Here is a 57,671-nt window from a genome sequence, read left to right on the forward strand (position 1 = left end):
ATCGATTTACCATTGATCGGACAAGTCCGTCTGTAGAAATCTTTGGAGTGGAGAACAAGTCTGCAAATAATGATATAGTTGCACCTCAGATTCGTTATCAGGACAGAAACTACGAAGAGAAGGATGTCAAAATCGAATTAACGGGATACCATCGCGGGAAACTTCCGATAGAGGGACAGAAGACGGAAATCGTAAACGGGCAGTATATAAAACTACCGGATTTTGAACGGACGAAGGAGAAGGACGACTTGTATACACTGACAGTTCAAGTGACGGATCGGGCAGGCAATGTGACAAAAAAGTCAATTACATTTTCGGTAAATCGATTTGGCTCTGTCTATACATTAAGTGACAACACAAGAAAACTTCTGCAAAAGCATTATACAAAACAGCCGCAGGAAATTGAAGTGACGGAAATCAATATAGATACATTGCAGATGAAGGAGATCAGTTATGGAAGAGATGGAGAAGTTGTCAGACTGCAAAAGGGGAAAGACTATGCGGTGGAAAAAAACGAACCCGAGCAGGGATGGAAAACATACACTTATAAGATTGGCAGACACAATTTTCAGAAAGAAGGAAATTATACGGTAACACTTTCCTCAAAAGACCGGGCAGAAAATAGAGAGAACAATAAGATCAAGGGAGAAGAAATCAATTTTGTTGTAGATCAGACAGCGCCGACAGTGGTTGTTACCGGAATAGAGAATTATGGGAAGTATAAAGAGTCCTCGAAAAAAATGACGATTTATATGGAAGATAATTTTGCGGCAGAGGCAGTGGAAGTGTCTGTTCATGGTGAGAGAAAAATAAAAAAAAGATACGATGCCGAGAGATTGAAACGGCAGGGAGGAAGGGCAGAAGTTGTCCTTAGACAGGAGAATAGGTGGAAAACGGTTCACGTATCCGGTGTGGATGCGGCAGGAAACCGATCGGAGGAAAAAGTGTTTCAAATTCTGGTCACACCGGATAGAAAGATTCAGTTTTTCTATAATCTTCCATCCATTGTGGGAGTTGCTTTGATGATGCATCCATTGCTCTGCGGAGTAATCTTTTTCATCAGAAAGCAGAGAAGAAAGTAGACAAGAAGAAAAGATTTTAAAGCAGACCAGAAAAATTCGGAAAGAGGAAGTTCCCAAACTTGACATTCCAAAATCCGTATGTTACGATTTCTACATATTTTTAATTTGAAAAAGAAAACGCGTTGACGAAAAGAGTAAGTTGGGGGAAACTTTACAGAGAAGTTCTGATTCATATGGAAATGTGTGGAATGTGACTTGGACACAGACAGATACAAAGAGATATGAGATGCTGAGAGGAACAAGTGGAATCTGACTGAAGATGGCTTCCGAGCGGTGTATGATACTTTCTGTTGTCTATTCGGTCTAATCTAGAAGAGAATACGAAAGAAAAGTGTGATACAAAGGGATTCGCCCTTTACAGCGAGGAGTGCAGGGCACTCGGTAAGGTTCGCGCTGTGAAGAGCGGATAAATAGAAGTGGTACCACGGGAATCTCTCGTCTTCTCTTTTGAGGAGGCGAGTTTTTTGTTTCAAGAAAAACGATGAAATAAAAAACTCTCCGGGTGAGATCCTTTTTGAAGATGCTGCTTTTGAGTGGAAAATCTAAATGCGTATATTCAAAAAAAGAGGAGGATACAAAATGGATAAGAAAAAATTTTATATGACAACAGCGATTGCTTATACATCAGGCAAACCACACATTGGAAATACTTATGAGTTTGTACTTGCTGATGCAATCGCAAGATACAAAAGAAGTCAGGGGTATGATGTATTTTTCCAGACAGGAACTGACGAACATGGACAGAAGATTGAACTGAAGGCTCAGGAAGCTGGAGTGACACCGAAAGAATTTGTAGACGGTGTGGCTGCACAGGTAAAAGAGATTGCAGATCTGATGAATACATCTTATGATAAATTTATTCGTACGACAGATGAATATCATGAGAAACAAGTTCAGAAAATCTTTAAAAAGCTGTATGAGCAGGGAGATATTTACAAAGGATATTATGAAGGAATGTACTGTACACCGTGTGAGGCATTCTTTACAGAATCACAACTGGTTGATGGAAAATGTCCGGACTGTGGGCGTGAAGTACAGCCAGCAAAGGAAGAGGCATATTTCTTCAAGATGAGTAAATATGCGGACAGGCTGATTGAACATATCAATGCACATCCGGAATTTATTCAGCCGGTGTCCCGTAAAAATGAGATGATGAATAACTTCTTGCTTCCGGGACTTCAAGATCTCTGTGTTTCAAGAACTTCTTTTACATGGGGAATACCGGTAGATTTTGATCCAAAGCATGTTGTCTATGTATGGTTAGATGCGCTTACAAACTACATCACAGGAATTGGGTATGACTGTGATGGAGAGAACAGTGAGCAGTTTAAGAAAGACTGGCCGGCAGATCTTCACTTGATCGGAAAGGATATTATCCGCTTCCATACAATTTACTGGCCAATCTTTTTGATGGCGCTGGATCTTCCACTTCCGAAGCAAGTGTTTGGACATCCGTGGCTGCTTCAGGGCGATGGAAAGATGAGTAAATCAAAAGGAAATGTCATCTATGCAGATGAGCTTGTAAATATGTTCGGAGTTGATGCAGTCCGCTATTTTGTTCTGCACGAGATGCCATTTGACAATGACGGTGTCATCACATGGGAACTGATGGTAGAGCGTATGAATTCTGACCTTGCAAATACACTTGGAAATCTTGTGAATCGTACGATCTCCATGACAAATAAATATTTCGGGGGAATCGTTACAGATAAGGGAATTACAGAAGAGGTAGATGCAGAGTTAAAAGCAGTTGTAGAGCGCACACCGGGAGCAGTAGATGAGAAGATGGACAAACTCCGGGTAGCAGATGCGATCACAGAGATATTCAACCTGTTCAAACGCTGCAATAAGTATATTGATGAGACAATGCCTTGGGCGCTTGCAAAAGAAGAGGACAAAAAGGACCGTCTGGAAACAGTGCTTTACAATCTGATTACAAGTATCTCAAAGGGGGCAGAATTATTAAGCTCATTTATGCCGGAGACATCTGAAAAGATTCTTGCTCAACTAAATGGAGGTCATGTAACAGACAAGCCGGAGATTCTATTCCAGAGACTTGATATGGAAGAGGTCATGAAGAAGGTAGAAGAATTACATCCACCAGTAGAAGAAAAGGCAGAGGAAGAGTCTGTAATTGACATTGAACCGAAAGAAGAAATCACATTTGAAGAATTTGGAAAGATGCAGTTCCAAGTCGGTGAGATTATTGCCTGCGAAGCGGTAAAAAAATCAAAGAAACTGCTTTGTTCACAAGTAAAGGTGGGAAGTCAAGTAAAACAGATCGTATCAGGAATTAAGGCACATTACACACCAGAAGAGATGGTAGGGAAAAAAGTAATGGTGCTTGTGAATTTAAAACCGGCGAAACTGGCAGGTGTTTTATCAGAGGGAATGCTTCTCTGTGCAGAAGATGCAGAAGGAAATCTTGCATTAATGACACCGGAAAAAGAGATGCCGGCGGGGGCAGAAATCTGTTAAGACTCTGCCCTACAGCCTGCAATAAAGTAACAAACAGATTATTACGAGAAAGAAGGAGAACACAATGAGTAAAATCAGAATTGGTATTGTTGGATATGGAAACATTGGACGCGGTGTAGAACTTGCAGTCGAGAGAAATGAAGATATGGAACTTGTTGCGGTAGTGACACGCCGTGATCCAAAAAGCGTTCAGATTCTGACGGAAGGTGTAAAGAAAGTACATTTTGATGATATTCTTACACTGAAAGGTGAAGTCGATGTGATGATCCTCTGCGGAGGTTCTGCGACAGATCTTCCAGTGATGGGACCAGAAATTGCAAAACACTTCAATATGATCGACAGTTTTGATACACATGCAAAGATTCCAGAGTATTTTGCAGATGTAGATACAGCGGCAAACGAAGGGAAAAAAGTAGGAATCATCTCTGTGGGCTGGGATCCGGGAATGTTCTCCCTGAACCGTATTTATGCAGAATCAATCCTCGTACAAGGAAGCACTTATACCTTCTGGGGAAAGGGAGTCAGCCAGGGACACTCTGATGCAATCCGCCGTATTGAAGGGGTGAAGAATGCAATCCAGTATACTGTTCCAATTGAGGAGGCAGTGGAGAGAGTCAGAAGTGGAAGTGAGCCAGAACTTTCCACAAGAGAAAAACATCTTCGTGAGTGCTATGTCGTGGCAGAGGAAGGTGCAGATAAGGCACTGATTGAGAAGACCATCAAAGAAATGCCGAATTATTTTGCAGATTATGATACAACCGTTACTTTTGTATCGGAAGAGGAATTAAAAGCAGAACACAGCAAAATGCCGCACGGCGGTTTTGTGATCCGCACTGGAGAGACTGGAAGAGAAGGAAACAAGCATGTAATTGAATACTCTTTAAAACTGGACTCTAATCCGGAATTTACTTCTAGTGTCTTAGTTGCATATGCCCGTGCTGCATACAGACTTGCAAACAACGGTGACTGCGGTGCAAAGACAGTATTTGATATTGCACCAGGCTTATTGTCTATGAAATCAGCAGAACAGCTGAGAAAAGAAATTCTGTAAAAAGAAAAAAAGATAAGAGTTCAAGCGTAGTGAGAACGAGAAAAGCAGGTATTGCAAGAGGGTCCGTGTCATATTACCTCTTGGCAGTACCTGCTTTTTATAAAAGTCTTCTCGATTTTGTTTTCAACAGGAAGAAACGAACAGTTTCGATTAACTTAACTGTACTTCTTTTGCTTCTTCAGGTTTGAAGTCGTTTGCAAGATCGTAGATATTGTGACCAGTAGATTCACTCAATACGCGTCCTTCTAAAGAATAGCAGCGGATGAATCTCTTATTATCGATGCTTGACCAGTGTTCTACGTCCCATGTCAGATATCCGTCTGCATCTGTCTTCTTTTCATTTAAAATCAGATCTACCTGACGTCCATTTACCATAATGTCAACAAGTTCTTTTTCAGTAGCTTCCAGTTCTACTTTATTTACTGTGTCGTAAACTTTCATTTTGAAGTTCCTCCTCTTTTTTGATATATAGACAAGTATAATCTTTTTTATAGATAAATTCAAACCTTTTATAGAAGAAAGGATCGGAAAAGTTGAATTTACAAGGATTTTCACTTATAATACAAGGACAGAAGCAAAATCCGAAAGGGGTTAGTATAGATGATTTTTGAGACACATGCACATTATGATGATGAGCAGTTTGATGAGGACAGAGAACAGCTTCTTGCCGGACTGCAGGAGGCAGGAATAGAGACAGTTGTAAATGTCGGTGCAACATTGGAGGGATGCCTTTCCACGATCAGACTTGCAGAGCAATATCCATTTATCTATGCGGCAGTCGGTGTACATCCTGACGAAGTCGGCACATTGGATGAGGAAAAATTTTCATGGCTGAAAGAAAAGCTGTCCCATGAGAAGGTTGTGGCTGTCGGTGAGATTGGTCTTGATTATTACTGGGATCAGGAATCACATGAAGTTCAGAAAAAATGGTTTCTCCGTCAGCTGGAGGCTGCAAGGGAGGCGGGACTTCCGGTGATCATCCACAGCAGGGAAGCCGCAGCCGATACCTTGGAGATGATGAAAGAATATGGGCAGGATCTTAAGGGGATTATCCACTGTTATTCGTATTCTGTTGAGCATGCAAGAGAGTATGTAAAGATGGGGTATCTGCTAGGAATCGGTGGGGTTGTCACATTTAAAAATGCCAGAAAACTCAAGGAGGTTGTGGAAGAGATTCCACTGGAAGCGCTTGTTTTGGAAACGGATTGCCCGTATCTTGCACCGGTTCCGAACAGAGGAAAGAGAAATTCTTCCCTGAATCTTCCTTTGATCGCGGAAGAAATTGCGGCGATCAAACAGATCAGCTGTGAAGAGGTGATTACACAGACGAGAGAAAATGCAAGGAAACTATTTGGAGTATAGGAGAAAATATATGAATCAGCCAACATTAGGCAATCCACAGAATACCATTGCGGTATTGCAAAAATACAATTTTTCATTTCAGAAGAAATTTGGTCAGAACTTTCTGATTGACACGCATGTGTTGGACAAAATTATCCGTTCGGCAGAGATTACGAAAGATGATTTTGTTCTGGAGATTGGGCCGGGAATCGGTACGATGACACAATATCTCGCATGCGCGGCGAGAGAAGTCGTGGCGGTTGAGATTGATAAAGCATTGATTCCAATTCTGGAGGATACTTTGAGCAGTTATGACAATGTGACTGTCATCAATGAAGATGTGTTAAAGCTGGATATTGTAAAACTGGCTCAGGAGAGAAATGGAGGGAAACCAATCAAAGTGGTGGCAAACCTTCCGTACTATATTACGACACCGATCATTATGGGACTTTTTGAGAGTCATGTCCCGGTGCAGAGCATTACAGTTATGGTGCAAAAAGAGGTCGCAGACCGCATGCAGGTTGGACCTGGAACGAAAGACTATGGGGCACTGTCGCTCGCAGTGCAATATTATGCAAAGCCATATATTGCAGCAAATGTTCCACCGAATTGTTTTATGCCGCGACCGAAAGTAGGGTCTGCAGTGATACGGTTAGAATGCCATGAAGAGCCTCCGGTGCAGGTGAAAGATGAAAAATTGATGTTCCGTATTATCAGAGCATCTTTCAATCAGAGACGGAAGACACTGGCAAACGGACTGAAAAATTCACCTGAAATTTCCTTATCCAGAGAGGGAATTGAGCAGGCAATTGCGGAATTAGGAAAAGGGGCGAGCGTACGAGGAGAAGCCCTTAATCTGGAAGAGTTTGCAATTTTAAGCAATATTGTCGGACGGTTGCAGCAAGAGGAGAATGGAACGAAGGCGTAGAGTTTATCATTTGAGTTAGAGAAGGGGGAAACAACTATGAGATATCAGATTTTAGGAGACACACTTCCGGTAGTTATCTGCAGACTGGACGTAGGGGAAAGCATGATCACAGAGAAGGGATCTATGGCATGGATGTCACCAAATATGCGGATGGATACTTCTACAAATGGAGGACTTGGAAAGGCATTCGGAAGAATGTTTTCCGGGGAAGCAATTTTCCAAAACATTTATACAGCGCAGGGAGGATCGGGAGAGATTGCATTCGCATCCAGCTTTCCTGGTTCTATCCGGGCATTTCATATTCGTCCGGGAGAAGAAATAGTCGTACAGAAAGGTGGCTTTCTTGCAGCTGAGGCAGGAATACAGCTGTCCGTTCATTTTCATAAAAAACTTGCATCCGGCTTTTTTGGCGGAGAGGGATTTATACTACAGAGGATTTCCGGCGAAGGAGTCATGTTTGCCGAGTTTGACGGACATGTGATTGAGTATGAACTTCAGCCAGGGCAGCAGATTGTAATTGATACCGGACATCTTGCGGCGATGACAGCGTCATGCCAGATGGATATCCAGACTGTTCCGGGGTTAAAAAACAAATTTTTCGGGGGAGAAGGCTTTTTTAACACAGTAATTACAGGACCAGGACATGTCTGGCTGCAGACCATGCCAATCAGCAATGTGGCTGGAGCACTTCGTCCATATTTTCCGACCGGAAACTAATATAGAATAAACTAAAACAGACTTTTTGCGAAGAAGAAACAAAAAGTCTGTTTTTTGATTAATAATTATTTAATATTTTTGAATATTGCAAAAATGAATGTGTTTTAGTATAATAAGTGCTAAATTACAAACAGATTTCAGCATTCGGAAAGGAGAAGCCTATGGGAAAATCAGTTTCAGAAGCATTGTTTGATGTGACACCTCAGATCGAAGCATTAGCAAAGAAGTGTGAAGAGAATAATGAGATTGAGAAAGAATTATATATAAAGTATGAAGTAAAGAGAGGACTGCGCGATCTGAACGGAAAAGGTGTTCTGGCAGGGCTGACGAATGTATCAGATGTTCGCGCGAAGAAGATTGTCAATGGAGAGGAAGTTCCATGTGAAGGAAATTTGTATTATCGTGGATATAACGTAAAGGATCTTGTCAATGGATTTCTAAAAAAGGAACATTATGGATTTGAAGAAATTGCGTATCTCCTCTTATTCGGAGAACTGCCAAATGAGAGCGAGTTAAGAGAGTTTCACGATGTTCTTGTAGAGCGCAGAACGCTTCCGCCGACATTTGTGCGAGATGTGATCATGAAAGCACCTAGCAAGGATATGATGAACAGTCTCTCACGCTCGATTTTAAATCTATATTCTTATGATGAAAAGGCAGACGATACGTCTATCCCGAATGTACTCCGGCAGTGTCTGAATCTGATCAGCCAGTTCCCGATGCTGATGGTATATGGATATCATGCATATCATTATCGGATGGGAGAGGATTTATTTATCTATGCTCCGGATTCGGCACTCTCCACAGCAGAAAATATTTTAATGATGCTAAGGAAGGATAAGAAGTATACGAAGCTGGAGGCAAAGATACTGGATATGGCACTTGTGCTCCATATGGATCATGGCGGAGGAAATAATTCAACATTTACGACGCATGTAGTTACTTCTTCTGGAACAGATACCTATTCAACGATGGCAGCTGCTATGGCATCGCTGAAAGGGCCAAAGCATGGAGGCGCTAATATCAAAGTGACACAGATGTTTGGAGATATGAAGCAGCATCTTACAGACTGGGAAGATAGAGATGAAGTGAAGGCATATCTGGAAGCACTCCTGGATAAGAAAGCATTCGATCAGAAAGGTTTGATTTATGGAATGGGACATGCGGTCTATTCTATTTCCGATCCAAGGGCAGATATCTTCCGCGCATTTGTTGCACAGCTGGCAAGAGAAAAGCATTGTGAGAAGGAGTATGCTCTTTATGCACTGGTGGAAGAACTGGCACCAAAAGTAATCGGTGAGAAGAGAAAAATTTACAAAGGAGTCAATGCCAACGTAGATTTTTACAGCGGTCTCGTATATAGCATGCTCGGGCTGCCAAAGGAACTGTATACACCGATCTTTGCAACGGCACGTATTGTCGGATGGAGTGCACATCGATTAGAAGAGTTGAAAAATGTTGATAAGATTATCCGTCCGGCATATAAATCGCTGGCTCCGCACAGAGCATATGTTGAGATGGAAGACAGGTAAATAAAAAAGTAGGAAGGAAGAGAAACGATGGAAAAGACAGAATTTTACTATCCTTCCGGTGATGGACATACAGAGATCCACGCAATTGAGTGGAGAGGAGAGGGACAGATTAAAGCTGTCCTTCAAGTCTGTCATGGAATGGTAGAATATATTGAACGGTACGAAGCATTTGCCTCTTATCTTACTGACAGAGGATTCGTAGTAGTTGGTCACGATCATCTGGGACATGGAAAATCAGTGGCAGATGAGGAAGATTATGGATATTTCCCAAAAGAGAGCGGCAACGAATATGTAGTGGGAGATATCCATACCCTTCGCAGAAAAACGGAGAAGAAATATCCGGGGATTCCATATTTTATGCTGGGACATAGTATGGGTTCTTTTTTGCTGAGACAATATCTGCTATTCTATGCGGAAGGGCTGTCAGGCGCAGTCATTATGGGAACAGGATATCAGCCATTACCGATACTGATGCTCGGCAGAGGAGTTTGCAAGTTCATTGCCGGAGTCAAGGGGTGGCGTTACCGAAGTAAGTTTGTAAATTCGATGGCATTCGGAGGATATAACAAGAAGTTTCACCCTACAAGGACTGAGATGGACTGGTTGACAAAGGATGAAAAAATGGTAGATGCTTATTTAAAAAATCCGATGTGTACCTTTATTTTTACTGTGAGCGCTTACTATCAGATGTTCGGAGGAATGAAACAGTTACAGAAAAAAGGAGCCATTGAAAAAATACCAAAAGATCTTCCGATATTTTTTGTAGCTGGAAAGGAGGATCCTGTGGGAAACTTTGGGGATGGTGTGGAAAAAGTCTTTCAAAAATACAAAGACTGTGGATGTAAAGATGTGCAGATCAAGTTATATGAAAATGACAGACATGAAATTCTGAATGAAACGGACCGGGAAACGGTATATACAGATTTGTATTCTTGGATGGAAAGCCGTTTCTGCCATTGTGAAGATAAATAAAAGCTTCACCGAAACAGAAGCTTTGCGATAGAAAAAGAGCCCATATACTTCTGTATGACAGTAAAAAGTATGACTGTCATTTGATGAGAGGATATAGGGCTCTTTTCTTGATAAAAAATATGTCGATAAGTGTTTAGATATTGAGTGTTGTCTTACACAAAGCTTGTTTCCAGTCTTTGTAAAAGCTGTCGATGGAAGAATATCTCTTCAATCTTTCAGGCGAGACAGCTTTGCATGCGACATCGTAGCATGCTCTGTTAAGTTCCCATTGTTCAAAGGAGCAAGGAGAAAAGGCATTTTGTTCATAGCGAGTACGAATTTCTTCTTCCGTGTAATGACCAAAAAAGCTGTCAAAAAGAAGAGCACCAAGTGTATAAACATTTGTAATTTCATCAATGGCAGCGCCGTAACAATATTCTTCCGGTCCTTTTAAACGCTTTGTTCCCCAGTAGTCTTCGCCCATGTCGTTTATGGACGGCTTTTTTCGGAATAAGTCGATATCACAGATTGTTATTCTGTCTGTCTGAAAATCATACATTATGCTTCCTGCATAAAAATCAACCGCAACATATCCGCTTTCAGAAACAGTATTCAAAAAGGAAAACAGAACTTCCGCGGCAGCGATTCTTTTCTTTAAAGGTAATTGCCGAAAACGCTTTGCAGGAGGGAGCAGCTGAGGATTTTTGTCATATTTCTCAAAATTCCAATGATCGAAGAGACAGTCACCGGATGTCCACTTAAATACAGAAATATATAAATCGTCCAGAGAACCGTGATCTATAAGTTCGATCAAATGTGGGTGTGTAATCGTTTCGTAAACAGACATCGCAGATTTGAGAGCCGCAATGGCCTCTTTCTTTGTACGGATAGATTCAGCAGTGGCAATTCCGGCAACTTTTATGAAAAATTTTTCTGAACCTCGCGCGACACCGAAACTGATATTTCCGGAATCATTCTGGTCAAAGACAGCAAAAACATTTCCGATTGCTTGCAGCCATGAGAAATCATGGATTTCTTTTAGGTGAAATTTAATTGTATCTAATGTAACAGTAATCATATAGCCTCCTGATTCCGGGAGGTAACTATCGATCAGACCTCCCTGATTGTTTATGGTTTCTATTTTTGTTTTTACATGTTATTGTCATAAAAATCATCTCCTTTATCACGCAAATATCTATATGAACACAAGACAGGCTTGTGGAACATGAGCTGTTTTTGTCAGGAGAAAGTATAGCAAACAGAAGATGGATTTTCCAGCAGATTTTTTAAAAAGACTGCTCTTTGTGTTTTGAAAAATGCCGGAAATCAGAAGGAGTACAGTGCTTATAGTATTTAAATTGTCTGATGAAGTAACTCATATTTTCATAGCCAGTATTGAGGGCGATTTCTGTGATTGGAGCATTGCTTTTCAGAAGAAGGGAAGCAGCTTGATTGATACGGTATTCATTCAGGTATGTAAAAGGAGATTTGCCAATCTTCTTTTTAAAAAATTTACAGAAATAATTTTTGTTCATATGTGCGCAGCTGGACAGCTCTTCTAGATGAATTTTCCTCATATAGTTTGTTTCTATATAAGTAAATACTTCTTTTAGAGGATCGAAATTAGAAGTTCTTTTGAACAAGGTTTCTTCAGAAACTGTGAGAAATGCATTGTGTAAAAACAGAGTTTCCAATATTTGCAGCAGAAGAATTTTGATGGAAAGTGGAGTCGTGGGAGCTGGAGAATCGTACAGTAAGGCAGCAGATTCTATGAGAGAGCAGAGCTTTTCGGTACATTCTTTGGGCAGAGTTTCCCCATAGGGAAATTGTAATTTTTGAGACAGAAGGGGTAGGATCAGCTCATCCTGACAGATGTCGTACTGGGTAAAGCTTAGTAGAGACATGGGAAACAAGAGTGCATAGTGATGGGATACTTTGCTGTGTCCGAAAATTCCATGTACGATTCCGGGATTGATAAAATAAACATGCCCTTCTGTCAATGCGTAAGAAGAATTTTCTGTACGAAGTGTCAGAGAACCTTTGGTAATATAGAGGAATTCTAATTCGTCGTGCCAGTGATAAGGGGCAAAGTAGGAACCGGTAAGATCTGTTTGAGAGAATGATTCAAACGGAAAATAAGGGGTTCCGTGTGGTTTTTCCTGAAGAGTTTGTTTGTTCATGAAAGAGGACCTCCTAGTTTGTTAAGTGATAAAAAGTGAATATAGCATAAATATAGAATAACATATTGCAAGAAAATACGAAACAAAGTGTTTATACTATCATTAACAATTAAAATCGGAGGAAGAAAAAATGTGGTGGAAAAATAGTGTAGTATATCAGATTTATCCAAGAAGTTTTGCAGACAGTAATGGAGACGGAATTGGGGATCTAAATGGGATTACGGCACATCTTGATTATTTGCAGAAACTTGGAGTAGATGTCGTATGGCTTTCACCGGTCTATCAGTCACCGAATGATGACAATGGGTATGATATTTCGGATTATCAGAACATTATGCAGGAATTTGGTACTATGGAAGAGTTTGACCGGATGCTTGCAGAAATGCACAAAAGAGGAATACGGCTTGTGATGGACTTAGTTGTGAATCATACTTCGGATGAACATGCATGGTTTATCGAAAGTAAAAAGTCAAAAGAAAATCCATATAGAGACTTTTATATATGGCGAAAGGGAAAGGACGGAAAAGAACCGAACAACTGGGGGGCGTGTTTCGGAGGCTCTACATGGGAGTACGACAGAGAAACAGATATGTACTATCTTCATTGTTTTTCAAAGAAACAGCCGGATCTCAACTGGGAAAATAAAGCCGTACGGAACAATATATACGAGATGATGTGCTGGTGGTGTGAGAAAGGAATCGATGGATTCCGTATGGATGTGATCAGTATGATTTCCAAGGAGCAAAGTTATCCGGATGGGGAAATTCACGGTGGTAGTAGCTACGCAGATTTCGGACCATTTGTCTGCAATGGACCGAGAGTACATGAGTATCTTCAGGAGATGAATAGGGAAGTTCTCTCAAAATACAATCTGCTGACCGTTGGGGAAACAGCGGGAGTGACAATCGAAGAGGCAAAGAAATATGCAAATCTGGATGGAACAGAGCTTGGAATGGTATTTCAGTTTGAACATGTAGATTTAACTGTTGGAGAATTTGGAAAGTGGACGGATGAGAGATTCTGTTTGAAAGATTTGAGGGAAGTTCTGAACAAATGGCAGACAGAATTAGAAGGAAAAGCATGGAACAGTCTTTACTGGAGTAATCATGATCAGCCAAGAGCAGTTTCCCGCTTTGGAAATGACGGACCGATGTATCGAAAACTTTCGGCAAAAATGCTTGCGACTTGTCTTCATATGATGAAAGGAACTCCATATATTTATCAAGGGGAAGAAATTGGAATGACCAATGCATATTTTGAGAAAATAGAAGAATACCGGGATATCGAGAGTATTCATGCCTTTGAAGATGCAATGGAGAGAAATATCATGGCAGAAGAGGATATGATCAGTGCATTGAAAACAATTAGTCGTGACAATGCAAGAACACCAATGCAATGGAATCGAAGCAGACATGCGGGGTTTACGACAGGGACTCCTTGGATTGGCATCAATCAGAATTATCTTCAGATTAATGCAGAAGATGCACTTCAGGATGCAGACAGTATTTTCTACTACTATCAGAAACTAATTGCACTCAGAAAACAGTATAATATTGTCGTTGATGGTATCTTTTATGGATTGTTAGAAGATGATGACAAGATTTACGCATACGAGCGGATTTTGGGGAATCAGAAACTTGTGGTAGGATGTAATTTTACAGACAAAAAAGTGGATTGTACACTTTTTGACAATGCGGAAGAAGGAGAGGAACTGATCTCCAATTACAAACATCATAAAAAAGGTATTTTGAAGCCGTATGAGGCGAGGGTAATCTTATTTTCATAAAGGCAGGAACATGAAGATGTGGAAATGATGACAAAAATGATAATGATTCTAAAGATGGGAAAGTACAGCTTCGTTTTGCAACATGGGATGTTGCAGAAGATATGGATCATCAGCAGAAATTGGTAGATGAGTTTAACAAAGCACATGAAAATATCGAAGTGACATTAGAGGCATATGGAAGTAATTACTATACAAAAATCAGCGCAGGGATGGGTTCCGGCGATGCCCCGGATATTATGTATATGTGGAATTATCCTGCATATGCGGATGGTCTGGAACCGCTTGAGTCTTACATAGAAAAAGAAGGTGGGGCTGAGTTTAAGGAAAAATTCAGCGATACGTTGTGGAACTATAATTCTCTTGAAGAAGAAATTTATGGAGTGCCGGTTGGATTTACTTCTCATGTATTGTATTACAATAAAGATTTATTTACAGAGGCGGGGCTGGAAGAGCCGACGAATGAATGGACATGGCCTGATTTGCAGGATGCTGCAAAAACAATCACAGAAAAAACAGATGCAAAGGGATTTGCATTTCAGATGAAACCTGACCCGTATGACTTTGAGATCGGAAGTGCTGGGAGAAGTGGCGCAACAATAGAATGACAGTGAGTACAGCAAAAACCCGTCAGCTGTGGAAGCTGACGGGTTCTGCCGTTTTATAGTTATTAAAGGAATGAGAGTTAAAGTACTACACCCCGGAATCCCCGAGGTGCAGTTACTTTATGAGGGGGGAGATAGTGAGTGTTAATCAACTATCTAAACGTAGTATAACGAATAAATGTGTCTAAAATATGTGTAATTTCTAAAAGAAAACAAAAAAATATTAAGTAAGTCTTAAGGCGGATGATATTTTAAATAATGGCTTAAAATAGCGATTGAACAACATAGAAAAACTATCCTTATATCAATGTGATATGCCCCTTGTGGGCGGTTGTTCCTTTTAATTGTATTATAGAGCAGTTGGAAATAGATTTTTTGGAGGGCGGGGAATAGTCCTCTTTTTGTTTTGAAAAGGGCAGGAAGGAAAGAGGCTACAAATATGAGCACATATTCAGAATATCGGTTGGACTCGCACGTTAGTAACAAAAATGCTTGAAAACCCACTAAAATCGTGATATGAAATTAAACATTTCTTAATAATTTCCGTAATCCCCTCTTAAAAAATCACTGTTATCCTTGTATAATACAGAGGAGGTGATAAATATGTTTAATGTATTAGTATGTGATGATGATAAAGAAATTGTAGAAGCGATTGAAATTTATTTACGGCAGGAAGGTTACAATGTATTAAAAGCCTACGATGGACAGGAGGCGATCAAGGTTCTTGATTCGACGGAGGTAGACCTTCTTATTATTGATGTGATGATGCCGAAACTGGACGGCATAAGGGCAACGTTAAAGATCAGAGAGAAAAACAGTCTGCCAATTATTATTCTCTCTGCAAAATCAGAAGATGCAGACAAAATATTAGGATTGAATGTAGGAGCAGATGATTATCTGACAAAGCCATTTAATCCGCTGGAGTTAGTGGCAAGAGTAAAATCCCAGCTTAGAAGATATACACAGCTTGGAAGCACAGTAGTTGAGAAGAAAAGTTCGGTATTTACTGTGGGAGGGCTGAAAATTGATGATGAATTAAAAGAGGTGACAGTTGACGGAGATGTTATCAGGCTGACACCTATCGAATATAACATTTTATTACTATTAGTGAAAAATCAAGGAAAAGTCTTTTCTATCAATCAAATCTATGAAAGTATATGGAACGAAGACGCAATCGGCGCGGATAATACGGTCGCAGTACATATCCGCCATATACGGGAAAAGATTGAAATCAATCCGAAGGAACCGAGATACTTGAAAGTCGTATGGGGGGTCGGATATAAGATAGAGAAACTTTAAAGAGCAGGGAATGTCATTTTGATTTAGCAAGATGGCGGACCGTAAGGCTCTGGAAAGGAGTAAGTATGAATAAATGGTATCAATCAAGATTGTGTAAAGGGTTGCTGCTCGTTCTGGTGCACGTGCTTACAGTGATTATGGTTCTCAGCCTTGCGTGGATTCTTGTTTATCCGGGGCAGGAATATCTGAGTGCATTTCAGAAAGATAAACCACTTGCATATGAGGACAGTGAGGGGTTTGAAGATACAGTACAGACAACGGTATCGAACATTTTAGACTACAATACACTTCGTCCGATTTTTGAGACTGAAGGAAAATATGATACAAACAGACTGATCGATTTGAAGAAATTTGATGAAAATGCAAGAGCGGTAGATGGAACAAACAAATCGGGAATGGCATATCAAGTTGGAGATCTGATCAAGTGGGCAGAATCCTACAATGGAATAGACTACACGGAGGAAGAAGGAGTCATTGTCTGCAAAAAGGAAGATGGCACATACCATTATTATTACAAATCTGAATTTAAGAAGTTAATTGAAGAAAAATCGTTGCAGTTCATAGAAACAGAAGAAATGAGTCTGGAAGGATATATGGCACAACTGGGATATGAAGAATATATGAATGACAGCTATTATTCTGATGAGGCAGAGAAAACGATTAGAGATAAAGAAGGAAAAGTACTCTATGTAGACTGCTGGGAATTTTCAGACGGCGTGATCAATGAAAAGTATGCACCGGAAGGATTTAAGAATCTTCTGGAACTGGTCAATACAGATGCAGAATGGAATGGAAAACTTGAGGAAGTTTACAGAATACTTGACAATACACTGGTGATCCTTCCTCATTATTATTACCAGTACAAAGATGGGCTGGAGACTGTGGAAGAAGGAAATACGAATCTGGCATATATGTATGTGGACCAGAAAGCGAAAAAAGTATACACGAACCGCAGTGCATACAAAGATTACAATAAAGTAGAAGAAAATATAAAAAAGATGACTGCACAGGGAAAATATGTAGTTGTCGCTCCGAAACTTGCAGATTTTCAGTCAAATATGGATGTTTCGGCGGAAGAATGGAAGAATATGGTGACAGGAAGTGCAAATCAGAAAGAGGAGTTTCTTTTTGCAGTTTCCGTAGATACGAATTATCCAATCCAAGACAGTTTTTATATAAAAAATAAAGAGTATGAACAGTATAGTCCGTGGGTGAAAGTAATTGTAGTGGGAAGTGCGGTTTCGGCAATTCTTTTCCTGATAAGTTTTATCTGGCTGACGGCAGTGACAGGTCATGTAAATGGAAAAGAAGGAATTACACTGAACTTTTTTGACCGGATTAAGACGGAGATCGCAGCGGCATTGATCATTGGAGGAATGCTACTTGCAATCATGCTGCCGATTTCGGGGTTGAGTCTTCCGGGAGATCTGTCATATGGCTATACTGAAGAAGGACTTTATATATCCTCTGCTTATGGATTTGAGGAACGCTTTTTTGAGATGGTATTGATCGGAGGAATTGGGATTCTTATCACTTGTGCAGTAGGAATGTTAGGGTATTTGAGTCTTGTCAAACGGATCAAGGCGAGAACTCTTTGGAAAAACAGCGTTTTACGGTGGGTGGGACACTTGTTTAGGGTGTTTTGGGAGAACCGGAGAAGTACGACAAAAATCACGTTGGGATACATGGGATTTATGTTACTGCAGTTATTGTTGGCGACCGGATATCCAGTCTTTGTTTTGTTTGTTCTTGCAATGGATGTAGCGGTGTTTGCATATCTGTTAAAGAGCGCGATCGCGAAGCAGAGAATCAAGTTTGGAATTCAGAGAATTGCATCTGGAGATGTTAATTATAAAATTCCGATTGGAAATATGGTGAAAGAGGATACAGAGATTGTACAAAATATTAATCACATTGGGGAAGGAATTCACAATGCGGTTGAGGCAAATATGAAAAATGAGCGCCTGAAGACAGATTTGATTACAAATGTCTCACACGATATTAAGACTCCTTTGACATCCATTATCAATTATGTCGGTCTTCTGAAGCAGGAGAAATTTGAAGATCCGAAGATTCAGGGATATCTGCAAATTTTAGATGCAAAATCCCAGCGGCTGAAAACACTGACGGAAGATGTGGTAGAGGCGTCGAAGATCAGCAGTGGAAATATTACATTGCACTATATGAATATTGATCTGGTAGAATTGATCAACCAGACGACAGGGGAATTTGCAGAGAAATTTGAGAAGAGAAATTTAAGCATTGTTGTTAATGTTCCGAAGGAACCGGCAATGATTCGTGTGGATAGCAGAAGAATTTGGCGTGTCATTGAAAATATTTATAATAATGCTGCCAAATATGCAATGGAAGGTACAAGAATTTATGCTGATTTGAGAATGTCAGACCGCTATGTACAATTTTCTCTCAAAAATGTATCAGAACAGCCGTTAAATATTTCCGCAGATGAATTGACAGAACGTTTTATCCGCGGAGATGTATCAAGAAGTACGGAAGGAAGTGGACTGGGATTGTCGATTGCGAAAAACCTGACAGAACTTCAAGGAGGAAAATTCTTACTGTATCTGGACGGAGATCTTTTTAAAGTGACGATCGTATTCCCAAGACTGTATCAGCAGCAGGGAAATCCACAACCGCAGCCGGAAGAAAGCAAATAAGAGAGCTTATTGCAGGGAATAGATGAAGATCAAGTATGAAAAAGGTCAGACCCGAAGATAGATATCTCTAAAAAGGATGGGGAAATTATGAAATTTCCCTGTCCTTTCTTGCATTTGCAGGGGGCAGGCATTACAATACAACTACGAAAGAAAAAAAGGAGTAAAGAGCAGATGGAAGAGATTAAAAAAATACTGGAAGAAACCCTCAATATAGATCTGATCGGAGCTACACTCAGTAATCCGAGAAAAAAAGAAGAAATCGTAAAAGTGAAAGTACGTCCTGTACTGATAAAGGATGTACTTTTCTTTCAATGTGAGACACATAAAAACCGTCAAGTATTTCATGAGAATTATGAGTATGAACAGGCGCTGCACATACTTACACAGGATATGGAACTGTTTCGTCAGATGCAGATTGAGACAAAGGAGTTTCAATACACAGTGCTCGTGAGCAAAAAGGGGAAGGTAACTGTTCAGAAAAAAAGAACAAAGGGGGAGAAGCGGCAGGCAGAATTATCCCACAACCGGACGAAAAACTATATTTTGAAGGAAGGGATTCAGGTTCCGTTTTTACAAGATCTCGGAGTTATGACGGCAGATGGGAAGGTTGTCCGGAGTAAGTTCGATAAGTTCAGACAGATTAACCGTTTTTTGGAATTTATTGAGGATATTCTGCCGCAACTTGCAAAAGACAGGGAGATAACCATTCTTGATTTTGGATGTGGCAAATCTTATCTGACATTTGCGATGTATTATTATCTGCACGAACTGAAGCACTATGATATTCGGATCATCGGACTGGATCTGAAAAAAGATGTGATTGCAAACTGCAATCAGCTTAGCGAAAAGTATGGATATGAGAAGTTAAAATTTCTCGAGGGAAATATTGCGGATTATACCGGGGTTGAGGAAGTAGATATGGTAGTGACATTGCATGCATGCGATACTGCAACAGACTTTGCACTTGCAAAAGCAGTAGGGTGGAATGCCAAAGTAATTTTATCGGTACCATGCTGTCAGCATGAAGTCAATGGACAGATTCAAAATGAGATTCTGAGACCGGTACTGAAATATGGACTGATCAAAGAGCGGATGTCTGCATTGATTACAGACGCGCTGCGGGCGGAGTATCTTGAGGGAGAAGGATATGATGCACAGATCTTAGAGTTTATCGATATGGAGCATACGCCAAAGAATATTTTGATCAGAGCAATAAAAACAGGAAAGAAAAAGAATAATAAAGAACAGATAGAAAGATGCCGGGAGTTTTTACAGATTCACCCGACATTAGGGGAACTGTTGCAATAAAGGGGAGTTTTGCATGAAAGAAAAGGTAAAACGAGCAGGAATTCTGACGTTTGTATTTTTGATCGCTGTCATCGTTTTTAGTTTTCTGACCAATCAGGGAAATGCTGATATGACAGCAGATATGGGGGGAGCGACACTGCCGAGGATACAGATTGTATCGGGAGAATATGAGATCAATCCGTTGGTAGGTTATGTTTCAGAGATGAATGTAGGGAAAATGAGAAGCACGATCACACCGGTGGATTTTCAGAGTGGAATCGCGCTCCGAATAGAAGAAGGAGTGTTGCCGATAAAAGCGCTGACTTATGAAGTATGTTCGTCAGATGGAAAAGAAATTCTTTATAAGGAAAAGAGAAAGGAAATCGGTGAGGAAGCATCATTGACTTTCCCAGGGTTGGAGCTTGCAGATCGGGAAGCGATTTTAAAGCTGACATTGCATACGGAAAAACAGGATATTTATTATTACACGAGGATCTGCACAAAGGAAGGAACAGACAGCGATGCGTGTCTTGCATTTGCAGAACGATTCCACAATATGACATTTGGAAAAGAAAATACAGAGTCGATCGCAGCCTATCTTGAGAATGGAACGGAAGATGATGAGACAGAGAATTTACAGAAAGTTACAATCCATTCTGATGCAGAACATTTGACCTGGGGGGAACTGCGTCCGCAGATCAAAGGAGAAGTCAGCAGAAGTATTAAGGAAATTAGCGGTAATTATATGACCATTGTCTATGACTATGAAGTGGAGTGTGCCGGAGAGCAGGATGAAACGGAAGTTTATCAGATACGGGAGTATCTGAAAGTGAGATATGCAGAAGGAACCGAATACCTTCTTGATTATGAGCGGACGATGGAACAAGAATTAGATGCGTCGGGGAATGTTTTAGATAATAATGGAATTTTGCTGGGAATTGCGAAAGAAGAACTCCCCTATATGGCAAATGAGGCAGGGACGATCGTTTCCTTTGTACAGGCAGGCGAATTGTGGAATTATAATCAGAGCCAGGATGCACTGTCACTTGTATTTAGCTTTGCAGATTCCGAAGGATATGACATTCGAAATTTATACAAGGAACATGAGATCCAGATTGTATCGGTCAATGAGCAGGGAGACACAACATTTAAAGTAATCGGGTATATGAATCGAGGAGAACATGAAGGTGAAGTCGGCACGGCAATCTACTTTTTTGATATTGAGAAAAATTTTGTGGAAGAAAAAGCATTCATTCCCGATAATATTTCCAGTGAAATTTTATTAAAAGAACAGGAGCAGCTTGTCTATTATAACGAGCAGCAAGAAGTGCTCTACGCAATGAAAGAAGGAACACTTTATAAAGTTGATCTGGAAAAAGGGAAAAAGGAAGCTTTGGTAGAGAATCTTGAAAAAGACCAGTATGTATCTTCAAAAGATGGAAGACTTCTTGCCTATCAGACCGTTTCTTCGCTTGAAAATGCGGAGGAAGTTAAAGTGCTTGATTTTGTCACTGGAAAAGAGCGGACGGTTACTTGCAGTTCTGGAGAATTTATTCGACCGCTTGGATTTATTTCTGAGGACTTCGTCTATGGGATTGGGCGCAAGGAAGATGCAGGAGCTTTTGTTACAGGAGAGCATGTCTGCCCGATGTATAAGCTGGAAATCCGTGATACAGACAATGAAGTTGTAAAGATCTATCAGGCAGATCAAGTCTATGTGACAGGAGTGACCGTAGAAGAGAAAATGTTGATATTAGACCGTGTTGTGAAAAATGAGTCTGTGTATACAGCGGTTGCAAAGGATTATATTACAAGTAATGAAGAAGTAGAAAAGAGTAATATTTCGGTAGAAACATATACTTCTGACGAAAAAGAACGGCAGGTAAGAATTAAATATGAGTCAGGAATTTCCGATAAGAAGCCGAAACTTTTGAAGCCAAAGCAAGTGTTGTTTGAGAATCCGGTTCTGATTCCATTTGAGGAAGAAGGAGAGGCCGAAGTATTTTATACCTATGGAAAAGGAAAGTTACTTGGAATCTATGCAAGTGCAGCAGATGCGATTCGGCAGGCAAATGAAAATCAAGGGCTTGTAGTATCAGAAAGTCAGAAGTATGTATGGGAACGAGGAAACAGAAGTCTTGTGTATGATATTGCAGGAGTGGATCTCAGTCCATATCAAGAAGGGAACACATTGGCAGCGGCGCTGAACCGTCTTTTCGCTTATGAAGGAAAAACAGTAGATGCCGCCGGAGAAATGGCAGCGGGGAAAAAGCCGATCGAGATTCTCCAAGAACAGTTTCCAGGAAATGTACTTGATCTCCATGGATGCAGTCCGGAAGAATTATGTTATATCCTCGGAAAAGGTACTCCGATCATCGCTATGACGGATTTAAATAATGCGGTATTGCTGATCGGATACAACGATAGTATGATCACTTATGTAAAACCGGATACCGGAGAGAAGGTCTCAGTTCCGTATGAGGAACTGGAGGCATTGACTGTGGCCAGCGGGAACACATATCTTGGCTATTTAAAGTAAAAGCAAAATCGCATCCATCACTAACTAGCAGGGAAATATGTTTTGACTGTAAAAAGAATAGCAGAATTATAAAAACGGAAAGAAAACATGAAAAAACTGAGAATAGCCTTTCACTTAAGGCAGATTCTCAGTTTTTTTCTTTGCAAACAAGATTAATCGTTTAAAATCTCAGTGTCTAAAAAGTTTTATAGGATATATTATAAAGCAAATAGACGGTGTTTGTATTTGTTTAATGTAAAATAAAGGATCATTCCGAGTACACCGCAGGAAATCACTTCACCGATTCCGATGCTCAGCATAAGAAGCGGAATCGGGATTGCTTCCCCGTAAGCAAAACGCAGTACATATGGGATAATGACTGTATTTGCGACAATTGGTGGAAGCGGTGCTAAAAATTTATTCTGATTGCGCAGAATATAAGTGAAGACAGCACCGATTAAAGTTGCAAGTGTTCCGAAGATAATATCCGGAAGCATTGCACCTCCGAGAATATTTCCAATCAGACATCCGACAAAAAGTCCCGGAATGGCAGCCGGGGTAAATGCCGGCAGAATGGTAAGTGCTTCCGCAATTCTTACCTGCACCGATCCAAAGCTGAATGGTGCAAAAACAACTGTCAATACGACATAGATAGCAGCAATCATCGCTGCCTGCGTGGTAAATACTACACCTTTGTTTTTCATAATTCAAATCTCCTTTAGTTTTGTTTTACGTGTGGAAGGTCTCGAACACACTTTGCTGAAACCCGTCTAGACCTTATTTTATAAGGGATTCAGCGGTTGATAGTATAGCATAGAATAGAATGAAAAATCAAGCTGTCTCTACCATTTGCTCAAAATGAAAATAAAAGTGGTGTTAGAATCTAATCCATATCTTAAAAGTATTGGCTTAGTAGTTTTTCGTTGATACGGTGTTTTGATGATTCAGGGGGCAGAGAAAACACAGAAGGTAATTGAGAGCGGGTTAAGAATATGTTATAATTCTGGCAGGGAAACCAAAGCCGGGCGGCTTACCCTCTTTTACGGAGGGGCAACCCTCCAGACGAAAGAAAGGAGGGCGATGCTAATGTATGTTACATATTCTGATTTGATTCAGTTATTAATATTCATTGTTGCCCTTGTAGGTCTTTGTTACGAGATTTTCAAGGATAAACGAAAATAGCCGCCATTACTCGCAATAATGACGGCTTAAGTAAATTAAGCATTTAATTATTGGGTAAGCCGTTTATGGTTTCCCCTTTTGTATCTTTAATATAGCACATCGCAATAGATTCTGCAAGTTTGTCCCTTCTATCAAAAGCAGATTTTCTGTCTTTTTTATCATTTCTTCTTCGGAATAGAACAGTTCATCGTTTATTGTCTCAAAAAATTCTGGAATATGAAGAGGAGTCAAGGTTCTTCGGTGTTTAAGAAGACATTTTCCTTGGATTCAAAGTGATAAGAATAGTCTCACCGTTCTTTGAAATCAATACTTTAAAAAATCACCAAAAATCACTGAGAAATCTATACTTTTGATTGCTAGAACATAGAAAATGCGTTATACTGTAACAATGAATATCAAATCAGCCATATCTGTCCGGTGTACTGTATCTTTTATTTTCAAGCAGAATGATAAAGATGGAACACAGTGAAATCTGAAATCAGTGGAAGAAGATAAATCGTGCAGGCATCGGTTGTAGATAAATATAAGAAAAGGAGTAGTGAGAGATGGAATTAGTAACTGTGAAAGAACTTTACAAGAACAGAGAGGCATACTTAGATAATCAGGTTACTGTCGGTGGATGGGTGCGCAGTATTCGTGATTCTAAGACATTTGGGTTTATCGTTGTCAATGACGGTTCATTTTTTGAGACACTTCAGGTCGTATACCACGACAGTATGGACAATTTTGCGGAGATTTCCAAGCTAAATGTAGGTGCTGCTATTATTGTAAAGGGAACATTAGTAGCTACGCCTCAGGCAAAGCAGCCATTTGAGATCCAGGCAGAGGAAGTGATCATAGAGGGGGCATCTGCACCGGATTATCCGTTACAGAAAAAGCGTCACAGCTTTGAATATTTGAGAACAATTTCACATCTTCGTCCGAGAACAAATACATTCCAGGCAGTATTTCGTGTAAGATCTTTGATTGCATATGCAATCCATCAGTTCTTCCAAGAGAGAGGGTTTGTGTATGTGCATACACCGCTGATCACAGGAAGTGACTGCGAGGGTGCAGGAGAGATGTTCCGTGTCACAACACTGGATATGGAGAATGTCCCGAAGAATGCAGATGGAAGTGTGGACTATACGAAGGATTTCTTTAATAAGGAGACAAGCCTTACTGTAAGTGGACAGCTCAATGCAGAGACATATGCGCAGGCATTCCGTAATGTATATACATTTGGACCGACATTCCGTGCAGAGAACTCTAATACAACTCGTCATGCAGCGGAATTCTGGATGGTAGAACCGGAGATCGCATTTGCAGATCTGGATGATGATATGATCCTTGCTGAGGCAATGTTAAAGCATATCATCAACTATGTACTGGAGAACGCACCGGAAGAGATGAATTTCTTCAACTCTTTCGTAGATAAGGGACTTCTTGATCGTCTCCACAATGTTGTGTCCTCTGAATTTGCACGTGTAACTTACACAGAGGCAATTGAGATCTTAGAGAAGAACAATGATAAATTTGACTTCAAAGTGTCATGGGGAGTTGACTTGCAGACAGAACATGAGCGCTATCTTACAGAGGAAGTGTTCAAACGTCCGGTATTTGTGACAGATTATCCGAAGGATATTAAGGCATTCTACATGAAGATGAATGATGACAATAAGACAGTAGCAGCGGTAGACTGTCTTGTTCCTGGAATCGGAGAGCTCATTGGAGGAAGCCAGAGAGAGGATGATTATGACAAACTGCTGAAGCGTATGCAGGAGATGAACCTGGATCCGGAAGAGTATCAGTTCTATCTGGATCTGAGAAAATATGGCTCTACAAGACATGCAGGATTCGGACTTGGATTTGAAAGATGTGTGATGTATCTGACTGGTATGTCAAATATCAGAGATGTCATTCCGTTCCCAAGAACTGTGAATAACTGTGAACTGTAAAGAATGAAAGAAACCAAGGCGGGGCGGGTATTTGTATACTTTGCCTCGCCATTTTAAAATTGTAAGGGGAATTGAGGAGGAAATATGAATATTTTAGTTGTAGATGATGAGAAGGAGATCGCGGATGTGATTGCGCTCTATTTACAGAGTGATCAGTATACCGTGTATCCATTTTATACCGGCGAAGAAGCGTTGGAATGTATGAAGACGACGAAGATTGATCTTGCAATCCTCGATGTCATGCTTCCGGGGATCGATGGATTTGAAATTTTAAAGAAGATCCGAGAGAGGTATACATTTCCGGTTATCATGCTTACCGCAAAAACGGAGTATATTGATAAGATCACTGGGCTGACGCTTGGTGCAGATGATTATATTTTGAAGCCGTTTAATCCTCTGGAACTAATCGCAAGAGTGAAAGCGCAGCTTCGGAGATATACACAGTATAATGAAGGAACAAGGACTGACAGTGGAGATATCATTGATTTTGCAGGACTTCAGCTAAACAGAGAATCTCATGAGTGTGTCTATAATGAGAAACAGCTGACACTGACACCGATTGAATTTGATCTTTTGTGGATGCTGTGTGAGAACCGTGGAAAGGTTATCAGCTCGGAAGAATTGTTTGAAAATGTATGGAAAGAAAAGTATTACAAAAATAGTAACAATACAGTCATGGTACATATTCGGCATCTGCGTGAGAAGATGAGCGGGCCGACCGGAAAGAGCGATTTTATTAAGACGGTTTGGGGAGTAGGATATAAAGTTGAAGAGTAAAAATTATACAAGATTAAAGATTAACATTCTGCTTCAGACAATGCTTGTGGTACTGTTTACGGCGCTTGTCGGCTATCTTTTCAAAAATCTTGTCATAGATGGGATTTATAATCATAAGTTTGCAGATGGATTTGTACATTTTTTTATGTGGTTTCATATGCCGGAGCAACAGGCGATCGATCTCTACTGGAAAGTGATTGGAAACAATAAAATTTATTTTATGGGTGCGGGATTCCTTTTATTGTTTTCCTTTTTTTTCTATTTTGTGCTGAGCAGAATCACACAGTACTTGAAGGAAATTAATCAGGGAATTGAAAATATTTTATCGGATTTTAATGAACCTGTGCGGTTTAAACCTGCGCTGCGGCCGCTTGAGGATAGCTTAAATGAGATTAAGATGACGATCCGGAGGCAGGAACAGGAGGCGATTGAGAGTGAGAAAAAGAAAAATGATCTGGTTGTTTTTCTGGCACACGATTTGAAAACACCCTTGACTTCCATTGTGGCATATTTAAGTATTCTTGAAACAAAGCCGGACATGCCGGAGGAGGAGCGGAAAAAATATACGCATATTTCTCTGGAGAAGGCAATCCGTCTGGGAGAGCTGATCAATGAATTTTTTGAGATTACAAAGTTTAATTTACAGGATATTGTTCTGGAGCCGGGAAATTTAGATTTGTCTATGATGTTGGAACAGATTGCGGATGAACTGTATGCGGTTTTGAAGGAGAAAAACTTAAGATGTGACGTGCAGATTGATGATACACTGATGATTTACGGAGATGCGGATAAGCTTGCCAGAGTATTTGATAATCTTTTGCGAAATGCGATTGCGTACTGTGACAAAGGAACTGCGATACGGATTCAGGCAAAGGAGCGGCACCAGGAGATCGAGATTGTTGTGGCAAATGAAGGAGAGAAGATTCCGGAAGAGGAACTGAGTGCAATTTTTGAGAAGTTTTACCGAGTGGATGGTTCGCGCTCCAGCAAGACAGGAGGAGCAGGACTTGGACTTGCCATTGCAAAAGAAATTGTGGAACTGCATCATGGAACGATCCGTGCGGAGAGTGACGAGTGGGAAACACGGTTTATCGTGACGTTACCGGCGATGAGTGAAGGAGAATAATTTTATGAATTTTATACAGATAGCAGATGTCCATCTAGGGGCAGCGCCGGAGGCGGGAAGGCGTGATGACGGACAGCGGGAAAAGGAGATCTGGGATAGTTTTTACAAAGTCATTGACATCTGTGAGGAGAAACAGATTGACCTGTTGCTGATCGCAGGAGATTTATTTCACAGGCAGCCTCTGTTGAGAGAACTCAAAGAGATAAATTATCATTTTGGAAAATTATCTCGGACAAAGGTCGTTTTGATTGCAGGAAATCATGACTATATTCGAAAGGATTCGCGTTATCTGCAGATAGCATGGAGTGAAAATGTCTATCCACTGTTTGAAACTACATTACACAGAGCGGTGATCGAGGAGCTGGATCTTGCAGTGTATGGATTCAGCTATGACAGACGGGAAATCAGAGAGGCACGGTACGACGAGGCGTATGCCCCGCGGGATATGAAATATGAAATCCTTCTGGCTCACGGAGGGGATGAGACACATATTCCGATCAAAAAAGCAAAGTTAAAAGCACTGGGCTATGATTATGTTGCACTGGGACATATTCATAAACCACAGATGGTATTGAAAAACTATGCGGCATTTTCAGGTTCTCTTGAGCCGCTCGATCAAAATGAAACAGGAAGACATGGATTTCTTCTTGGAGAGATTACCGAGAAAGGAGCGCAGATCCGTTTTGTTCCATTTGCAAAAAGGCAGTACATACACTTGCATCTCACAGTGGATATAGAAATGACACATGGGGCGCTGCGGGGAAAGATCAAAGAGGAGATCGAAAAAAATGGCACTGCGGAGCTGTACAAAATTATTTTGGAAGGACAGAGAGATCCGGAGATTGTCTATGATATAGAAGATCTCGACTATTATGGAAATATCGTGGAGATTCTTGATCATACCGTTCCTGCATATCACTATGAACAGCTGTACGAGAGAAATAAAGAAAATCTGCTTGGAAGGTTGATCGGACATTTTATGGAATGCGAGCCGGAAAGTATCGAGTATCAGGCAATGTGCGAGGGAGTCAGTGCAATTCTTGCAGCTATGGAGGAGAGAAGTTAGGTGATTATCAGAGAATTATATCTGAAAAGCTTTGGAAAATTTTCAGAGACAAAGATAGAACTGGAAGAAGGCTTCCACATTTTTTACGGAGAAAATGAGTTCGGAAAAAGTACACTGCATGCTTTTATCAGAAGTATGCTATTTGGACTGACAAAAGGGCGCGGAAGGGCAGCAAAAAATGATCTGTTTACAAAATATGAGCCGTGGGATCAGCCGTCTTACTATGCGGGAGAGATGACATTTGAGTCTGGCGACAGAACTTTTATCATCAGCCGTCGGTTTGACCGCTATGGAAAGAGCGCAAGTCTTGTCTGTCAGACAGACGGAGAGATCTTATCGGTGGAACAGGGAGATATGGATATGCTTCTGGATGGCATGTCAGAAGCTGCATTTGAAAATACCATCTCAATCGGTCAGACAAAAGCAGAGACAAGTGCCGATCTTGGTGCAGAATTGCGAAACTATGCTGCAAATTATTACTGTTCCGGGAACAGTGAGATGGATGTGGAGCGCGCGCTTGCGATTTTAAAAGAGCGACGAAAGACAGTGGAAAACCGTCAGAAAGAAATTCGCAAAAAGAAGCAGGAAAAGCGAGAGAAAGTTGAACAGCAAGCGGCATACATCAGTGAAGAAATCGAGCGAAAACAAGCGGAAGAAGAACAAATCAGCAAAAACATCGAACAGGGAAAGCAGGAAGAAAAAAGAATTGTCAGAACTCCAGAAGAAGAGCAAAGCACGGAAAAACAGAATGTATGGGATGCGGTCAAAATAAAGTTATTGCCGGTTGTATTTCTGGCAGTCGTTGCGGGCATTTCCTTGCTATTTCAGGGGATTTTGAAATGGAGTGTGCTGGCAGGAGCGATAATTCTGGAAATAGTATTCCTGTGGAAATTGATGGAAGCATTCCGACAGGCGGAGGAAAAAGTACAGCAAGAGACAGAGGAGTCCCGGGAAGCAGAAAAACGAGAAATTTCACTCGAACATGAGCAAGAGCGGCATCGAGAGGCTTTGCGAAGGATGGTTGTCAGACGGGAGCTGCTCCGGGAAGAGATTGCAGAGAAACAGATGCAGTACGAGAATCTCTGTGAGCAAGGAGAAGAACTCATGGAAGTCAGTGAAGAATATGTTGTTCTGGAAGAGAAAGGAAGAGCGATCCAGCTTGCGGAGGACACGATCCGGCATCTGTCCACAGATGTGAGAAAGGAATTTGGAACAAGGCTGAATGAGGTGTCTTCAGAGATATTGTGTGCAATTACAGATGGAAAATATGATCGCATTTTTATAGATGAAAATACGAACATATATCTATTACAAGGGGCACAGAAAATTTCAGTGGGACAAGTCAGCAGGGGAACGATGGAACAGATTTATTTTGCGCTCCGTATGGCAGCGGCAGAGTTGATGTACGAGGAAGAGTTTCCGGTAATTCTCGATGAGACATTCGCATACTATGATGAGAGAAGACTTGAGAATACACTTCGCTGGCTTGCAGAAAACAAGAGACAGATTATTTTATTTACCTGTCAGAGAAGAGAGTTAGAGATGTTAAGGAAACTCGGTATCCCATATCATGTGAATGGGTAAAATATGGTTTCTTTTTGCAAATATCAAAATAAAAGAACCCGGAGAGAAGTTGTATCTTGTAGATATCAGTCTTCTGTCCGGGTTCTTCTTTTCTGAATTATTAAAATGTATGAAATATGAAGAAATATCTTTAAAATTTCTTTACAATGATAAATGATTCAGGATAATTAAAATTAAAGGTAAAAAACTAAATAGGTTCTCCATTTTTGTATTTCTGAACAACATGCTGGATACGTTCGTTCGGACTGAGGATACTGCTGATAGAACCATCGTGATTCAAAGTATCAATCAGAAGAGCGATGTATTTGCTGAGATCGCAGTTGATGTAGTAAGGTCTGCTCAGCAATTCAGGTGTCTGGTAAATTAAGTTTGTTGTCAGGATTCCGTGGATAATACCTTCTTCGTAAGCCTTGTCAAATTTATCAAGACCGTTTGTAAACAGACCGAAAGTAGCGGCAGCGAAGATTCTCTTTGCTTTTCTTCTCTTTAACTCTGTTGCAACGTCAATGATACTGTCACCGGAAGAAATCATATCGTCGATGATGATCACGTCTTTTCCTTCTACAGAAGAACCAAGGAATTCATGTGCAACGATCGGATTGCGTCCGTCTACAATCTGTGTATAGTCACGGCGTTTGTAGAACATACCCATATCAAGCCCAAGTACATTAGCAAGATATACGGCACGGCTTGTACCACCTTCGTCCGGGCTGATTGCCATCATGTGATCGCTGTCAATGATGAGATCCGGTACAGTGCGAAGAAGTCCTTTGATAAACTGGTAAGTTGGACGTACTGTCTCGAATCCGCTGAGCGGGATAGCGTTCTGTACACGAGGATCATGAGCATCAAATGTGATAATATTGTCAACACCCATGCTTACAAGTTCCTGAAGAGCAAGTGCGCAGTCTAAAGACTCACGGGAACTTCTCTTGTGCTGACGGCTTTCGTATAAGAATGGCATAATGACATTTAATCTACGAGCCTTTCCTCCGACAGCAGCGATAACACGCTTCAGGTTTTGGAAATGATCGTCTGGTGACATGTGATTTACATGGCCACTTAAGGAATAAGTCAGGCTGTAGTTGCAGACATCTACCATCAGATATAAGTCCTTACCACGTACAGATTCATTGATTACTCCTTTTGCTTCCCCAGAACCAAAACGAGGTACTTTGGCGTCGATTAAGTAGTTATCTTTCTCATATCCTGTGAACACGACGTCATTTTTGTGTTCGTGGGAGCTTTCCTTACGCCATTTTACAAGGTAGTCATTTACCTTGTTTCCAAGCTCCTGACATCCGTCTACTGCGATGATTCCAAGTGATCCCACAGGGATGTTTTCTAAATTTCGTTCTTCTCGATGTAACATGTTTGTTCCTCCATATTCATAAGTTTCTTTTTGATTCGTATGTCATCTCCAGTTAGTCTTAACATAGTATAGTTGCTCGTGATTCTTGAAAAAATTCTCTCAGAATAAATCTCAACAATTGATTCCAAAGACAAGTTTGTCGATATGATCGTAGAGCGCTTCTTTAAAAGACGTTCATTTAGACACAAAAACAACTGGGAAGCGATGAAAGAATTCGTCAGTTCTGTTCCCAGATCGTCAATAATGAGCAGGTCACAGTCAAAAATGTAGCCGTACATTGTGTCGGCAAGTGTATCTTTATCAAACCGGCTCTTAGCAAATATATCAAATAATTCAAATGCTGTAAAGTAGATAACGGAATAAGCGCTGTCTATTAGTTCCTTTGCAATGCAGTTTGAGAGAAAAGTCTTTCCGACTCCGGTATCTCCATATAAAAACAGATTGCGGAATTCCTGTCCGAATGTTCGGACAAATTCTTTGCTGACTACCAATGCATCTCTCATGATGGAAAGTGAAGAGCGTCCAGTCTTTGGATCTATGTGATTTTCAGAATAATATGCAAGAGAAAATGTATTAAAATTCTCTTTTGCAAGGATTTCTTTTAGATTAGACTGTGTATATAAAAGATCGATGGTCGCTTTTTTAAAGCAGTGACACTTCTGACTGCCAATATATCCGGTATCTTTGCAGTCTGCACATTCATAAGAAGGTTCCAGATAATCCTCCGGGAATCCATACGAGGACAGAAGGGCAGACTTCTTTTGACGGAGCATGGAAATCTCTTCTTTCAGAGAGGAGAGAGCAGTCTCATCTCCCTCCAGAAGATTTCGTGCTTTCTGGACAGAGAGATGGGAGATCGCATTCTCGAGATCGCGGATCTCAGGGATGCAGTCATACACTCTCTGATAGTGTGCGTTTAATACGTCCTGACTATGCAGTTGCTTCTGCTCATACTCCCGCATGATCGTGTCATATTGGGAATTTTTTAATGCCATAACTTCTGCTCCTTTGTTATCTGGTCTTTAACAGACGTTCTTCCAGAGAATCAATATCATAGGAACGACCGTTAAAGTTGTTAAATTTTGTCTTAATATTCGCTGCAGGCTTTGAAGTTACCGTTCTGCGCTTATTCTCTCTTTCCTGACGGAAAGCAGTATCCACTCGTTCGATATCTGACAGGACACGGACATGCTGTGTCAGCCATTTGGACAAAATCTTATCGGTATAATCAAAACTTGGCTGATGGATACTGCTCATTGTCCGGTCACAGGCTTCCTTGATAATATCTAAAGTGAAGCCGTATTGTTCAGTCCATTTTTTTATATAGGCAATCTCAGAAGCGGCAGGTCCGCGTCCGCGAATGCCAAAAGCATTGAGTACAGTATAACAATTCTTATTGTAAATGCTGGAAGTTGCCCGGGCTTCCTCGACTGTAGTCACATGAGCATCTGCCCATGCGAGAGCTACTTTTTTTATGTAATGCATACTCGTATGTTGATTCTCGACACAATATTCAATCAAATATTCGATCAGATCCGCAGAAAAATGAAGCTGATCAAAGAAATAAGAAATCGTATCGATATCTGTTCTAGTCAAAGGTCTTCCGATATATTGTTCTGCGACAAACAAAAGCTGCTGGAATTCCTTACGGTCACGGAAAGCCTTGATAGAAGTCGGGGCTGTTCCGCGTGAATCAGAGATCGTATCCGCACCCATAGTCACATCCGGTATCTGAACGGTCGAAGGAGCTTGCGTTTCTGATGCAGATGTGTCTTCATAAGCTGGAATTGCACAAGAGTTCCCGGATCCCTCACATGGCGGAACAGGGCAAAACGCAATACCACAGAGAGAATGATCGCTTTCCTCATATTGGAGGGAAAGCAGTCCCTCTTTCTCCCAGTAATTCAGTGCACGCAAAATATCCTTCTCTGTGTTGTCCAGACAATCTGCAATCGTAGAAATGGTGAGGGCAACAGGAGAAGAGTTCAGATGTCTGAGCAGGAATAGATAAACTTTCACAAACTCTCCATTTGCTTTTACCATATGGCAGTCGATAAAATGATTGTCGACTAATGTTGTATGATTCTGACCATGGCTGCTCAATACTAAACTCTTCATCCTTACACCGTACCTTTCTAAATAAATCCTCTTCAATGTACTGGTATTATAGCACCAGAAAGAAGTTCTAAAAAGGACTTTTTATTGGATAAATCATCATTCTTTGTGGATAAGAAACAATGTGGATAATGTGGATAATGTGGATAACTATATGGATAACAATGATTCTCCTATGTTTACAACGTCTCCAGCTCCCATAGTTATCAACATATCACCGTGGATACATTTTTCTTTTACAAAATTTTTAATTTCATCAAAGGATGAAAAATAGTAGGAATCTCCGCCTAGTTCACGAATTGCATCTGAAAGAGCCTCTGAGGACATGCCAAGCGTATCTGTTTCTCTGGCAGCATAGATGTCTGCGAGGATCACATGATCTGCAAGTGTCAGCGCCTGCGCAAATTCGTGAAAGAAAGCTTTTGTCCTTGTGTATGTGTGAGGTTGAAAAATGCACCAGATTTCTCTGTGCGGGTAGTGCTGTGCGGCAGAAAGAGTTGCCTCGATCTCTGTCGGATGGTGTGCGTAATCATCGATGATCGTGACACCGTCGAGTGTTCCTTTGTATTCAAAGCGGCGGTCAGTACCGGTAAAGGACAAGAGTCCCTTTTTGATCTTCTCAAGGTCGATGCCGAGCAGTGTTCCGGTAATGATTGCGGAAAGTGCATTGGATACATTGTGTTCTCCGTTGACAGAGAGGAAAATACGATCTTTCTTTGTTCCGTGATCGATCAGGTCGAACGAAACATTCCCCATGTTATTGTATTGAATATTTTGTGCAGTGTAATCTGCATCGTGATGAATGCCATATGTGATGACATTGCAGTTCAGGCCGGCAATAATCTGCTCGTACTGTGAAATCTCACTGTTAATGATCAGTGTGCCATCTTTCGGAAGCAGTGCGGCGAACCGATGGAAAGAATGGCGGATATCATCAAGATCTTTGAAGAAATCCATATGATCTTCTTCTACATTTAAGATGATTCCAATCTTTGGAAGAAAATCTAAGAAGCTGTTCGTATATTCACAGGCTTCTGTAATGAAAACATCTGAGTGACCGACGCGGATATTTCCGCCGATGATCTTTAAAATACCTCCGACAGAGATGGTCGGATCCGTATCTCCTGCAAGAAGGATATGGGAAATCATGGAAGTCGTTGTTGTCTTGCCGTGAGTTCCGGATACTGCGATCGGTGTCTTATAGTTCGTCATCAGCTGTCCGAGTAGTTCTGCACGGGTAAGCATCGGAAGCTGATGTTCTTTTGCTGCAATAAATTCAGGATTATCTGCGTGCACGGCAGCGGTGTAGACGACAACATCAATATCATCAGTTATATTTTCAGCTTTCTGTCCGTAATGGATGACAGCTCCCAGATCTGTTAAATGTCTTGTAAGGGGCGATTCTTTGGAATCCGATCCCGTTACTGTGAAATGTTCTTTTAAGAGAATTTCGGCAAGGCCACTCATGCTGATACCGCCGATACCGATAAAATGGACATGGACCGGACATTGAAAATCTATTTTATACATAAATACACTCCCTGTTCATAGAAAAATTTAAATTAATAGTAATATTTTACGCACTTTCATTATATTATAACGGTATATGGAAAAAAAGCCAAACTATAATTTTTTGTAAAATATACATAAAAAGTTTTAAAAAAAACAATTATTTATGTAAAAAACATTCATTTTATTACCTTTTTATGCTATAATACAACTATTAAATTACTTAGAAGGAGTGACGACATGATAAAAAAAGAAATGATTGCAATGTTGTTGGCAGGTGGACAAGGCAGCAGATTAGGTGTTCTTACATCAAAAGTAGCAAAACCGGCAGTTGCATTCGGGGGGAAATACAGAATCATAGACTTTCCATTAAGTAACTGTATTAATTCAGGAATCGATACTGTCGGTGTATTGACGCAGTATCAGCCATTACGCCTGAATACACATATTGGAATCGGGATTCCGTGGGATTTGGACCGTAATGTTGGAGGAGTTACAGTGCTTCCGCCGTATGAGAAAAGCACAAGCAGTGAGTGGTATACCGGTACGGCGAACGCTATTTATCAGAATATGAACTATATGGAGATGTATAATCCGGATTATGTACTGATTCTTTCCGGGGATCATATTTATAAGATGGATTATGAAGTGATGCTGGATTTCCATAAAGAGAATCATGCAGACGTCACGATTGCTACGATGCCGGTACCTCTGGAGGAGGCAAGTAGGTTTGGTATTGTCATTACAGATGAAGAGAACCGGATCCAGGAGTTTGAAGAGAAGCCGGCACAGCCGAGAAGTAACCTGGCTTCTATGGGTATCTACATATTTAGCTGGCCGGTATTAAAGGAAGCGCTCAAGGCTTTATCGGAACAGCCGGCATGTGATTTTGGAAAGCATATTATTCCTTATTGTCATGAAAAGAAACAAAGATTATTTGCATATGAGTACAATGGCTACTGGAAAGATGTCGGAACACTGGGATCTTACTGGGAAGCAAATATGGAATTAATAGATATTATTCCGGAATTTAATTTATATGAGGAATATTGGAAAATTTATACAAACAGTGGTATTTTACCGCCGCATTATATTTCAGATCAGTCTGCTGTGGAGAAGAGCATTATTGGAAATGGTTGTGATATCTATGGAGAAGTCCACAGTTCTGTCATTAGTTCTGGTGTAACGATTGGAAAAGGAAGCGTTGTGAGAGACTCCATTATCATGAAGGATGCTGTGATCGGAGATCACTGTGTGATTGACAAAGCGATCATTGCGGAGAATGTACAGATTGGAGATAACGTCACACTTGGAACGGGAAGCGATACACCGAATAAGATGAGACCGGATATCTATGGATTTGGACTTGTGACCATTGGGGAAGATTCTGTGATCCCATCCGATGTACAGATCGGCAAGAATACCGCCATTAGTGGTGTTACATCAAAAGAGGATTACATAAACGGAGAGCTTGCAAGTGGTGAAACATTAATTAAGGTAGGTGAATAGGGATGAAAGCAGTAGGAATTATTTTAGCGGGTGGAAATAGCAGCAGGATGCGGGAACTGACACATAGACGTGCAGTGGCAGCGATGCCGGTAGCAGGAAGTTACAGGAGCATTGACTTTGCACTTAGCAATATGTCAAACTCACATATTCAGAAAGTCGCGGTGCTGACACAGTACAATGCCAGATCATTGAATGAACATCTGAATTCTTCCAAATGGTGGGACTTTGGAAGAAAACAAGGTGGCCTGTATGTGTTTACACCGACGATTACAATGGAGAACGGATATTGGTACAGAGGAACTGCGGATGCGATTTATCAGAATCTTGACTTTCTTAAAAAATGTCATGAGCCATATGTGATCATTACATCTGGAGATGCAGTGTACAAGCTGGATTATAATAAAGTGCTTGAATATCATATTGCGAAAAAAGCAGATATTACCGTTGTCTGCAAAGAGATGGATGAGGATGCAGATGTCAGCCGTTACGGAACGGTTAAGATGAATGATTCCTGCAGGATTGAGGAGTTTGAGGAGAAGCCGGTACTGAGCAGATCTAATATCATCTCAACAGGAATTTATGTCATCAGAAGAAGACAGCTGATCGATCTGATTGAGCGATGTGCAGAAGAGGGAAGATTTGACTTTGTCCAGGACATTCTGATCCGGTATAAGAATGTAAAGAAAATTTATGGATATAAGATTAGCAATTACTGGAGTAATATTGCTACAGTTAATGATTATTACAGAACAAATATGGATTTCCTGAAGCAAGAAGTGAGAAAATATTTCTTTAAGGAATATCCGAATGTTTATTCAAAAGTGAGCGATCTTCCACCGGCAAAATATAATCCGGGTGCATGCGTAAAGAACAGTTTGATTGCAAGTGGATGTATCGTCAATGGTACTGTGGAAAATTCAGTATTATTTAAGAAAGTATTTGTAGGGAATAATTGTGTAATTAAGAATTCCATCATCTTGAATGATGTTTATTTAGGAGATAATACCTATATTGAAAATTGTATCGTAGAGAGTAGAGATACAATTCGTGCGAACACTCGCCATGTAGGAGAAGATGGAATAAAAGTAGTTGTAGAGAAAAATGAGAGATACGCGATGTAGAAGCGGTGAAAGGGGACAAAAGTATGCAGATTACAGATGTACGAGTGCGTAAAGTAGCAAAAGAAGGAAAATTAAAGGCAGTAGTATCAATTACAATGGACGACGAATTCGTAGTACATGATATTAAGGTAATCGAAGGAGAGAAGGGACTCTTCATTGCAATGCCAAGTAAGAAAGCAATTGATGGAGAATACCGTGATATCGCACATCCGATCAACTCAAATACGAGAGAGAGGATTCAGAGAACGATTTTGGAGCGCTATGAACAGGCACTTCTTGAGGGAGATGTAGAGGAAGCGTAGAGAACGCGATGAATTAAAAGCATTGAGATCGCCGCAGAGATGGATTGAGATGACATTTTTGCGGCGGTTTTTTTGACTCTTTGTCAAGGAATGGGGTAAAATAACTTTGGCTCTTTGACAAGAGCAGGGATAAAAAATAGCAAAGCTGTGAGGCTATAGATCAAGAAAGGCAGAAAAACGTGGAAATTCAGAGTTATATTTTATATGAAGACAGAGATCTTATTGTATGCAGAAAGCCGGCAGGTGTTCCGGTACAGACGAAGCAGATTCAGACAAAAGATATGGTCAGTCTGCTGAAAAACTATAGATACCAACAGGAAGGGGGAAAAGAAGAACCATATCTTGGGGTGATTCATCGTCTGGATCAGCCGGTGGAGGGGATTGTCGTATTTGCGAAGACGCCGCAGGCTGCAAAAGAGCTGAACCGTCAGCTTCAGGCAGGTGGTTTTGGAAAATATTATCAGGCAGTACTGTGCAAGGTTCCAGAGAAGGCGCAAGGACAGCTGACAGATTACCTTGTCAAGGATGGCAGGACAAATCTGTCAAAAATTTGCAGAAAGTCGGATGCCGGGGCGAAAGAAGCAAGGCTTTCCTATAAAATACAAGGGGAGGCAGAGGGAAAGGCACTGGCAAACATTCATCTGGACACAGGAAGACATCATCAGATCCGTGTGCAGATGTCGGGGATGGGATGTCCGATTCTCGGAGATGTAAAATACGGAGGAGAGGAAAAAGCAAGAGGGCAGATTGCTCTGTGTGCAAGCAGTCTTACTTTTGTGCATCCAAAGACAAAAAAGCAGATGCAGTTTGAGATACCGCCGCAAGCAGCGGGGTTTGATTTGTTTTTTGCTTCAAAAATTTAAAAAAGTTGTATAAAGGACGATGGGACGGCAATACTAACATCACTACCGTGTGTCGCTGACTGTTCAGGACATGCGTGGAAAAGACGGGGCTGGTGATGGGAATGCAGAGAGAACAGTGGAAGACAGTGATAGTTGTTGTGGGAGTCACAGGGGGCATGTATATTGGAATCAAGTATATACTGCCACTTGTGCTCCCCTTTTTCTGTGCATTTCTGGTAGCATATCTGTTAAGACCGCTTGTCAGGAACATCCATGCACATACAAAGCTGAATCAGGGAGCTGTTGCCGGGGGTCTGCTTCTGATCATCTTAGGTGTGGTAGGCACAGCATTGTGGTTTCTTGGGAGCACACTCGTACAGCAGTTCTGTTACTTTATTGAGCACTATGGATTTTATGCCGGAAAGATGGAGCTGTTTTTAGATCAATGTTGTCGGAGCATGAGCGGAGTTTTCGGAATGGAGGCGGGAGAACTGGAGTCACTTTTTGTGACACGGATGGCAACCATTGCAGAAAATATCGAAAGGCAGTTTGTACCGAAACTGATGGCAAATTCATGGGGGTATGTCAGAACGATCATCGAAGTGGCAGGGGTTGGGATTATTATTTTTGTGTCGATCATTCTGCTCGTCAATGATTTTGACAAGCTGAAAGAGAAAGCATCACATAGTATTGGGTACAGACATTTTGTGAAGATTTTGAAACGGATTTTTCATATGGGAGGAATGTTTCTGAAAGCACAGCTGATCATTATGTCTGTGATCGCGGCACTCTGTACGGTGACGTTTCTGCTTTTGAAAAATCCGTATGCATTGCTGTTAGGAGTATTGATCGGGTTTCTTGACGCGCTGCCGGTACTTGGAACGGCAGTTGTATTATATCCACTTGCAATTGTGCAGGCATTTCAAGGACGCTTTTTGTTTGCAGCAGTTTATGCGGGATTGTCTGTGATCTGCAATCTGACGAGAGAATTTTTAGAGCCGAAGCTGATTGGGGAGCATTTGGGAATCCCTGCGATTATGGTACTTGTCACGGTCTATGTGGGAATTCGTCTGTTTGGTGTAAGTGGTGTGATCACAGGTCCTTTCGGATATCTTGCGGGGAAAGAGATCGTCCGGGAGCTACTGCAAAAAGGAGAAGGGACTTCTTGACAAAGGGAGGAAATTCTCTTAAAATGAGCTTACGAAACAAGAGCGAGGAAGAGGATTAGTAAATATAGGATATGCCACAGAGAGAGAATCGGATGGTGAGAGATTCTTGCAGAAGATGTATTGAACCTGCCTTGGAGCTTCTGTGTGAAAGCACAGCGTACATCTGCGTTAAAGAGGACAGAGAGAATTTTAGCTGGAGATGGCAGTAGCCGGAGCCGGTTATGATTAATAAGGGTGGTACCGCCGAGCATTTCGGTCCCTTGCAGAGGGATTGAAAGGCTCTTTTTTTCATTCCCGATCAAATATATAGAAAAGCAAAGATCCATGCACGAAAAAAGAGCGCAGTCTATTAGTGGGATGTGCTTTGCATGGAACAAAGAAAAGGAGAAGAAAAGTATGGCGAAAGACAAAAAACTCGTAGAAGCGATCACTTCCATGGAAGATGATTTTGCACAATGGTACACGGATGTGGTAAAGAAAGCGGAGCTGATTGATTACACAAGTGTAAAAGGGTGTATGGTGATCAAACCTGCAGGATATGCAATCTGGGAGAATATCCAGCATGAATTGGACCGCAGATTTAAGGAGACAGGTGTAGAGAATGTATACCTTCCGATGTTTATTCCGGAGAGTCTTCTGCAGAAAGAAAAGGATCATGTGGAAGGGTTTGCACCGGAAGTTGCGTGGGTGACACACGGAGGACTTGAGCCGCTTCAGGAAAGACTTTGTGTGAGACCGACTTCAGAAACATTATTCTGTGATTTTTATGCAAAGGATATCCAGTCACACAGAGATCTTCCGAAAGTGTACAATCAATGGTGTTCGGTTGTGCGTTGGGAGAAGACAACAAGACCATTCCTTCGTTCCAGAGAATTCTTATGGCAGGAAGGTCACACAGCACACGCGACAGCAGAAGAGGCGGAAGAAAGAACAATTATGATGTTAAATGTCTATGCGGATTTCTGTGAAGAAGTACTTGCGATCCCGGTGATCAAGGGAAGAAAGACAGACAAGGAGAAATTTGCAGGGGCAGAGGCAACTTACACGATCGAGTCTTTGATGCACGATGGAAAGGCACTTCAGTCAGGAACAAGTCACAACTTCGGAGATGGATTTGCAAAGGCGTTCGGAATTCAATATACAGATAAAGAAAATAAATTACAGTATGTACACCAGACATCCTGGGGAATGACAACTCGTATGATCGGAGCTATCATCATGGTGCACGGAGACAACAGTGGTCTTGTACTTCCTCCAAGAATCGCACCGGTTCAGGTGATGGTCATCCCGATCCAACAGAAAAAGGACGGTGTGCTTGACAAGGCATATGAAGTGAAAGAAGTGCTGAAAAAAGCAGGACTGAGTGTCAAAGTGGATGATTCCGACAAGAGTCCGGGATGGAAATTTTCTGAGCAGGAGATGCGAGGAATTCCGGTTCGGATTGAATTAGGACCAAAGGATATTGAGGCAGGACATGCAGTAGTTGTAAGAAGAGATACAAGAGAGAAGATCATAGTTCCATTCGAAGAGTTAGAAACGAAGGTAGCAGAAGTACTGGATACTATGCAGAAAGAGATGCTTGAGAGAGCAAGAGAGCATAGAGATGCACACACATATACTGCTTCCAGCATGGAAGAGTTTAAGAAACTGGCAGATGAGAAGCCGGGATTTATTAAAGCAATGTGGTGTGGATGTCAGGAATGTGAGGATGCTCTGAAGGAAGAGGCAGGGGTGACTTCACGCTGTATCCCATTTGAGCAGGAAGAGATCACCGGAACCTGTGTACACTGCGGCAAACCTGCAAAGCATATGGTTTACTGGGGAAAAGCATACTAATTTTTACTGTACCGATGTATGGAAGATAAATACTTTAGACCGTACATGGGAAGTCAGGGGGATAGATCATGAAGATACAGTTGCCGGAAAAAGTAAATACGATCATACAGACATTGCAGGAGCATGGATATGAGGCATATGCGGTAGGTGGATGTGTCAGAGATTCGCTGCTTGGAAGAGAGCCGGGAGACTGGGATATTACAACTTCAGCATCCCCGGATGAGACAAAGAAACTATTTGCAAGAACTGTCGATACCGGGATTGAGCACGGGACAGTGACTGTCCTTCTCGGAAAAGAAGGATTTGAGGTGACGACATACCGGATTGACGGGAAATATGAAGACAGCAGACACCCGACGGAAGTGATCTTCACAAGAAATTTAAGGGAAGATTTGCTCCGCAGGGACTTCACGATCAATGCAATGGCATACAATGATACAGAAGGGATCGTCGATATTTTTGGCGGAATGGATGATTTGAAGCGAAAGATAATCCGCTGTGTGGGAAATGCCAGAGAACGGTTTGGAGAAGATGCGCTCCGCATTATGCGCGGAGTGCGTTTTGCTGCGCAGCTTGGATTTTCTCTGGAAAAAGAGACGAAGGAGGCAATGACAGAACTTGCCCCGACGTTGGAGAAGATCAGCGCTGAGCGGATTCAGACAGAGCTGGTAAAACTTCTTGTGTCAGATTCGCCGGAGTTGATCAGGGAAGCATATCATCTGGGGGTCACCGCAGTCATCTTGCCGGAGTTTGATGAGATGATGCGGACCGGTCAGGAGACAAAATACCACAGGTACGATGTGGGTGAGCATACGGTTCAGGCAGTCTGCAATGTGCCGCCGGACAAGGTGCTGCGTCTTACGATGCTGCTCCATGATGTCGCAAAGCCAGAGATGAAGACCGTGGATGCAGATGGAACGGCTCATTTTAAAGGACATGACATCAGGGGAGAGCAGAAAGCGAAAGAAATCCTTCGCCGGTTAAAATTTGACAATGATACGATCCATAAGGTGACAAAACTTGTCCGCTGGCATGATTACCGGATGCCGGCAGAGAAAAAGAATGTCAGAAAGGCAATGAGCAAGATCAGTGCGGAACTGTTTCCTATGTATCTTCTCGTAAAAAGAGCAGATATTTTGGCGCACAGCATGTACCGACGGGAAGAAGAACTGGAAAATTTAAGTGGTCTTCAGAAATGTTATGAGGAAATTGTGGCAGACCATGAGTGTGTCAGTTTAAAACAGCTTGCAGTGACCGGAACGGACTTGATCGGAATCGGTATGAAACCGGGAAAGCAGATCGGAGAAGTATTAAATGAGCTTCTGCGGATCGTACTTGAATATCCGGAGTTCAATAATAAAGAGCATCTGCTTCGGTTTGTGCAAAATCGATTTGATATTTAGCGGAGGTTTCTGTTTTCAAGGTGAGACAGGCCATTGAAACAATCACAAAATTTGTTGCATAAATTTCAGAAAAAGAATCATACTTCTGTCCAAAAAATCATAGGCTAGAGAGAAAATCAAAGTTACTGCAAAAGGCAGTGGCGGAAAAATGATTATAGGGGGCAGTTATGAAGGATTTTGAAACAGATGTATTGGAACAGTATCATATAGAAGTAAAAGGCACCCGAAAGACAAGAGGTGCCATTTTATGCGATACAGACAGAGGCATGCTCTTACTGAAAGAACTTACTTTCTCAGAGAAACGAGTGCCTCTTTTATATAAACTGTGTCACCAGCTCGAGGAAAAAGGGCATGGACTGGTGGATACGATTGTTCCAAACAAAGAGGGAGAATATGTGACAAGCGCTCCGGACCAGACAAAATATATATTGAAACGCTGGTATGGGGGCAGAGAGTGTGATGTCAGAAATGAGGAGGAACTTTGCAGTGCTACTGCTAATTTAGCATATCTTCACAACCTGATGGCTGGAGCGGATGTTCTGGAGGAAGGAACGGTTGTAAGAGAGCATGATCTGAAAGAGGAGTATCAGAGACATAACAGGGAACTGCGGAAGGTTCGGACCTTTATCCGAAACAAAGTCGGAAAAGGTGAATTTGAGCTGTTGTACTTAAAAGAATTTGAAGAGCAGCATGCACTCGGTGAAGCGGTTGTCAGAAAACTGGAGACAGATCATTATGAAACGCTCAGACAAAAAAGTAAGACAGAACACACGTGGATCCATGGGGATTATAATTACCATAATGTGCTCATGACATATCGGGGAGTGGCAACGACAAATTTTGAACATTTCCGGGAGGATATACAGATGGCAGATTTCTATTATTTTCTGAGAAAAGTCATGGAGAAATGCCAATGGAATGAACGGATTGGAAACATGCTTTTAGAGACATATGATAAGGGAAAGACAATCAGCAGAGAGGAGCTGGATTACCTGGCAGTACGGCTTGCTTATCCGGAGAAATTCTGGAAAGTTGCGAATAGTTACTATCACTCAAACAAGGCGTGGATCCCGGAAAAAAGTGTAGAAAAATTACAGATATCTATTGCACAGACAGAAAAGAAGAATCAGTTTTTGAAAGATTTATTTTCTTTTCATTTATAGTAACGTGTTGTATAATAGATAAAAAGTGAGATTAGGAGGTACCAGGATGGATTATCAGAAAAGATACAGAGAATGGCTGGAGAACGATTATTTTGATGCAGACACAAAAGCCGAACTCACAGCGATCAAAGAGAACGATAATGAGATCAAAGAACGATTTTATAAAGATCTGGAATTTGGAACTGCAGGACTTCGGGGAGTAATCGGAGCAGGTACAAACCGGATGAATATTTATACAGTCAGAAAAGCAACACAGGGATTGGCAAATTATATTCTGAAGAATGGGGCAGAAGGCAGAGGAGTTGCGATTGCATACGATTCCAGACGAATGTCACCGGAATTTGCGGACGAGTCGGCGCTTTGCCTTGCAGCAAATGGGATTAAGGCATATGTATTTGAGTCACTCCGCCCGACACCGGAACTTTCTTTTGCAGTGAGAAAGTTAAACTGCATTGCCGGAATCAATATTACAGCAAGCCACAATCCACCGGAATATAACGGATATAAGGTATACTGGGAAGACGGCGCACAGATCACACCGCCGCATGATACCGGGATCATGGCAGAAGTTGAGGCAGTGACAGATTATGCTACAGTCAAGACGATGAGCCTTGAAGCGGCAAAAGAAGCGGGACTTTATGAGGTGATCGGAGAAGCTGTTGATGACGCCTACATGGAGGAACTCAAAAAGCAAGTCATCCACCAGGATGCCATCGACCAGATGAACAAAGATTTAAAGATCGTATACAGCCCACTTCACGGAACGGGGAATATTCCGGTAAGACGTATTTTAAAGGAACTTGGATTTGAGAACGTCTATGTAGTCAAAGAGCAAGAATTGCCAGATGGAAACTTCCCAACAGTATCTTATCCGAACCCGGAGGCAAAAGAAGCTTTTGAGCTTGGCTTAAAGCTTGCAAAAGATGTAGATGCCGATCTTGTTCTTGCAACAGATCCAGATGCAGACCGTCTGGGAGTTTATGTAAAGGATACAAAGTCAGGAGAGTACAAAGTTCTGACAGGAAATATGTCAGGATGTCTTCTTGCAGACTATGAGATCAGCCAGACAAAGGCGGTAAAAGGTCTTCCAAAGGACGGTTGCCTGATCAAATCCATCGTGACATCCAACATGGCAAAAGCGATCGCAGAGAGCTATGGAGTGAAGTTGATCGATGTTCTGACTGGATTTAAGTTTATCGGACAGCAGATCCTCGAATTTGAAAAGACTGGAATAGGAACGTATCTCTTCGGATTTGAAGAAAGTTATGGATGTCTGATTGGTACTTATGCGAGAGACAAGGATGCAATCGTTGCAACAATGGCGCTGTGTGAAGCGGCGGCATACTATAAGACGCTTGGAAAGACGCTCTGGGATGCGATGATCGACATGTATGAGAAATACGGATATTACAAAGATGACATCCAGTCTATCACACTTAAAGGTATCGAAGGACTTGAGAAGATCCAGAATATTCTTGAGACGCTGCGCAAGGAGCCGCCGGCAGAGATCGGGGGATATGGCGTACAAAGAGCGAGAGATTACAAGGCAGGTACGATCAAAGACTTGCGGACAGGAGAGACAAGCGATACAGGACTTCCGGCTTCCAATGTACTTTATTATGAATTGGAAAATGATGCATGGGTATGTGTACGTCCTTCCGGTACAGAGCCAAAAGTGAAATTCTATTATGGAATTAAGGGAAATTCTCTGGAAAATGCGGACGAGATTTCTGCAAAAATGGGTGCATCTGTGTTGGAAATGATTGAAAAAATGTTATAGTTAAGGCGAATTATCAACAAGTATTCAGGGAAAAGAATCGGAGGGTGTCTGAAACATGTTCCGGGACGTGGAAAACACGAAAAATTCCTTGACAAACAATAGGGAAACAGTTATAACTATAACAGTACAATAAGGGTAAACAGCCTGCAAATGCGGAGGGAACGGCCCTTCAAAACGGATAGAATCTATATATTTCATATATTCTATAGCTAAATTAGAGGAGGAACATATTCATGAACAAAACAGAATTAATCGCAGCAGTTGCTGAAGCAGCAGAAGTATCTAAGAAAGACTCTGAGAAAGTATTAAAAGCTTTTGTAGACGTTGTAACAGAAGAACTGAAAAAAGGTGAGAAAGTACAGTTAGTAGGATTTGGTACTTTTGAAGTGACAGAAAGAGCAGCAAGAGAAGGAAGAAATCCTCATACAAAAGAAACAATGATGATCGCTGCATGCAAGGCTCCGAAATTCAAAGCTGGTAAAGCATTAAAAGATGCTGTAAATGCATAATTCAGATAGACAATCCAATAAGAAATAGAAGACAAGAACTGCTGCGAGAATTGCGGCAGTTCTTTGTTACATGAGGGAAAGAAAATGAGATTAGATAAATTTTTAAAAGTTTCCAGATTGATCAAGAGAAGGACGGTTGCTAATGAGGCGTGTGATGCAGGGCGTGTCCTTGTAAACGGAACTGTGGCAAAAGCTTCTGTAAAGGTAAAACCGGGGGATGTCATTGAAATCCAGTTCGGGACAAAGACCGTGAAGGTAGAAGTGCTTGCAATTCAAGATACGACAAAGAAAGAAGAAGCAAAAGATTTATTCCGGTATCTGTAATGAGGTATCTATAAATCATCATAAATATGAACAACCTTTCATATAATTGAGAGAAAGAAGACGTACTGATCATAGATAGAAAGGTTGTGGGTATAGTGGAAGAAAGACAGGTACAAAAACCTCATAAATTAGTTATCAATAACCGAAAGACAAGTGCGGTGACAGGTGTACTGGATGTACTTTCCTTTGATTTAAATGAGATACTGCTTGAGACAGAACAAGGAATGCTTATGGTGAAGGGAAAAGATCTCCATGTGAACCGGCTGAGTGTGGAAAAAGGAGAAGTGGATCTGGCGGGACATATCGACAGCATCGCTTATTCGGATATCAGCCAGAGTGCGGCAAAGCAGGGTGAAAACTTCTTTTCCAAACTGTTTAAATAGGTGATCCTATGTCTGGAATCGGGGAGGAAGCAAATATTTTTATTCAGGCAGTTTTATCAGGATTCGTTGTCATGGGAATTTATGATATGATCCGCATTTTTAGAAGGATTCTGCCCCACAATCTGACAGCGGTGACACTGGAAGATCTGTTTTATTGGATCGGAATCAGCCTGTATCTGTCTGTAAAGATTTATCTTACGAGTGATGGAAGCATCCGGTGGTTCTTTGTGACAGGGACACTGGCAGGGGTTAGTCTGTTTGCAGCGATATTTTCACAGATGCGGAAAATCTATAAAAAAATCAAGAAAAGTATTGAAAAAAAGAGGGAAACCCATTAGAATGGCTTTAGAGTAGTCTGGAAATACACACATATAAAGGTGGGTAACAGTAATGAAGCATATCAAAGAAAAAAGTCGTACAAGACAACAGCGGCAGAGAATGCGGGCACATAGAAGAAGTATGGTGCTGATTAGTTCCGTAATCATGTTGCTGATCGTGCTTGTGTCTGTCGGAGGGGTCTCATTACGGGCGAAGAATGAAGCATATAAAAAGCAACAGGCAGAGCTGGAGACACAGATCAAAGAAGAAAAAGACAGGACAAAAGAAATTGAGAAGTACAAAGAGTATGTTGGCACAGACGCTTATGTAGAAGATGTGGCAAAGGAAAAATTTGGACTTGTATATGAAGATGAGATTGTATTAAAACCAACAAAATAATAAGATTACAAATGATAACTTTAGGAAATAATTGGATTTCCTAAAGTTTTTTTATTACATAGGAAATTTTCACAAAATCCTATGTAATAAAAAATACGTTTCGCGTGAGAATCTCGTTTGCGAGATTCTTTGTTCTGTTCAGCAGACAAAAAAGGAAAAGAACGGACAGGGGGAGAATAAAAATGGAGAAGGCTGGAATGGGACAGGCTGGGATTTCGGGCCCTTATGCAGTACAGATTGGAAAACTGGCGGATTCACTGGAACATTTATCGAAGGTATTTTTAAAACTGGAGCGGCAGAAGCAGGTATTTACAAAAGATGAACTGCAGGAGATGTTTTTTCAGGTGGAGGAGAGTGTCTGTACAAAATGTGATCATATGGAGCGGTGTTGGGGAGAGGACTATGTCCATACTTACCAGCTGGGATATGAAGTTCTGCATGCCATCGAGGAATATGGGAAAGAATTGAATCTGGAAACAAAGCGGAAATTACAGAAAAAATGTGTGATGGCGCCAAAGTTCCAGAGCGCGCTCATAGAGGTCTTTCATGAAGCAAAACAAAATATGCTCTGGTCGAACCGGCTTGTAAAAAACCGGGAGGGATGTGCGGTGCAGATGGATTTGTTTGCGCAGATCATTAAAAGTACGGCAAAAGAATTTGAGGACAGCATTCTGATCGATGTTCGGATGGAGAAAAAAATTCGAAAACGGCTGCAGAGAATAGGGGTAAAAGTGTTGGATATGACTTTTCTTTGTACGGAGCGAGGAAAGCATGAGATTCACTTGAATGCAAAGGCAGTACAAGATGTGGGAGTGGAGACGAAGGAGATGATTCAAATCATTTCCAGAACGTATGGCAGGAAATTTGTATTTGAGGAACAGAGCCGCACAATGTTGGGAAAAGAGTATGAACCGTATGTCTGTATCGAGCCGTATCAGTTCCATATTATGCAGGGGGTTGCTAAAATAGGAAAAGGAAGAGATACAATATCCGGAGACAGTTTTCTGGAAGTGGCGATGCCAGGTGGAAGGGTTGCATCTGCTCTTTCAGATGGGATGGGATCGGGCAGGAAGGCGTTTCAGGAGAGTGCGATGGTCGTAGAACTTTTGGAAGAACTTCTGACTTCAGGTTTTCCTGGGGAACTGGCGATCCAGATGATTAATACAGCGCTTGTGATGGGGCGTGAGGAAATTCATTTTTCTACGGTAGATATGGGAATTTTTGATCGGTATACAGGGGAATGTGAATTTTTGAAAGTGGGCGCATCGACAACTTTTATTAAATATCGCAATGGGGTGGAACGATTATCCTCGACAAGCCTCCCTATTGGGGTTCTGCACAATCTGGAGATTGACATGGTAAAACGGACACTGAGAAGCGGAGAATTTGTCGTGATGATGACAGACGGGGTGTTGGATGCTCTTCCGGTTGTGGAGCAGGAGATGTTGATGGAGACAATCATAGGCGGAATGAAGCTTGTCAATCCAAAAGAGATGGCACAATACATTTTAGATCAGGTGCTTGCGTTTACCGGCGAGACCCCAAAGGATGACATGACAGTTTTGGTGGCAGGAGTGTGGAAAGGATAGAAGTGTGACTGGATTCTTTTGGATAATCATAGTATCATAGAGAGGAAATACACAAAACATGTAGGAGAACAAAAGGGAAAAGGAACGTAGATATGGCTGAAAAAGAGCAAAAAACAAGAGCATATCAATATAAGAACAAGGAGATTCCAGCGCGGGTGCAAGCTTATATACAAGAGCACCGGATGTTTGAGCGGGGAGAAACAGTGATTACAGGCATATCGGGAGGGGCGGATTCGGTATGCCTTTTTTTCATTTTGCATTATCTGCAGGAAGAATTGGGGGTGAAGCTCGTGGCGGTGCATGTCAATCATGGGATTCGCGGCGAGGATGCAGATGCGGATGAGAGATTTGTCCAAAACATTTGTGAGACAGCTGGTATTCCTCTGGAAATTGTACGCTGCAATCTGGAATTAATTGCAAAAAAGAGGAAACAATCTATGGAGGAAGCCGGCAGAAATATCCGAAGAGAAGCGTTTGAGAGGGCGGCACAGAAATATGGGGCAGCCAAGATTGCTTTGGCACATCACAAGAATGACAATGCAGAGACACTTTTGATGAATCTTGTAAGAGGAACAGGACTCAATGGAATGACAGGGATCAAACCGGTCAGGGATCGTTATGTTCGCCCGCTTCTTTGTCTGGAACGCAGGGAGATCGAGGGATTTCTGGAACAAAATGGAATACGATATCAGACAGATCAGACAAATCTGACAGAAGACTATACACGTAATAAAATCCGCAACCGGGTCATTCCTTATATGGAAAACCAGATCAATCCGCGGGCGGCAGCGCATTTAAGTGAGGCGGCAGAGCAGCTCCGGGGCGTGCAGGAATTTCTGGAAAAGCAGCTGAAAGTATTTAAAGAAAACTGTGTCAGCAGGAAGGGTGAAAAACTTCTGATCCGGACAGAGCCTTTTCAGAGTGGAGATAAGATACTCAGAGAGATGACAGTGCTTTCCTGTATGGAGGAAGTGGCGGGGCAGGCAAAAGATCTGTCAGCAGTTCATGTTGCAGACGTCAGCACACTTTTCGGGAAGCAATGTGGAAGACAGATCATGCTTCCGTATCATATGCGGGCAGTGCGGGGATATGAGGGAGTGACACTTGAGAAAGTACATGCAGCCAGAGAGAAAGAAAAGGAAGTACGGCAAAAAAAAGAAAAAGGGATACTGCTCCGGGAGGAGGAGCTTCCATTAGAAGTAAAATGCCGTATTCCGGGAACGGTCTTTTACCAAACTCCTAAGGGGAAAAAGACCGCAGTTACATGCAGAATCGTGGATTTGGCAGAGACCCCCGGAAATATGCAAAAAAGTCACACGAACTGTTTTGATTATGATATAATTAAACATGATTTGTGTGTGAGAACAAGAAGACCAGGTGATTACATTGTCATTGACCGGGAGGGAAGGAAACAGAAATTGAAATCTTACCTGATCAATGAGAAGATTCCTGCAAGTGAGCGGGGAGAGATACTGCTGATTGCAGATGGAAGCCATATTTTATGGGTAGTTGGACATCGCCTGAGTCTTTGCGGGAGACCAGACGAACATACAAAAAGAATTTTACAAATACAAATAGATGGAGGAGAAAGCCATGGCAGAGACAATTAAGGTATTAGTTTCAGAAGAAGAAGTAGAAAAGAGAATCAGAGACTTAGGAGAGAAGATCAGCAAGGACTACGAAGGAAAGCAGGTACATCTGATCTGTGTACTGAAGGGCGGTGTGTTCTTTATGTGCGAGCTGGCGAAGAGAATTACCGTTCCGGTTTCTATGGACTTTATGAGCGTAAGCAGCTATGGAGATGGAACGACATCCAGCGGAGTTGTCAAGATCGCAAAAGATCTGGATGAAAGTCTGGAAGGAAAAGACGTACTTGTTGTAGAGGATATTATTGACTCTGGACGTACATTATCTTACCTTCTTGAGATTCTCAAGAAGAGAAATCCAAACAGCATGAAACTCTGTACACTGTTAGATAAACCAGAGAGAAGAGTGATGGATGTCAATGTAGATTATGTAGGATTTAATATCCCAGATGAATTTGTTGTGGGATATGGACTGGATTATGCGCAGAAATATAGAAATCTTCCATACATCGGAGTTGTGGAAGGCGTAGAATAGGAAGGGGACATAAATTGGATAGTAAGAAATATAGAGGAGCCAGCGGTGCTTCGCTCTTGATGCTGGTGATCGTTCTGTTTGCGGTATTCTGGTTTTCAGACCGGATGCAAAGTACAGAACAGCGGTATACAGAAGCGATGTTTCAGGAAGATTTAAAGGAAGACAATGTAGATTCTGTGGTGATCAATCCAAACAAAGAAACACCGACAGGAACACTGAAGATTTATCTGAAGGATGAAGATTATTCCAAGAGTATGAATGTGCTGAATACAGAAAAAGTGCAGGAGATTCTTGAGGAAAATGGGGTGGCATACAAAATTGCAGATATGCCAAAACCTTCCGTATTTACGACGGTAGTGCTTCCGCTTGTACTTACGGTAGGGGTTGTATTATTACTGTTTGTGCTGATGAACCGTCAGGCAGGTGGTGGAGCAAATGCAAAAGCAATGAGCTTTGGCAAGAGCAGGGCGCGATTGAGCACCGATCGGGATAAGAAAGTGACATTTGCCAATGTCGCAGGGCTGAAAGAAGAGAAAGAAGAGTTAGAGGAAATCGTAGATTTCTTAAAAGAACCTAAAAAATATATTCAGGTTGGAGCAAGAATCCCGAAAGGGGTACTTCTTGTAGGACCTCCGGGAACCGGTAAGACATTGCTTGCAAAGGCAGTGGCAGGGGAAGCAGGTGTACCGTTCTTTACTATTTCCGGTTCTGATTTCGTGGAGATGTTTGTCGGTGTCGGAGCCTCCCGTGTGAGGGATCTCTTTGAGGAGGCGAAGAAAAATGCGCCGTGTATTATCTTTATCGATGAGATCGATGCAGTTGCAAGAAGACGTGGAACAGGTATGGGCGGTGGACACGATGAGAGAGAGCAGACATTGAATCAGCTGCTCGTAGAGATGGATGGATTCGGAGTCAACGAAGGAATTATCGTGATGTCTGCCACGAACCGTGTAGATATTCTTGACCCGGCGATTCTGCGTCCGGGAAGATTTGACCGTAAGGTAATGGTCGGAAGACCTGACATTCAGGGAAGAGAAGAAATCTTAAAAGTCCATGCGAAGGGAAAACCACTCAGCGAGGACGTAGACTTAAAACAGGTAGCACAGACGACAGCGGGATTTACGGGGGCAGATCTTGAGAACCTGCTCAACGAGGCGGCAATCATGGCAGCCAAAGAAGGAAGGGTATATATCCAGCAGTCAGATATTCGGCATGCATTTGTCAAAGTCGGTATCGGAGCAGAGAAGAAGAGTCGAGTCATTTCGGATAAGGAGAAGAGGATTACAGCATTCCATGAGGCAGGACATGCAATCTTATTCCATGTGCTCCCGGATGTCGGACCGGTATACAGTGTTTCTATCATTCCAACCGGAGTTGGGGCAGCGGGATATACGATGCCGCTTCCGGAGAAAGATGATGTGTTCAATACAAGAGGAAAAATGATCCAGGATATCACAGTCGCATTGGGGGGACGGATTGCCGAGGAGCTTGTATTTGATGATATTACGACAGGAGCCTCTCAGGATATTAAGCAGGCAACCGGCATTGCAAGGTCGATGGTGACGAAATTTGGTATGTCTGAGAAATTAGGTCTGATCAATTATGACAACGATGAGGATGAAGTATTTATCGGAAGAGACCTTGCACATGCATCACGCGGGTATGGTGAGGCAGTGGCAGGAACGATCGATGAAGAAGTAAAGCGGATCATTGACGAATGCTATGCCAATGCAAAATCAATCATTCAGAAATATGATCGTGTGCTTCATGCGTGTGCAGACCTTTTGCTGGAGAAAGAAAAAATCACAAGAGAAGAATTTGAAGCATTGTTCGATGGTGAATAAACAGAATGGGAAGTCTGGGAAATGAGGTTTTCTTTATGAATATAGACGCATTGTTCTGTGACGGTACAAGCAATTATGTGATACCGCCAGAACCAAAGAAAAATGAAAAGATTCGCCTTCGTTTCCGGACGGCAAAAGATGATGTTGATCAAGTATTTCTGCTTGTTGGTGAGCAGTCTTATGAGATGGAGAAAAAGGAAACGAGAGGGACATTTGACTATTACGAGATGGAATGGCAGCTGGGAGAGAAAGAATTCCACTATGGATTTCAGGTGTCCAAAGGGGGAGAAGTAAAGTACTTTAACCGCTGTGGGGTATCCGGTAACCGGGAAGAGTTCTATTCTTTTATGATCACACCGGGATTTTCCACACCCGATTGGGCAAAAGGGGCGGTCATGTATCAGATTTTCGTAGATCGCTTTTACAACGGGGACCGCACGAATGATGTGGAAACTGGTGAGTATGCTTACATCGGAGAGCACAGTGTCCGTGTGGAAGACTGGTCAAAATATCCTGCATTTATGGGTGTACGAGAATTTTACGGAGGAGATTTAAAGGGAGTTCTGGAAAAAATAGATTATCTTCAGGAACTTGGCGTGGAGGCGGTTTATTTTAATCCGCTCTTTGTATCTCCATCCAATCATAAATATGATATTCAGGACTATGATTTTATCGATCCACACTATGGAGTGATTGTGGAAGACGGCGGAGAGGTGTTGACGGATGGATGTCTGGATAACAGCCAGGCGACAAAATATCAGATTCGGACGACAAATCGAAAGAATCTTGAGGCGAGCAATGCATTTTTTGCAGAACTTGTGCAGGAATTCCATCGACGGGGGATCAAGGTCATTATCGACGGTGTGTTCAATCACTGTGGTTCCTTTAATAAATGGCTGGACAGAGAGCGGATCTACGAGAAGCAGGAGGGGTATGGGAAAGGTGCATACGTCTCAGCGGACAGTGATTACCACAGTTTCTTCCGGTTTTTTAAAGAAGAATGGCCGTACAATCATAATTACGATGGCTGGTGGGGGCACGATACCCTGCCAAAACTCAATTATGAAGGTTCCGAGGAATTACAGAAATATATTTTGAACATTGCGAAGAAATGGGTATCTCCACCGTATAATGTAGATGGATGGAGGCTTGATGTGGCGGCAGATCTGGGTTATTCCAATGAATTTAATCATGAGTTCTGGAAGAAATTTCGGACTGCTGTCAAAGAGGCAAATCCGGAAGCACTTATCCTTGCAGAGCACTATGGAGATCCGAGAGAATGGCTTCAAGGTGATGAATGGGATACTGTTATGAATTACGATGCGTTCATGGAGCCGCTCACATGGTTCTTTACCGGAATGGAGAAGCATAGTGATGAGAGACGGCAGGATCTCTGGGGAAATGCAGATCATTTTGTCAGTGTGATGAATCATCACATGGCAGCAATGCAGACACCATCTCTGCAGGTGGCGATGAATGAGTTATCAAATCATGATCATTCCCGATTTTTGACAAGAACCAATCACATTGTGGGGCGAGTGCAGAATCTTGGCTACAAGGCGGCCAGGGAGGGAATTAATTCGGCGGTCATGCGCAGCGCAGTCGTGATGCAGATGACATGGGTAGGAGCACCGACCATTTACTATGGGGATGAGGCTGGTGTATGTGGATTTACCGATCCGGATAATCGGAGAACATATCCATGGGGACAGGAAGACAAAGAACTGCTACAATTTCACAAAGATATGATCCGGATACACAAGGAGGAAAGTGTACTTCGGTGCGGGTCACTTAAGATGCTTTTCTGGGATGAGAATGTGTTGACATACAGCCGCTTCACACAAGAACAGCAGATTGTTGTGATCATTAATAACAGTAAGAAACTAAAAGAAATTACTGTACCGGTCTGGATGGCAGAACTTCCGATGAAAGGGAAGATGGACAGATTGTTGTATACCTATGAGCAGGGGTATACGATGGAGCCGGACTATGTGTTGATCGATCAAGGAGAGGTTGTGCTGAATATGGGACGACATTCTGCGATCATCCTTTGCTCAAGATAAGCTTCAGAGAACATATAAGAAAAATCAAACAGAAAAAGTATCAAACAGGAAAGACTGTCTTTGTCTGCCGGGGAACCGGTGGGCGAGGGCGGTTTTTTCTTATATCGAATTCTGCAGAAATTTTCTATAGAATAAAAAACATGCTTCGCGAGAGACCACACAGTCTGCAGAAAGGGAAAAAAGAGGATGATGTGCGAAAATAAATAAAAAAATAATGTGGGAGAAGTAAAAATAATAACAAATAGACAATAAAAAACTTTAAAAATAAAGTATCTAGTAAAAAGACACTAAAATTAGTTGAATATAAATTGAAAAATATATATAATGACTAATAGGAAAGGCGGCACAGAGAGAGGAAAGCATGCCGCAGAAAGGAGAAAAGATGAAAAAGAAAATAGCACTGATTCTTACGGCCATGCTTACAGTAAGCCTGGCAGGCTGCGGAGGAGGAAATGATAAATCTTCCGAGAGCAAAAAAGACGATACGGGGAAGAAAGCGGTATCAAATGTAAAATCTCCAGATAATGATATGGTGATCGCGGTGCAGACGGATGCGACACATCTGGATCCGCATGTTTCTTCAAACGGAAATTCCAATCTTGTTACAAATTCTATGTACGAGACACTTCTTGCATTTGATGAAAATCTGGAAATCCAACCATTATTAGCAGAAAGCTGGGAGATGTCTGAGGACGGATTAAGCTACACATTTAAGTTGAGAGAGGGAGTTAAATTCCACGATGGAGAGCCTTTCAATGCAGAGGCAGTTGTAGCAAACTGGCAGAGAGGAAAAGAGGACGAATCACTTCGTCTTGCAAGCTCTATTAAGAGCTGGGTAAATGTGACAGCAGACAGCGAGTATGAAGTTACGATCACACTGGACGAGCCGAACAACACATTTATCAACAAAGTGACACAGGTAAGAATGGTAAGCCCGAAAGCGATCAAAGAAAAAGGATCTGACGGACTTGCAAAAGAATCCGCAGGAACAGGACCGTTTAAACTGGCAGACCGTGTTGACGGCGGATATACAAAAGTAGTTCCGAACGAAGACTATTGGGGTGAAAAGTCTACACTGGATTCTCTGACATTCCAGGTTGTTCCGGAAGACGGTGCACGTATTGCGATGTTACAGACCGGAGAGGCAGATATCATTTATCCGGTACCTCCGATCCAGGTAGAAAAAGTTGAGAACGACAAATCTGTAGAAGTAGTGAATCTGAACGGATTGACATACCGCTATGTAACATTAAATCAGAACTACAAACTGGATGATGGAAGACAGCCGTTAAAAGATGTGAAAGTTCGTCAGGCAATGAACTATGCATTTGACAGTAAAGCATACTGTGAAGTCGTATTCCAGGGATATGCAAAAGAACCTACTTCTTTATTCTCAGAGGCAGTTCCTTACTATTCAGAGCAGACACCGTACTCACTTGATTTAGAGAAGGCAAAATCTCTGATGAAAGAAGCCGGATATGAAGATGGCTTCCCGATCGATCTCTGGGTGGACAATACAACACTTGAGATGCAGGGCGCAGAGTTCGTAAAACAGCAGCTTGCAGAGATCAATATTGAAGTCAACGTTCTTCCGATGGAATCTACAACCATCGCTGATATGACAAGCGCACCGGAGAATGAGACAGAGGTTGAGATGTGGTATGTAAACTGGAGTCCGGGATCTTATGATGCAGACGGATGTATGAGAAGTATTTTACATACAGAGAAATTCCCGCCAGCAGGATACAATACAGCATTTTACAGCAATGCAGAGTTTGATGCTGCATTAGATAAAGCTTTAGTGACAACAGATGAAAAAGAAATTACAGAAAGTTATGCAAAAGCACAGGAAATCGCATGGGAAGAGTGTCCTTGGATGTTCTTAGGATGTGACAATGCGA

Annotated in this window: 46 protein-coding genes, 1 pseudogene and 1 other annotated feature (2 of these 48 cut by a window edge); of the genes and pseudogenes, 39 read left to right on the forward strand and 8 right to left on the reverse strand. The window is 41.6% G+C overall.

Going from position 1 to position 57,671, the window contains the following annotated elements:
- From ACGG81_RS00265 to ACGG81_RS00275, 3 genes are all read left to right on the forward strand, one after another.
- Positions 1-1,082, forward strand: the 3' end of a protein-coding gene (locus ACGG81_RS00265) for an Ig-like domain-containing protein (protein WP_390108955.1). Its footprint begins 4,009 nt before the window's first position; only the last 1,082 of its 5,091 coding nucleotides appear in the window; its start codon lies off the left edge, out of view; it ends in the stop codon at positions 1,080-1,082.
- A 546-nt stretch (positions 1,083-1,628) separates the two neighbouring features.
- Positions 1,629-3,560: a methionine--tRNA ligase gene (gene metG / locus ACGG81_RS00270; RefSeq protein WP_390108957.1), complete on the forward strand. Its 1,932-nt coding sequence runs from the start codon at positions 1,629-1,631 to the stop codon at positions 3,558-3,560.
- A 64-nt stretch (positions 3,561-3,624) separates the two neighbouring features.
- The gene (locus ACGG81_RS00275; protein ID WP_270196610.1) at positions 3,625-4,611 is read left to right on the forward strand and encodes a diaminopimelate dehydrogenase; all 987 of its coding nucleotides are present in this window, start codon (positions 3,625-3,627) and stop codon (positions 4,609-4,611) included.
- Between the two features lie 150 nt (positions 4,612-4,761).
- Here the strand turns inward: ACGG81_RS00275 and ACGG81_RS00280 are convergent, their stop codons facing one another.
- Positions 4,762-5,052, reverse strand: a complete 291-nt coding sequence (locus tag ACGG81_RS00280; RefSeq protein WP_008977623.1) for a hypothetical protein — start codon at positions 5,050-5,052, stop codon at positions 4,762-4,764.
- A gap of 159 nt (positions 5,053-5,211) precedes the next feature.
- On the opposite strand from ACGG81_RS00280, the gene ACGG81_RS00285 reads away from it, so the two are divergent.
- The 5 genes from ACGG81_RS00285 (at position 5,212) to ACGG81_RS00305 (ending at position 10,101) form a co-directional block, all read left to right on the forward strand.
- Positions 5,212-5,973 carry a TatD family hydrolase gene (locus tag ACGG81_RS00285; RefSeq protein WP_008977622.1) on the forward strand — a complete coding sequence of 254 codons (762 nt, stop codon included), beginning with the start codon at positions 5,212-5,214 and terminating at the stop codon, positions 5,971-5,973.
- Positions 5,974-5,983: 10 nt separating this feature from the next.
- Complete coding sequence (gene rsmA / locus ACGG81_RS00290; protein ID WP_120105719.1) at positions 5,984-6,880, forward strand: 16S rRNA (adenine(1518)-N(6)/adenine(1519)-N(6))-dimethyltransferase RsmA; 897 nt, start codon at positions 5,984-5,986, stop codon at positions 6,878-6,880.
- A 36-nt stretch (positions 6,881-6,916) separates the two neighbouring features.
- Positions 6,917-7,597 carry a TIGR00266 family protein gene (locus ACGG81_RS00295; protein ID WP_116440930.1) on the forward strand — a complete coding sequence of 227 codons (681 nt, stop codon included), beginning with the start codon at positions 6,917-6,919 and terminating at the stop codon, positions 7,595-7,597.
- Between the two features lie 161 nt (positions 7,598-7,758).
- Positions 7,759-9,129, forward strand: coding sequence for a citrate/2-methylcitrate synthase (locus tag ACGG81_RS00300; protein ID WP_390108962.1), 1,371 nt, complete (start codon positions 7,759-7,761; stop codon positions 9,127-9,129).
- Positions 9,130-9,156: 27 nt separating this feature from the next.
- Positions 9,157-10,101, forward strand: a complete 945-nt coding sequence (locus ACGG81_RS00305; RefSeq protein ID WP_116440929.1) for an alpha/beta fold hydrolase — start codon at positions 9,157-9,159, stop codon at positions 10,099-10,101.
- Positions 10,102-10,234: 133 nt separating this feature from the next.
- On the opposite strand, the gene ACGG81_RS00310 is transcribed toward ACGG81_RS00305, so the two are convergent.
- Both ACGG81_RS00310 and ACGG81_RS00315 read right to left on the reverse strand, forming a co-directional pair.
- Positions 10,235-11,158 (reverse strand): hypothetical protein, encoded by a 924-nt coding sequence (locus ACGG81_RS00310; RefSeq protein ID WP_120105718.1) that lies wholly within the window; start codon positions 11,156-11,158, stop codon positions 10,235-10,237.
- A 208-nt stretch (positions 11,159-11,366) separates the two neighbouring features.
- Positions 11,367-12,260 (reverse strand): AraC family transcriptional regulator, encoded by an 894-nt coding sequence (locus tag ACGG81_RS00315; protein ID WP_009263784.1) that lies wholly within the window; start codon positions 12,258-12,260, stop codon positions 11,367-11,369.
- 130 nt (positions 12,261-12,390) lie between these two features.
- On the opposite strand from ACGG81_RS00315, the gene ACGG81_RS00320 reads away from it, so the two are divergent.
- The 6 genes and pseudogenes from ACGG81_RS00320 (at position 12,391) to ACGG81_RS00345 (ending at position 22,448) form a co-directional block, all read left to right on the forward strand.
- The gene (locus tag ACGG81_RS00320; RefSeq protein ID WP_390108966.1) at positions 12,391-14,046 is read left to right on the forward strand and encodes an alpha-glucosidase; all 1,656 of its coding nucleotides are present in this window, start codon (positions 12,391-12,393) and stop codon (positions 14,044-14,046) included.
- Between the two features lie 35 nt (positions 14,047-14,081).
- Positions 14,082-14,615, forward strand: a pseudogene (locus ACGG81_RS00325) (ABC transporter substrate-binding protein); the annotation flags it as partial.
- 636 nt (positions 14,616-15,251) lie between these two features.
- Positions 15,252-15,947 carry a response regulator transcription factor gene (locus ACGG81_RS00330; protein ID WP_009263781.1) on the forward strand — a complete coding sequence of 232 codons (696 nt, stop codon included), beginning with the start codon at positions 15,252-15,254 and terminating at the stop codon, positions 15,945-15,947.
- A gap of 65 nt (positions 15,948-16,012) precedes the next feature.
- A complete protein-coding gene (locus ACGG81_RS00335) occupies positions 16,013-18,622 on the forward strand; it encodes a sensor histidine kinase (protein ID WP_390108969.1) in 2,610 nt (869 codons plus the stop codon).
- Between the two features lie 171 nt (positions 18,623-18,793).
- A complete protein-coding gene (locus tag ACGG81_RS00340; protein WP_390108972.1) occupies positions 18,794-19,930 on the forward strand; it encodes a class I SAM-dependent methyltransferase in 1,137 nt (378 codons plus the stop codon).
- A gap of 13 nt (positions 19,931-19,943) precedes the next feature.
- A complete protein-coding gene (locus ACGG81_RS00345; RefSeq protein WP_390108975.1) occupies positions 19,944-22,448 on the forward strand; it encodes a hypothetical protein in 2,505 nt (834 codons plus the stop codon).
- Positions 22,449-22,645: 197 nt separating this feature from the next.
- Here ACGG81_RS00345 and ACGG81_RS00350 read toward each other — a convergent pair whose 3' ends face one another.
- Positions 22,646-23,131, reverse strand: coding sequence for a QueT transporter family protein (locus tag ACGG81_RS00350; protein ID WP_008977612.1), 486 nt, complete (start codon positions 23,129-23,131; stop codon positions 22,646-22,648).
- A gap of 1,023 nt (positions 23,132-24,154) precedes the next feature.
- On the opposite strand from ACGG81_RS00350, the gene asnS reads away from it, so the two are divergent.
- From asnS to ACGG81_RS00375, 5 genes are all read left to right on the forward strand, one after another.
- Positions 24,155-25,546 carry an asparagine--tRNA ligase gene (gene asnS / locus ACGG81_RS00355; RefSeq protein ID WP_116440925.1) on the forward strand — a complete coding sequence of 464 codons (1,392 nt, stop codon included), beginning with the start codon at positions 24,155-24,157 and terminating at the stop codon, positions 25,544-25,546.
- 84 nt (positions 25,547-25,630) lie between these two features.
- Positions 25,631-26,323, forward strand: a complete 693-nt coding sequence (gene vanR / locus ACGG81_RS00360; protein ID WP_008977609.1) for a VanR-ABDEGLN family response regulator transcription factor — start codon at positions 25,631-25,633, stop codon at positions 26,321-26,323.
- Entirely contained in the window at positions 26,313-27,449 is a 1,137-nt protein-coding gene (locus ACGG81_RS00365) for a sensor histidine kinase (RefSeq protein ID WP_009263776.1), read from the forward strand. Before vanR ends, ACGG81_RS00365 begins: the two co-directional genes overlap by 11 nt.
- Positions 27,450-27,453: 4 nt before the next feature.
- Positions 27,454-28,515 (forward strand): exonuclease SbcCD subunit D, encoded by a 1,062-nt coding sequence (locus tag ACGG81_RS00370; RefSeq protein WP_390108980.1) that lies wholly within the window; start codon positions 27,454-27,456, stop codon positions 28,513-28,515.
- A complete protein-coding gene (locus ACGG81_RS00375) occupies positions 28,516-30,099 on the forward strand; it encodes an ATP-binding protein (RefSeq protein ID WP_390108983.1) in 1,584 nt (527 codons plus the stop codon). It begins immediately after the preceding gene.
- 187 nt (positions 30,100-30,286) lie between these two features.
- On the opposite strand, the gene ACGG81_RS00380 is transcribed toward ACGG81_RS00375, so the two are convergent.
- The 4 genes from ACGG81_RS00380 to murC all read right to left on the reverse strand — a co-directional run bounded on the left by ACGG81_RS00380 (position 30,287) and on the right by murC (position 35,116).
- Entirely contained in the window at positions 30,287-31,471 is a 1,185-nt protein-coding gene (locus tag ACGG81_RS00380) for a ribose-phosphate pyrophosphokinase (protein WP_008977604.1), read from the reverse strand.
- Positions 31,444-32,466: an ATP-binding protein gene (locus tag ACGG81_RS00385; protein WP_009263773.1), complete on the reverse strand. Its 1,023-nt coding sequence runs from the start codon at positions 32,464-32,466 to the stop codon at positions 31,444-31,446. The genes ACGG81_RS00380 and ACGG81_RS00385 overlap by 28 nt, the downstream gene beginning before the upstream one ends.
- Positions 32,467-32,482: 16 nt before the next feature.
- Positions 32,483-33,589, reverse strand: a complete 1,107-nt coding sequence (locus tag ACGG81_RS00390) for a DnaD domain protein (RefSeq protein ID WP_009263772.1) — start codon at positions 33,587-33,589, stop codon at positions 32,483-32,485.
- 147 nt (positions 33,590-33,736) lie between these two features.
- Positions 33,737-35,116: a UDP-N-acetylmuramate--L-alanine ligase gene (murC, locus tag ACGG81_RS00395; RefSeq protein ID WP_349160446.1), complete on the reverse strand. Its 1,380-nt coding sequence runs from the start codon at positions 35,114-35,116 to the stop codon at positions 33,737-33,739.
- Between the two features lie 219 nt (positions 35,117-35,335).
- On the opposite strand from murC, the gene ACGG81_RS00400 reads away from it, so the two are divergent.
- From ACGG81_RS00400 to ACGG81_RS00495, 20 genes are all read left to right on the forward strand, one after another.
- Positions 35,336-36,604: a glucose-1-phosphate adenylyltransferase gene (locus ACGG81_RS00400; protein ID WP_008977600.1), complete on the forward strand. Its 1,269-nt coding sequence runs from the start codon at positions 35,336-35,338 to the stop codon at positions 36,602-36,604.
- Positions 36,605-36,606: 2 nt separating this feature from the next.
- Entirely contained in the window at positions 36,607-37,725 is a 1,119-nt protein-coding gene (glgD, locus tag ACGG81_RS00405) for a glucose-1-phosphate adenylyltransferase subunit GlgD (RefSeq protein WP_009263770.1), read from the forward strand.
- A gap of 23 nt (positions 37,726-37,748) precedes the next feature.
- On the forward strand, positions 37,749-38,027 hold the full coding sequence (spoVG, locus tag ACGG81_RS00410; RefSeq protein ID WP_008977598.1) for a septation regulator SpoVG: 279 nt from the start codon (positions 37,749-37,751) through the stop codon (positions 38,025-38,027).
- 179 nt (positions 38,028-38,206) lie between these two features.
- Positions 38,207-38,890 (forward strand): RluA family pseudouridine synthase, encoded by a 684-nt coding sequence (locus ACGG81_RS00415; RefSeq protein ID WP_016439904.1) that lies wholly within the window; start codon positions 38,207-38,209, stop codon positions 38,888-38,890.
- Positions 38,891-38,985: 95 nt separating this feature from the next.
- Positions 38,986-40,038 carry an AI-2E family transporter gene (locus ACGG81_RS00420; protein WP_270457541.1) on the forward strand — a complete coding sequence of 351 codons (1,053 nt, stop codon included), beginning with the start codon at positions 38,986-38,988 and terminating at the stop codon, positions 40,036-40,038.
- Positions 40,039-40,074: 36 nt separating this feature from the next.
- Positions 40,075-40,302, forward strand: a binding site (T-box leader).
- A 132-nt stretch (positions 40,303-40,434) separates the two neighbouring features.
- On the forward strand, positions 40,435-41,874 hold the full coding sequence (gene proS / locus ACGG81_RS00425; protein ID WP_009263767.1) for a proline--tRNA ligase: 1,440 nt from the start codon (positions 40,435-40,437) through the stop codon (positions 41,872-41,874).
- Positions 41,875-41,942: 68 nt separating this feature from the next.
- Positions 41,943-43,277: a CCA tRNA nucleotidyltransferase gene (locus ACGG81_RS00430; RefSeq protein ID WP_016439902.1), complete on the forward strand. Its 1,335-nt coding sequence runs from the start codon at positions 41,943-41,945 to the stop codon at positions 43,275-43,277.
- Between the two features lie 167 nt (positions 43,278-43,444).
- A complete protein-coding gene (locus ACGG81_RS00435; RefSeq protein ID WP_116440923.1) occupies positions 43,445-44,440 on the forward strand; it encodes a CotS family spore coat protein in 996 nt (331 codons plus the stop codon).
- A 46-nt stretch (positions 44,441-44,486) separates the two neighbouring features.
- On the forward strand, positions 44,487-46,220 hold the full coding sequence (locus ACGG81_RS00440) for a phospho-sugar mutase (RefSeq protein ID WP_116440922.1): 1,734 nt from the start codon (positions 44,487-44,489) through the stop codon (positions 46,218-46,220).
- Between the two features lie 233 nt (positions 46,221-46,453).
- The gene (locus tag ACGG81_RS00445; protein ID WP_008977591.1) at positions 46,454-46,729 is read left to right on the forward strand and encodes an HU family DNA-binding protein; all 276 of its coding nucleotides are present in this window, start codon (positions 46,454-46,456) and stop codon (positions 46,727-46,729) included.
- Positions 46,730-46,813: 84 nt separating this feature from the next.
- Complete coding sequence (locus ACGG81_RS00450) at positions 46,814-47,053, forward strand: RNA-binding S4 domain-containing protein (protein ID WP_008977590.1); 240 nt, start codon at positions 46,814-46,816, stop codon at positions 47,051-47,053.
- 95 nt (positions 47,054-47,148) lie between these two features.
- Positions 47,149-47,436, forward strand: a complete 288-nt coding sequence (gene yabP, locus ACGG81_RS00455; RefSeq protein WP_008977589.1) for a sporulation protein YabP — start codon at positions 47,149-47,151, stop codon at positions 47,434-47,436.
- Positions 47,437-47,444: 8 nt separating this feature from the next.
- On the forward strand, positions 47,445-47,774 hold the full coding sequence (yabQ, locus tag ACGG81_RS00460) for a spore cortex biosynthesis protein YabQ (RefSeq protein ID WP_009263763.1): 330 nt from the start codon (positions 47,445-47,447) through the stop codon (positions 47,772-47,774).
- 52 nt (positions 47,775-47,826) lie between these two features.
- Positions 47,827-48,153 carry a septum formation initiator family protein gene (locus ACGG81_RS00465; RefSeq protein WP_008977587.1) on the forward strand — a complete coding sequence of 109 codons (327 nt, stop codon included), beginning with the start codon at positions 47,827-47,829 and terminating at the stop codon, positions 48,151-48,153.
- 182 nt (positions 48,154-48,335) lie between these two features.
- Positions 48,336-49,742: a SpoIIE family protein phosphatase gene (locus tag ACGG81_RS00470; protein ID WP_390108996.1), complete on the forward strand. Its 1,407-nt coding sequence runs from the start codon at positions 48,336-48,338 to the stop codon at positions 49,740-49,742.
- Between the two features lie 92 nt (positions 49,743-49,834).
- Positions 49,835-51,352 (forward strand): tRNA lysidine(34) synthetase TilS, encoded by a 1,518-nt coding sequence (gene tilS / locus ACGG81_RS00475; protein ID WP_390108999.1) that lies wholly within the window; start codon positions 49,835-49,837, stop codon positions 51,350-51,352.
- A complete protein-coding gene (gene hpt / locus ACGG81_RS00480) occupies positions 51,336-51,863 on the forward strand; it encodes a hypoxanthine phosphoribosyltransferase (protein ID WP_008977583.1) in 528 nt (175 codons plus the stop codon). The genes tilS and hpt overlap by 17 nt, the downstream gene beginning before the upstream one ends.
- A gap of 14 nt (positions 51,864-51,877) precedes the next feature.
- Positions 51,878-53,707: an ATP-dependent zinc metalloprotease FtsH gene (ftsH, locus tag ACGG81_RS00485; RefSeq protein ID WP_008977582.1), complete on the forward strand. Its 1,830-nt coding sequence runs from the start codon at positions 51,878-51,880 to the stop codon at positions 53,705-53,707.
- A 35-nt stretch (positions 53,708-53,742) separates the two neighbouring features.
- Positions 53,743-55,770, forward strand: a complete 2,028-nt coding sequence (locus ACGG81_RS00490) for a glycoside hydrolase family 13 protein (RefSeq protein ID WP_390109002.1) — start codon at positions 53,743-53,745, stop codon at positions 55,768-55,770.
- A 382-nt stretch (positions 55,771-56,152) separates the two neighbouring features.
- Positions 56,153-57,671, forward strand: partial view of an ABC transporter substrate-binding protein gene (locus ACGG81_RS00495; protein ID WP_039930869.1) — the 5' portion only. It continues 86 nt past the right edge of the window; only the first 1,519 of its 1,605 coding nucleotides appear in the window; its start codon is at positions 56,153-56,155; its stop codon lies off the right edge, out of view.

This window comes from Faecalimonas umbilicata, from assembly GCF_042846195.1.
GTDB classification, from domain to species: Bacteria; Bacillota; Clostridia; order Lachnospirales; family Lachnospiraceae; genus Faecalimonas; species Faecalimonas umbilicata.

Coding starts and splice junctions, on each gene's coding strand:
- metG (WP_390108957.1), top strand. CDS start 1,629: ATGCGTATATTCAAAAAAAGAGGAGGATACAAAATGGATAAGAAAAAA.
- ACGG81_RS00275 (WP_270196610.1), top strand. CDS start 3,625: ATGAGTAAAATCAGAATTGGTATTGTTGGATATGGAAACATTGGACGC.
- ACGG81_RS00280 (WP_008977623.1), bottom strand. CDS start 5,052: ATGAAAGTTTACGACACAGTAAATAAAGTAGAACTGGAAGCTACTGAA.
- ACGG81_RS00285 (WP_008977622.1), top strand. CDS start 5,212: ATGATTTTTGAGACACATGCACATTATGATGATGAGCAGTTTGATGAG.
- rsmA (WP_120105719.1), top strand. CDS start 5,984: ATGAATCAGCCAACATTAGGCAATCCACAGAATACCATTGCGGTATTG.
- ACGG81_RS00295 (WP_116440930.1), top strand. CDS start 6,917: ATGAGATATCAGATTTTAGGAGACACACTTCCGGTAGTTATCTGCAGA.
- ACGG81_RS00300 (WP_390108962.1), top strand. CDS start 7,759: ATGGGAAAATCAGTTTCAGAAGCATTGTTTGATGTGACACCTCAGATC.
- ACGG81_RS00305 (WP_116440929.1), top strand. CDS start 9,157: ATGGAAAAGACAGAATTTTACTATCCTTCCGGTGATGGACATACAGAG.
- ACGG81_RS00310 (WP_120105718.1), bottom strand. CDS start 11,158: ATGATTACTGTTACATTAGATACAATTAAATTTCACCTAAAAGAAATC.
- ACGG81_RS00315 (WP_009263784.1), bottom strand. CDS start 12,260: ATGAACAAACAAACTCTTCAGGAAAAACCACACGGAACCCCTTATTTT.
- ACGG81_RS00320 (WP_390108966.1), top strand. CDS start 12,391: ATGTGGTGGAAAAATAGTGTAGTATATCAGATTTATCCAAGAAGTTTT.
- ACGG81_RS00330 (WP_009263781.1), top strand. CDS start 15,252: ATGTTTAATGTATTAGTATGTGATGATGATAAAGAAATTGTAGAAGCG.
- ACGG81_RS00335 (WP_390108969.1), top strand. CDS start 16,013: ATGAATAAATGGTATCAATCAAGATTGTGTAAAGGGTTGCTGCTCGTT.
- ACGG81_RS00340 (WP_390108972.1), top strand. CDS start 18,794: ATGGAAGAGATTAAAAAAATACTGGAAGAAACCCTCAATATAGATCTG.
- ACGG81_RS00345 (WP_390108975.1), top strand. CDS start 19,944: ATGAAAGAAAAGGTAAAACGAGCAGGAATTCTGACGTTTGTATTTTTG.
- ACGG81_RS00350 (WP_008977612.1), bottom strand. CDS start 23,131: ATGAAAAACAAAGGTGTAGTATTTACCACGCAGGCAGCGATGATTGCT.
- asnS (WP_116440925.1), top strand. CDS start 24,155: ATGGAATTAGTAACTGTGAAAGAACTTTACAAGAACAGAGAGGCATAC.
- vanR (WP_008977609.1), top strand. CDS start 25,631: ATGAATATTTTAGTTGTAGATGATGAGAAGGAGATCGCGGATGTGATT.
- ACGG81_RS00370 (WP_390108980.1), top strand. CDS start 27,454: ATGAATTTTATACAGATAGCAGATGTCCATCTAGGGGCAGCGCCGGAG.
- ACGG81_RS00380 (WP_008977604.1), bottom strand. CDS start 31,471: ATGTTACATCGAGAAGAACGAAATTTAGAAAACATCCCTGTGGGATCA.
- ACGG81_RS00385 (WP_009263773.1), bottom strand. CDS start 32,466: ATGGCATTAAAAAATTCCCAATATGACACGATCATGCGGGAGTATGAG.
- ACGG81_RS00390 (WP_009263772.1), bottom strand. CDS start 33,589: ATGAAGAGTTTAGTATTGAGCAGCCATGGTCAGAATCATACAACATTA.
- murC (WP_349160446.1), bottom strand. CDS start 35,116: ATGTATAAAATAGATTTTCAATGTCCGGTCCATGTCCATTTTATCGGT.
- ACGG81_RS00400 (WP_008977600.1), top strand. CDS start 35,336: ATGATAAAAAAAGAAATGATTGCAATGTTGTTGGCAGGTGGACAAGGC.
- glgD (WP_009263770.1), top strand. CDS start 36,607: ATGAAAGCAGTAGGAATTATTTTAGCGGGTGGAAATAGCAGCAGGATG.
- spoVG (WP_008977598.1), top strand. CDS start 37,749: ATGCAGATTACAGATGTACGAGTGCGTAAAGTAGCAAAAGAAGGAAAA.
- ACGG81_RS00420 (WP_270457541.1), top strand. CDS start 38,986: ATGGGAATGCAGAGAGAACAGTGGAAGACAGTGATAGTTGTTGTGGGA.
- proS (WP_009263767.1), top strand. CDS start 40,435: ATGGCGAAAGACAAAAAACTCGTAGAAGCGATCACTTCCATGGAAGAT.
- ACGG81_RS00430 (WP_016439902.1), top strand. CDS start 41,943: ATGAAGATACAGTTGCCGGAAAAAGTAAATACGATCATACAGACATTG.
- ACGG81_RS00435 (WP_116440923.1), top strand. CDS start 43,445: ATGAAGGATTTTGAAACAGATGTATTGGAACAGTATCATATAGAAGTA.
- ACGG81_RS00440 (WP_116440922.1), top strand. CDS start 44,487: ATGGATTATCAGAAAAGATACAGAGAATGGCTGGAGAACGATTATTTT.
- ACGG81_RS00445 (WP_008977591.1), top strand. CDS start 46,454: ATGAACAAAACAGAATTAATCGCAGCAGTTGCTGAAGCAGCAGAAGTA.
- ACGG81_RS00450 (WP_008977590.1), top strand. CDS start 46,814: ATGAGATTAGATAAATTTTTAAAAGTTTCCAGATTGATCAAGAGAAGG.
- yabQ (WP_009263763.1), top strand. CDS start 47,445: ATGTCTGGAATCGGGGAGGAAGCAAATATTTTTATTCAGGCAGTTTTA.
- ACGG81_RS00465 (WP_008977587.1), top strand. CDS start 47,827: ATGAAGCATATCAAAGAAAAAAGTCGTACAAGACAACAGCGGCAGAGA.
- ACGG81_RS00470 (WP_390108996.1), top strand. CDS start 48,336: ATGGAGAAGGCTGGAATGGGACAGGCTGGGATTTCGGGCCCTTATGCA.
- tilS (WP_390108999.1), top strand. CDS start 49,835: ATGGCTGAAAAAGAGCAAAAAACAAGAGCATATCAATATAAGAACAAG.
- hpt (WP_008977583.1), top strand. CDS start 51,336: ATGGCAGAGACAATTAAGGTATTAGTTTCAGAAGAAGAAGTAGAAAAG.
- ACGG81_RS00490 (WP_390109002.1), top strand. CDS start 53,743: ATGAATATAGACGCATTGTTCTGTGACGGTACAAGCAATTATGTGATA.